54 protein-coding genes, 1 tRNA gene and 1 pseudogene (1 of these 56 running past the window's edge) are annotated in these 56492 nt (G+C 62.3%); 26 read left to right on the top strand and 30 right to left on the bottom strand.

Annotation, left to right across the window (positions count from 1 at the left end; genetic code table 11):
- The 14 genes from ccoP to yddG form a co-directional block, all read right to left on the bottom strand.
- On the bottom strand, positions 1-554 hold the 5' portion of the coding sequence (gene ccoP / locus HNO82_RS10065) for a cytochrome-c oxidase, cbb3-type subunit III (protein WP_175343615.1). Its footprint begins 379 nt before the window's first position; only the first 554 of its 933 coding nucleotides appear in the window; the start codon lies at positions 552-554; its stop codon lies off the left edge, out of view.
- Positions 547-741, bottom strand: a complete 195-nt coding sequence (locus tag HNO82_RS10060) for a cbb3-type cytochrome oxidase subunit 3 (protein WP_008330546.1) — start codon at positions 739-741, stop codon at positions 547-549. The genes ccoP and HNO82_RS10060 overlap by 8 nt, the downstream gene beginning before the upstream one ends.
- Positions 742-745: 4 nt before the next feature.
- Positions 746-1360 (bottom strand): cytochrome-c oxidase, cbb3-type subunit II, encoded by a 615-nt coding sequence (gene ccoO / locus HNO82_RS10055; protein ID WP_175343614.1) that lies wholly within the window; start codon positions 1358-1360, stop codon positions 746-748.
- A gap of 12 nt (positions 1361-1372) precedes the next feature.
- The gene (gene ccoN / locus HNO82_RS10050; protein ID WP_008330550.1) at positions 1373-2800 is read right to left on the bottom strand and encodes a cytochrome-c oxidase, cbb3-type subunit I; all 1428 of its coding nucleotides are present in this window, start codon (positions 2798-2800) and stop codon (positions 1373-1375) included.
- Between the two features lie 152 nt (positions 2801-2952).
- Positions 2953-3126, bottom strand: a complete 174-nt coding sequence (gene ccoS / locus HNO82_RS10045) for a cbb3-type cytochrome oxidase assembly protein CcoS (protein WP_008330551.1) — start codon at positions 3124-3126, stop codon at positions 2953-2955.
- On the bottom strand, positions 3126-5642 hold the full coding sequence (locus HNO82_RS10040; protein ID WP_175343613.1) for a heavy metal translocating P-type ATPase: 2517 nt from the start codon (positions 5640-5642) through the stop codon (positions 3126-3128). The genes ccoS and HNO82_RS10040 overlap by 1 nt, the downstream gene beginning before the upstream one ends.
- 2 nt (positions 5643-5644) lie before the next feature.
- Positions 5645-6499, bottom strand: coding sequence for a sulfite exporter TauE/SafE family protein (locus HNO82_RS10035; protein ID WP_175343612.1), 855 nt, complete (start codon positions 6497-6499; stop codon positions 5645-5647).
- Positions 6500-6510: 11 nt separating this feature from the next.
- Positions 6511-7962 (bottom strand): oxygen-independent coproporphyrinogen III oxidase, encoded by a 1452-nt coding sequence (gene hemN / locus HNO82_RS10030; protein ID WP_175343611.1) that lies wholly within the window; start codon positions 7960-7962, stop codon positions 6511-6513.
- Between the two features lie 243 nt (positions 7963-8205).
- Positions 8206-9741, bottom strand: a complete 1536-nt coding sequence (locus HNO82_RS10025; RefSeq protein ID WP_175343610.1) for a histidine-type phosphatase — start codon at positions 9739-9741, stop codon at positions 8206-8208.
- Between the two features lie 49 nt (positions 9742-9790).
- Entirely contained in the window at positions 9791-11905 is a 2115-nt protein-coding gene (locus HNO82_RS10020; RefSeq protein ID WP_249776977.1) for a TonB-dependent siderophore receptor, read from the bottom strand.
- A 137-nt stretch (positions 11906-12042) separates the two neighbouring features.
- Positions 12043-12456: an ExbD/TolR family protein gene (locus HNO82_RS10015; RefSeq protein ID WP_175343609.1), complete on the bottom strand. Its 414-nt coding sequence runs from the start codon at positions 12454-12456 to the stop codon at positions 12043-12045.
- Positions 12456-13190: a MotA/TolQ/ExbB proton channel family protein gene (locus HNO82_RS10010; RefSeq protein WP_008330565.1), complete on the bottom strand. Its 735-nt coding sequence runs from the start codon at positions 13188-13190 to the stop codon at positions 12456-12458. The genes HNO82_RS10015 and HNO82_RS10010 overlap by 1 nt, the downstream gene beginning before the upstream one ends.
- Positions 13191-13212: 22 nt before the next feature.
- Entirely contained in the window at positions 13213-13995 is a 783-nt protein-coding gene (locus tag HNO82_RS10005; protein WP_175343608.1) for an energy transducer TonB, read from the bottom strand.
- A 165-nt stretch (positions 13996-14160) separates the two neighbouring features.
- On the bottom strand, positions 14161-15054 hold the full coding sequence (yddG, locus tag HNO82_RS10000) for an aromatic amino acid DMT transporter YddG (RefSeq protein WP_175343607.1): 894 nt from the start codon (positions 15052-15054) through the stop codon (positions 14161-14163).
- A gap of 192 nt (positions 15055-15246) precedes the next feature.
- On the opposite strand from yddG, the gene HNO82_RS09995 reads away from it, so the two are divergent.
- Positions 15247-15903, top strand: a complete 657-nt coding sequence (locus HNO82_RS09995; RefSeq protein WP_175343606.1) for a 7-cyano-7-deazaguanine/7-aminomethyl-7-deazaguanine transporter — start codon at positions 15247-15249, stop codon at positions 15901-15903.
- A 96-nt stretch (positions 15904-15999) separates the two neighbouring features.
- Positions 16000-17157, top strand: coding sequence for an MFS transporter (locus HNO82_RS09990; protein WP_175343605.1), 1158 nt, complete (start codon positions 16000-16002; stop codon positions 17155-17157).
- 82 nt (positions 17158-17239) lie between these two features.
- Here HNO82_RS09990 and argE read toward each other — a convergent pair whose 3' ends face one another.
- Entirely contained in the window at positions 17240-18442 is a 1203-nt protein-coding gene (gene argE, locus HNO82_RS09985; protein ID WP_008330592.1) for an acetylornithine deacetylase, read from the bottom strand.
- Positions 18443-18963: 521 nt separating this feature from the next.
- On the opposite strand from argE, the gene HNO82_RS09980 reads away from it, so the two are divergent.
- Entirely contained in the window at positions 18964-19419 is a 456-nt protein-coding gene (locus HNO82_RS09980; RefSeq protein WP_175343604.1) for a response regulator, read from the top strand.
- Between the two features lie 82 nt (positions 19420-19501).
- On the opposite strand, the gene HNO82_RS09975 is transcribed toward HNO82_RS09980, so the two are convergent.
- The gene (locus HNO82_RS09975) at positions 19502-19744 is read right to left on the bottom strand and encodes a hypothetical protein (protein ID WP_008330598.1); all 243 of its coding nucleotides are present in this window, start codon (positions 19742-19744) and stop codon (positions 19502-19504) included.
- Between the two features lie 114 nt (positions 19745-19858).
- Between HNO82_RS09975 and HNO82_RS09970 the strand changes: the two genes are divergently transcribed.
- Positions 19859-20074, top strand: coding sequence for an integrase core domain-containing protein (locus tag HNO82_RS09970; protein WP_175343603.1), 216 nt, complete (start codon positions 19859-19861; stop codon positions 20072-20074).
- Positions 20075-20532: 458 nt separating this feature from the next.
- Here the strand turns inward: HNO82_RS09970 and HNO82_RS09965 are convergent, their stop codons facing one another.
- The gene (locus tag HNO82_RS09965; protein WP_175343602.1) at positions 20533-21534 is read right to left on the bottom strand and encodes an Abi family protein; all 1002 of its coding nucleotides are present in this window, start codon (positions 21532-21534) and stop codon (positions 20533-20535) included.
- Positions 21535-21719: 185 nt separating this feature from the next.
- Here HNO82_RS09965 and HNO82_RS09960 point away from each other — a divergent pair, with 185 nt between their 5' ends.
- A complete protein-coding gene (locus HNO82_RS09960) occupies positions 21720-22622 on the top strand; it encodes a hypothetical protein (RefSeq protein WP_175343601.1) in 903 nt (300 codons plus the stop codon).
- Positions 22623-22828: 206 nt separating this feature from the next.
- Here HNO82_RS09960 and HNO82_RS09955 read toward each other — a convergent pair whose 3' ends face one another.
- Complete coding sequence (locus HNO82_RS09955; protein ID WP_175343600.1) at positions 22829-24274, bottom strand: site-specific integrase; 1446 nt, start codon at positions 24272-24274, stop codon at positions 22829-22831.
- A gap of 79 nt (positions 24275-24353) precedes the next feature.
- A tRNA-Met gene (locus tag HNO82_RS09950) sits at positions 24354-24430 on the bottom strand.
- 200 nt (positions 24431-24630) lie between these two features.
- Here HNO82_RS09950 and HNO82_RS09945 point away from each other — a divergent pair.
- From HNO82_RS09945 to HNO82_RS09930, 4 genes are all read left to right on the top strand, one after another.
- Positions 24631-25197, top strand: a complete 567-nt coding sequence (locus HNO82_RS09945) for an NUDIX hydrolase (RefSeq protein WP_008330652.1) — start codon at positions 24631-24633, stop codon at positions 25195-25197.
- A 17-nt stretch (positions 25198-25214) separates the two neighbouring features.
- Entirely contained in the window at positions 25215-25958 is a 744-nt protein-coding gene (gene aat / locus HNO82_RS09940; RefSeq protein ID WP_175343599.1) for a leucyl/phenylalanyl-tRNA--protein transferase, read from the top strand.
- Between the two features lie 119 nt (positions 25959-26077).
- On the top strand, positions 26078-26806 hold the full coding sequence (locus tag HNO82_RS09935; protein WP_008330660.1) for an arginyltransferase: 729 nt from the start codon (positions 26078-26080) through the stop codon (positions 26804-26806).
- A 153-nt stretch (positions 26807-26959) separates the two neighbouring features.
- A complete protein-coding gene (locus tag HNO82_RS09930) occupies positions 26960-28027 on the top strand; it encodes a quinone-dependent dihydroorotate dehydrogenase (RefSeq protein WP_175343598.1) in 1068 nt (355 codons plus the stop codon).
- Positions 28028-28115: 88 nt separating this feature from the next.
- On the opposite strand, the gene HNO82_RS09925 is transcribed toward HNO82_RS09930, so the two are convergent.
- Complete coding sequence (locus HNO82_RS09925) at positions 28116-28259, bottom strand: hypothetical protein (protein WP_175343597.1); 144 nt, start codon at positions 28257-28259, stop codon at positions 28116-28118.
- A 240-nt stretch (positions 28260-28499) separates the two neighbouring features.
- Here HNO82_RS09925 and HNO82_RS09920 point away from each other — a divergent pair, with 240 nt between their 5' ends.
- The 3 genes from HNO82_RS09920 to HNO82_RS22370 all read left to right on the top strand — a co-directional run bounded on the left by HNO82_RS09920 (position 28500) and on the right by HNO82_RS22370 (position 30366).
- Positions 28500-29099: a gamma-glutamylcyclotransferase gene (locus tag HNO82_RS09920; protein WP_008330663.1), complete on the top strand. Its 600-nt coding sequence runs from the start codon at positions 28500-28502 to the stop codon at positions 29097-29099.
- Between the two features lie 35 nt (positions 29100-29134).
- A complete protein-coding gene (locus HNO82_RS09915; protein ID WP_175343596.1) occupies positions 29135-29554 on the top strand; it encodes an NAD-GH domain containing protein in 420 nt (139 codons plus the stop codon).
- A 680-nt stretch (positions 29555-30234) separates the two neighbouring features.
- The gene (locus HNO82_RS22370; RefSeq protein ID WP_008330666.1) at positions 30235-30366 is read left to right on the top strand and encodes a hypothetical protein; all 132 of its coding nucleotides are present in this window, start codon (positions 30235-30237) and stop codon (positions 30364-30366) included.
- 115 nt (positions 30367-30481) lie between these two features.
- On the opposite strand, the gene HNO82_RS09910 is transcribed toward HNO82_RS22370, so the two are convergent.
- Positions 30482-31363, bottom strand: a complete 882-nt coding sequence (locus HNO82_RS09910) for an alpha/beta hydrolase (RefSeq protein ID WP_008330667.1) — start codon at positions 31361-31363, stop codon at positions 30482-30484.
- Entirely contained in the window at positions 31360-32772 is a 1413-nt protein-coding gene (locus HNO82_RS09905) for an HdeD family acid-resistance protein (RefSeq protein WP_034351123.1), read from the bottom strand. The genes HNO82_RS09910 and HNO82_RS09905 overlap by 4 nt, the downstream gene beginning before the upstream one ends.
- A 149-nt stretch (positions 32773-32921) precedes the next feature.
- On the opposite strand from HNO82_RS09905, the gene HNO82_RS09900 reads away from it, so the two are divergent.
- Both HNO82_RS09900 and HNO82_RS09895 read left to right on the top strand, forming a co-directional pair.
- A complete protein-coding gene (locus HNO82_RS09900) occupies positions 32922-33689 on the top strand; it encodes a YdcF family protein (RefSeq protein WP_175343595.1) in 768 nt (255 codons plus the stop codon).
- A 254-nt stretch (positions 33690-33943) separates the two neighbouring features.
- Positions 33944-35773 carry a methyl-accepting chemotaxis protein gene (locus tag HNO82_RS09895; RefSeq protein ID WP_175343594.1) on the top strand — a complete coding sequence of 610 codons (1830 nt, stop codon included), beginning with the start codon at positions 33944-33946 and terminating at the stop codon, positions 35771-35773.
- A gap of 59 nt (positions 35774-35832) precedes the next feature.
- Here the strand turns inward: HNO82_RS09895 and HNO82_RS09890 are convergent, their stop codons facing one another.
- The 5 genes from HNO82_RS09890 to HNO82_RS09870 form a co-directional block, all read right to left on the bottom strand.
- A complete protein-coding gene (locus HNO82_RS09890; protein WP_175343593.1) occupies positions 35833-36720 on the bottom strand; it encodes an HD domain-containing phosphohydrolase in 888 nt (295 codons plus the stop codon).
- Positions 36721-36738: 18 nt separating this feature from the next.
- Positions 36739-37380, bottom strand: coding sequence for a DUF1109 domain-containing protein (locus HNO82_RS09885; protein ID WP_175343592.1), 642 nt, complete (start codon positions 37378-37380; stop codon positions 36739-36741).
- Positions 37377-38012, bottom strand: coding sequence for a sigma-70 family RNA polymerase sigma factor (locus HNO82_RS09880; protein ID WP_175343591.1), 636 nt, complete (start codon positions 38010-38012; stop codon positions 37377-37379). The genes HNO82_RS09885 and HNO82_RS09880 overlap by 4 nt, the downstream gene beginning before the upstream one ends.
- 15 nt (positions 38013-38027) lie before the next feature.
- Positions 38028-38693, bottom strand: coding sequence for a DUF1109 domain-containing protein (locus HNO82_RS09875; RefSeq protein WP_249776976.1), 666 nt, complete (start codon positions 38691-38693; stop codon positions 38028-38030).
- 80 nt (positions 38694-38773) lie between these two features.
- Positions 38774-38938, bottom strand: a complete 165-nt coding sequence (locus HNO82_RS09870) for a hypothetical protein (RefSeq protein WP_175343590.1) — start codon at positions 38936-38938, stop codon at positions 38774-38776.
- Between HNO82_RS09870 and HNO82_RS09865 the strand changes: the two genes are divergently transcribed.
- From HNO82_RS09865 to HNO82_RS09835, 7 genes are all read left to right on the top strand, one after another.
- The gene (locus HNO82_RS09865; protein ID WP_008330675.1) at positions 38937-39215 is read left to right on the top strand and encodes a BufA1 family periplasmic bufferin-type metallophore; all 279 of its coding nucleotides are present in this window, start codon (positions 38937-38939) and stop codon (positions 39213-39215) included. The genes HNO82_RS09870 and HNO82_RS09865 overlap by 2 nt on opposite strands.
- 20 nt (positions 39216-39235) lie before the next feature.
- Positions 39236-40087, top strand: a complete 852-nt coding sequence (gene bufB, locus HNO82_RS09860; RefSeq protein WP_034351126.1) for an MNIO family bufferin maturase — start codon at positions 39236-39238, stop codon at positions 40085-40087.
- Positions 40084-40839, top strand: a complete 756-nt coding sequence (locus tag HNO82_RS09855; RefSeq protein WP_175343589.1) for an HvfC/BufC N-terminal domain-containing protein — start codon at positions 40084-40086, stop codon at positions 40837-40839. The genes bufB and HNO82_RS09855 overlap by 4 nt, the downstream gene beginning before the upstream one ends.
- A 20-nt stretch (positions 40840-40859) precedes the next feature.
- Complete coding sequence (locus HNO82_RS09850) at positions 40860-41330, top strand: DoxX family protein (protein ID WP_175343588.1); 471 nt, start codon at positions 40860-40862, stop codon at positions 41328-41330.
- A gap of 15 nt (positions 41331-41345) precedes the next feature.
- Positions 41346-42974 (top strand): methyl-accepting chemotaxis protein, encoded by a 1629-nt coding sequence (locus HNO82_RS09845; RefSeq protein WP_008330695.1) that lies wholly within the window; start codon positions 41346-41348, stop codon positions 42972-42974.
- Positions 42975-43015: 41 nt separating this feature from the next.
- The gene (locus tag HNO82_RS09840; protein ID WP_175343587.1) at positions 43016-44329 is read left to right on the top strand and encodes a tetratricopeptide repeat protein; all 1314 of its coding nucleotides are present in this window, start codon (positions 43016-43018) and stop codon (positions 44327-44329) included.
- A gap of 301 nt (positions 44330-44630) precedes the next feature.
- Positions 44631-44819 carry a hypothetical protein gene (locus HNO82_RS09835; protein WP_008330704.1) on the top strand — a complete coding sequence of 63 codons (189 nt, stop codon included), beginning with the start codon at positions 44631-44633 and terminating at the stop codon, positions 44817-44819.
- A gap of 130 nt (positions 44820-44949) precedes the next feature.
- Here HNO82_RS09835 and HNO82_RS09830 read toward each other — a convergent pair whose 3' ends face one another.
- Complete coding sequence (locus HNO82_RS09830) at positions 44950-47283, bottom strand: TonB-dependent receptor (protein WP_249776975.1); 2334 nt, start codon at positions 47281-47283, stop codon at positions 44950-44952.
- Between the two features lie 640 nt (positions 47284-47923).
- On the opposite strand from HNO82_RS09830, the gene HNO82_RS09825 reads away from it, so the two are divergent.
- Entirely contained in the window at positions 47924-48484 is a 561-nt protein-coding gene (locus HNO82_RS09825) for a gamma carbonic anhydrase family protein (protein WP_008330708.1), read from the top strand.
- Between the two features lie 97 nt (positions 48485-48581).
- Here HNO82_RS09825 and uraH read toward each other — a convergent pair whose 3' ends face one another.
- The gene (uraH, locus tag HNO82_RS09820) at positions 48582-48935 is read right to left on the bottom strand and encodes a hydroxyisourate hydrolase (protein ID WP_008330710.1); all 354 of its coding nucleotides are present in this window, start codon (positions 48933-48935) and stop codon (positions 48582-48584) included.
- Between the two features lie 242 nt (positions 48936-49177).
- On the opposite strand from uraH, the gene HNO82_RS09815 reads away from it, so the two are divergent.
- The 4 genes from HNO82_RS09815 to HNO82_RS09800 all read left to right on the top strand — a co-directional run bounded on the left by HNO82_RS09815 (position 49178) and on the right by HNO82_RS09800 (position 56148).
- Positions 49178-49996: an outer envelope protein gene (locus tag HNO82_RS09815; RefSeq protein WP_175343586.1), complete on the top strand. Its 819-nt coding sequence runs from the start codon at positions 49178-49180 to the stop codon at positions 49994-49996.
- 344 nt (positions 49997-50340) lie between these two features.
- Complete coding sequence (locus HNO82_RS09810) at positions 50341-52629, top strand: catecholate siderophore receptor Fiu (RefSeq protein WP_175343585.1); 2289 nt, start codon at positions 50341-50343, stop codon at positions 52627-52629.
- Between the two features lie 444 nt (positions 52630-53073).
- Complete coding sequence (locus HNO82_RS09805; protein WP_175343584.1) at positions 53074-55311, top strand: catecholate siderophore receptor Fiu; 2238 nt, start codon at positions 53074-53076, stop codon at positions 55309-55311.
- A gap of 156 nt (positions 55312-55467) precedes the next feature.
- The gene (locus HNO82_RS09800; protein WP_175343583.1) at positions 55468-56148 is read left to right on the top strand and encodes a Fe2+-dependent dioxygenase; all 681 of its coding nucleotides are present in this window, start codon (positions 55468-55470) and stop codon (positions 56146-56148) included.
- A 121-nt stretch (positions 56149-56269) separates the two neighbouring features.
- Here HNO82_RS09800 and HNO82_RS09795 read toward each other — a convergent pair.
- Positions 56270-56492, bottom strand: a pseudogene (locus HNO82_RS09795) (aromatic amino acid lyase); the annotation flags it as partial.

The following is a 56492-nucleotide window of genomic DNA, read 5'->3' as shown; positions in this document are numbered from 1 at the left end:
CCCTTGAGGATGGTTTCCTTGATGATCTCGGGTGTTCCGCCATGCAGCCAGTCGTTGTCGGTCAGGTTGGGGAAGCCCTTGTTGCCGCGCGCATCCGAACCGTGGCACTGCGCGCAGTAGGTCAGGAACAGGCGCTCGCCGATGGCATGGGCCTGCGGATCAGCGGCCACTACCTTCAGGTCCTTCTTGAGGTAGCTGTCGAAGAGCGGTCCGTACTTGGCTTCGGCCTGCTTGACGTCGGCATCGTGCTCGCCGGTCGAACGCCAGCCCAGGGTGCCGGGCAGGTTGCCCAGGCCGGGATAGGCGATCAGGTAGCCCACCGAGAAGATGATGGTGATATAGAACAACCACATCCACCAGCGCGGCAGCGGGTTGTTCAGTTCGGTCAGGTCTTCGTCCCAGACATGACCGGTGGTCGACCCGGCGATGGGCTGGTCGCCCTTCTTGACCTTCCAGCTGGACTGCTGCCACAGCAGCAGCGCGCAACCGGCGATACCCAGCACGGTCAGGACGATGATCCAGATATTCCAGAAACCATTGGTGAAATCAGCCATGGCTTGTCTCCTTGTCGCTGCTGTCGGCCGCGGGCTGGCCGATGTCGCCATCGGCGAAGGGGATCATCTCGGCTTGCGTGAAGTCAGCGGGCTTGTGGCTGACATAGGTCCACCACAGGATGCCGGCAAAGGTGAGGAAGCTGATCAGCGTGATCAGGCTGCGTGGATCGGTCAACATTTCAATCATGGTCTTATCTCTCCGCCTTGATCAGGACACCCAGGCCTTGCAGGTAGGCGATCAGCGCATCCTGTTCGGTCTTGCCGACCAGCTCGGCCGGCGCATTCTTGATGTCTTCTTCGGTGTACGGGTCGCCGATGCGCTTCAAGGCCTTCATGCGCGAGACGATGTCGTAGTTGTCCAGCTTGGTCTGCTCCAGCCACGGATAGGCCGGCATGTTGGACTCCGGCACCACGTCACGCGGATTGTGCAGGTGGGCGCGATGCCATTCATCGCTGTAGCGGGTGCCGACCCGGGCCAGGTCCGGACCGGTACGCTTGGAGCCCCACTGGAAGGGGTGGTCATAGACCGATTCACCCGCCACCGAATAGTGGCCATAACGCTCGGTCTCGGCGCGCAAGGGGCGGATCATCTGCGAGTGGCAGTTGTAGCAACCCTCGCGGATGTAGATGTCGCGGCCGGCCAGGCGCAGGGCCGAGTAGGGCTTCAAGCCGGCGATCGGTTCTGTGGTCGATTTCTGGAAGAACAGCGGCACGATCTCGGCCAGGCCACCCACGCTGACCACCAGCAGCACCAGGCCGATGAGCAGCCAGGGGTTCTTCTCAATCCATTCATGCGAAAACTTCATACTTTCCCCCAATCAGTGCGCAGCGTTGGTCACGGCAGGAATCGGTGCGACAGCCAGTTCGGTGCCGCGCATGGTGCGCCAGGTGTTGTAGGCCATCACCAGCATGCCGGACAGATACATCAGGCCACCCATCAGACGAATGACGTAGTACGGGTAGGTCGCCTTGACGCCCTCGACGAAGGTATAGGTCAGGGTGCCGTCGGGATTGACCGCACGCCACATCAGGCCCTGCATCACCCCGGCGATCCACATGGCGGCGATGTAGAGCACGATGCCGATGGTGGCTACCCAGAAGTGGATCTCGATCAGATCCTTGCTCCACATCTGGGTCTTGCCCGACAGACGCGGGATCAGGTAATACATCGCTCCCATGGTGACGAAGCCAACCCAGCCCAAGGCACCGGAGTGCACGTGGCCGATGGTCCAGTCGGTGTAGTGGGACAAGGCGTTGACGGTCTTGATGGCCATCATCGGACCTTCAAAGGTGGACATGCCATAGAAGGACAGCGAGACCACCAGGAACTTCAGGATGGGATCGGTACGCAGCTGGTGCCAGGCGCCCGACATGGTCATCATGCCGTTGATCATGCCGCCCCAGGACGGTGCCAGCAGGATCAGCGAGAACACCATGCCCAGCGACTGGGTCCAGTCAGGCAGCGCGGTGTAGTGCAGATGGTGCGGACCGGCCCACATGTAGGTGAAGATCAGCGCCCAGAAGTGCACGATGGACAGGCGATAGGAGTACACCGGACGGTTGACCTGCTTGGGAATGAAGTAATACATCATCCCCAGGAAGCCGGCGGTCAGGAAGAAGCCCACCGCGTTGTGACCGTACCACCACTGGATCATGGCATCCTGCGCGCCGCTGTACATGGAGTAGGACTTGGTCAGCGTGGCCGGCATGGTCATGCCGTTGACGATGTGCAGGATGGCCACGGCGATGATGAAGGCACCGTAGAACCAGTTGGCCACGTAAATGTGCTTGACCTTGCGCTTGACGAGGGTGCCGAAGAACACCACGGCGTAAGCGACCCAGACGATGGCGATGAGAATGGTCAGGGGCCATTCCAGTTCGGCGTATTCCTTGCCGCGGGTCAGCCCCATGGGCAGCGTGATGGCCGCACCGACGATGACCAGCTGCCAGCCCCAGAAGGTGAAAGCGGCCAGGAAGTCTGAGAACAGCCGCACCTGGCAGGTCCGCTGGACGACGTAATACGAGGTAGCCATCAGCGCACAACCGCCGAAGGCAAAGATGACTGCGTTGGTATGCAGGGGACGCAGCCGGCCGAAGCTCAGCCAGGGAATCCCCATGTTCAATTCGGGCCATGCCAGCTGGGCGGCGATGATCACACCGACCAGCATACCGACTACGCCCCACAGGATGGTCGCCACGGTAAATTGGCGCACAACCGTGTAGTTGTAGCTATTTTCTTTGCTCACGAAACTCTCCCCACTTTGTTGAGTACTGTTCAATGCGAGCTTACGGGGCAAGCCTTCCAGGGGCATTGACGTGTATCAAGTAGAAAGACAGCGGCAGAGAAATGCCGCAGATCGTGAGCCACAGGCCGCAGCGCGCGGCACGCAAGAGCGGCTCAGGAAGGATCGTGCCGACCCTGCGGCGCAGGGGTGTCATCGTCGTGGAGAATGCGCATGGCCGGGCCTTCGAGGTCATCGAACTGGCCGCCGTCGGAGGCGCGGAAGAACACCCAGATCGCCACGAACACCAGCAGCGTACTGAGCGGAATGAGCAGGTAGAGCGCTTCCATCACGCCCCTCCTGCCAGTGCTGGCCGAGGTGCCGATGTCGGCACCGTGACCGGCAGCGATGGGCGCGTGGCCCGACTCAGGCGCAAGGCATTGCCGACCACCAGCAGCGAGCTGGCCGACATGCCCACCGCCGACATCCAGGGATCGAGCAGGCCGAAGGCTGCCGCCGGGATGGCGAGGAAATTGTAGAGGCTGGCCCACACCAGATTCTGGCGCACGATGCGCATGGTGCGCCGAGCCATCTGCGCGCACTGCGCCACGGCAGACAAGCGGTCGCTCATGATGACGGCATCGGCACTGACCTGGGCCAGCGCCGCACCCTTGCCCATGGCGAAGGACACATCCCCGGCGCGCAGCATGGCGGCATCGTTGATGCCATCGCCAACGATGGCCACCACCGCCCCGCCCTGCTGCAGTTCGCGCACCACCTCCAGCTTGCGTTGCGGGGTACAGCCGGCAATCACTTCATCGATGCCGACGGCGGCCGCCACCTCGGCGCAGACGTCAGGCTGGTCACCGCTGAGCAGGATCACGCGCATGCCCTGCGCACGGAAGGCGGCCACCGTCTCTTCGGCATCGGCACGCAATGCGTCGGCCAGGTCGAAGCGCGCCAGCCAGCCATCGCTGTTGCCCAGATAGACCGACCCGGCCGCCGCGGCAGCGGGATGACTCAGCTCGGAAGGCAGCCGTGCTCCGGCAAGCTCGGCCACGAAACGACGCGCTCCCAGACGATGCGGTACGCCATCGATGAGGCAGTGCATGCCAGCACCGGTCACCGAACCCAGTTGCATCACCTCGCACGCCGCAATACCCTGACGCCGCGCCTCGTCCACCAGTGCCCTGGCCAGTGGATGCAGGCTGCCGTGCTCCATGGCCGCTGCCAGCGACAAGGCCCGTGCTTGCGGAATGCGGCTCCACAAGGCCGTCAGTTGCGGCCGGCCCTGGGTGAGCGTACCGGTCTTGTCGAAGAGAATGGTATCGGCGCGTTGCAAGGTTTCCAGTACATTGCCACGCACCACCAGGGTACCTTCACGCAGCAGGCGATCCGTCGCGGCGGCCAGGGCCGAGGGCGTGGCCAGCGACAGCGCACACGGACAGGACACCACCAGAACGGCGATGGCCGTGGCCCAGGCGCGCGCAGGATCGATCAGGTGCCAGGTGAGAAACGTGATGGCCGCCAGCAGCAGCAAGGCCACCACGAAGCGCGAGGCCACGATGTCAGCCCACTGCGCCAGGGCCGGCTTGCCCTGCCCGGCTTGCTCGGCCAGGCGGGTAATGGCGGCCAGCGTACTCTCGCGCGTGGTGCGCAGTACACGCAGCAGCACCGGCTGGCTCAGGTTGACGGCACCGCCCGGCGCCTCCTGGCCGGGCTGGAAAGTCTGCGGACGACTTTCGCCGGACAGCAGAGCCAGATCCAGTTCGGCCAGACCTTCGAGCAGGCAGGCATCGGCGGCGATGGTATCGCCGGGACGGGCCAGAATGACGTCGCCGACCTGCAATTGCGCGGCTGCCACCAGCGTCGTCTCACGTTGCTGCGGATAATTGCGCAGCACCAGCGCCGCCGCAGGAAAAGCCTGCTGCATGCGTTCCAGCGCCGCCGCCGACTTGCGTCGTGCGGCGGTTTCCAGATAGCGGCTAGCCAGCAGCAGAAAAATGAACATGCTCACGCTGTCGAACCAGATCTCGCCCTCCCCGCGCCAGGTGGCGATGGCGCTGCCGGCGAAGGCGGCGGCGATGCCAATGGCCACCGGCAGGTCCATGCCCGGCGCACGGGCGCGCAGACCTGCCCAGGCGCCGGTGAAGAACGGCAAGGCCGAATAGAACACCGCCGGTATGGTGAGGAACAGGCTGGCCCAGCGCATCAGCGCCATCATGTCGGGATCGATGCCTTCACGCGTCATGTAGACCGGAACGGCATACATCATCACCTGCATCATCGACAGGCCCGCGATGAACAACTGGCGGAACAGGCGGCGACCGGCGCGGCGCGCCTGTTCGCCCTGGCGTAGCGGATCGAAGGGATAGGCGGTATAACCCAGGCCACGCAGGCCGCGCAGGATGGTGGAAGTGGAACAAAGGGCGGGATCACGGCGGATGTGCAGCCGTGCACTGGCCACGTTGAGTTCGGCCATGTGGATACCGGGCAGCCGCGCCAAGTATTTTTCGATCAGCCAGACGCAGGCTGCACAGCGCAAGCCATCGATGGACAACACCAGTTCCTGCGCTTGGTCGGTTGTGCCAGAAACTTCACCATCGCCCGTCTGCACGGGCAGGTCCACCAGCGCCAGCTCGGGCGGCAGCAATTGTTCCGGGTCGACACGGGCTGAGGGAACGGTACGACGCAGGTAGAAATCTTCACATCCACTCTCGACGATGAGCCGGGCCACGCTCTGGCAGCCCACGCAGCACAGGGCGCGCTGAACACCGCCGATCTCCAGCCGCCACGACTCCCCCGCCGGCACCGGCTGGCCGCAGTGGAAACACAGGTTCGCCGCGTCACTTTCCTGCTTGCGCATGGTCATCCTCCATGTACCGGACTGACGCAGAATACGTCGATCCAGCCACGTGCGATTCCCAGGCCGCCTATTTCGGCAACGCGCAGCAAACCCAGCAAGCCGAAGGCCAGCACGATCACACCGGCGCTGCGCCGCACCCAGGCCCGCGCGACCAGCTGACGCAGGCGCGCACCCGACATGCCTGCCACCAGCAGCACCGGCAAGGTGCCGGCACCGAAGCTCAGCATGGTCAATGCGCCCTGCCAGGCACTACCGGCCATGAGTGCGGTGAGCAAGGCGCTGTAGACCATCCCGCACGGTAGCCATCCCCACAGACTGCCCAGCAGCACGGCCTTGGCGGGCGTATCGACCGGTACCAGCCGTGCCGCGTGCGGACGCAGGCGCGCCCACAAGCCGCTGCCCAGTTGCTCCATGCGTGACATGCCGCTCCACCATTGGGTCAGGTAGAGCCCCAACAGGATCAGGATGAGATTGGTGATGACGTAGGCCACCGTCTGCGCCGGTGCCATCCAGCCCAGCACATCGGCGCCGCGCAGCAGACCGGCGGCGATGCCACCGGCCAGCGCACCCGCCAGCGTATAGCTGGACAGGCGTCCCAGGTTGTAACCCAGCACGCGTACCAGGTCTTGTCCGAAGGCCTGCAGCTGCGCCGGGCCAACGAAATGAAGAGGAATCACGCGAGGTGTGCCGCGCACCTGCTGAGCCGCCATGACGCAGACCTGAGCCGGTGCCGGTGCTGGCCTGCCCGATGCACGGGCAGGCGCGGCCGAACTGAGCGCACCGACGATGCCGCCACACATGCCGATGCAATGGACACTGCCCATCAGGCCTACCAGGAAGATCGGCAGCAGGTTCATCGTGGCTCCGCTCAGACGGTCTGCGAATAGCGCTGCGGTGCGTCCTTGTTTTGGCTCGCAGCCTTCTCGCGATCCTGGGTCAGGTAACGATCGAACACCATGCAGATGTTGCGGATCAGCAGGCGCCCCTTGGGCTCGACGGTGATCCATTCAGGTTCGATCTTGATGAGGCCGTCTTGCTCCAGCAGCTTGAGCTTTGCCATCTCGGGTGCGAAGTATTCGCGGAAGACGATGGGATAGGCGATCTCCAGCGAGTTGATCGACAGTTCGAAATTGCACATCAGTCGCTGGATGATGAGCCGGCGCAGCACGTCATCCATGCCCAGCTGGATCCCGCGTGCAATGGGCAAGGTGGAGTTTTCCAGACGGGCGTAATAGCCGTCCAGGGTCTTTTCGTTCTGGCTGTAGCTGCCGCCCACGGCGCTGATGGCCGAGACGCCGCAGGCCACCAGATCGGTCTCCGAATGGGTGGAATAGCCCTGGAAGTTGCGATGCAGGCGGCCCTGCTGCTGGGCGATGGCGAGGTCGTCGGTGGGTTTGGCGAAGTGATCCATGCCGATGTAGACGTAACCCGCACCGGTCAGCTGGCGGATGCACAGCGAGAGCATATCGAGCTTGCTGTCGGCGCTGGGCAGGTCTTCTTCCCTGATCTGGCGCTGGGTCTTGAACAGCGCCGGCATGTGCGCATAGTTGTAGACGGCGATGCGGTCGGGGCTGGCGGCGATGACCTTGGCCAGGGTGCGCGACATGGACATCACGTTCTGCTTGGGCAGTCCGTAGATCAGGTCGATGCTGACCGAGCGGAAGCCGGCATCACGCGCGGCGGCGATGATCTGCAGCGTCTGCTGCTCGGACTGCACGCGGTTGACGGCCAGTTGCACCTCCGGATCGAAGTCCTGGACGCCCAGGCTGATGCGGTTGAATCCCTGCTGGCGCAGCTTGTGGACACGCTCCACCGAGACCGTGCGCGGATCGATTTCGATCGAATATTCGCCGACGTGATCCGGTGCCAGCGTGAAACTGTGGCGGATGTGGTCCATCAGGTCAGACATCTGCTCGTCCGACAGATAGGTCGGCGTACCGCCACCGAAGTGTAGCTGCTCCACCTGGTTCATGCCGGAGAACAGCGAGCCCTGCATGCTGATCTCGCGCTTGAGATAGCTCAGATAGAGTGCAGCCTTGGCGCGGTTCTTGGTGACGATCTTGTTGCAGGCACAGTAGTAACAGATGGTGTCGCAGAACGGAATGTGCAGATACAGCGACAGCGCCCGCCAGGCGCTCATGTTGCGGCGGTCGGAGACCGCGTGCAGGTAGTCGGTGACGTCAAAGTCGCTGGAAAAGCGGTCTGCCGTCGGATAGGAGGTGTAACGCGGGCCACGCTGGTCCATTTTGCGCAGGACGGCCTTGTTCATGCCGGCGAGACTGGCGGAAGGATGCAGGGTGGACGGATGGGCGACTTGCATGCGATGCTCCTGGCCGGCTGCCGCGCCGGACTGACGCGGCGCGCACATGCGCTGGGCCGCGAGCCCACCGGGCGAGCTGGTAGTGACTGGAGCTTGCAGAATAGACAGATCCTTGCAGGATCGCATTGATGTGCATCAAAGGGGCGGGCCTGTTGACCGGTGGATATCAGTTACGTCATGGCTCAAGCAGTACAGCCGCATACCGGCGCCCGTTGGCTCAACCGTGCCACCAGCCTCAGCACCTCAGTGCTGAGCGCCTGCGCGGGCCTGTCCATAACAGGCCCGCAACGCGTGATAGTCGTAGTAGTGGCTGCGGGGCGCGATCCTGGCCTGATCACAGGACGACTTGAAATCCATCTCCCCCTCGTTGTACAGCAGTCGCACCAAGGTACGTCCGGCGGCATTGGCAAACATGTCCCATTGCAGGTTGGCAGCCATCGGCGCAATCTGCGCGCCGCGCCAGCCATTGCGAGCCGGCACATAGGGTTCACGCGCGTCAACCTGCTGCGCCGCACCGGGCAGGCCCAGCAACGTGGCCAGCGGTATGACGATCTCGGCATGGGCAAAGCGCAGCTTGGCCAGATGCTGGCGCTGACCACGGTCGATGGCGTCGGCCTCATCAAAGAAATCCTGCAGCAGGATGCGTCCCATACGCGAAGTCACATCGCCCTGCTCTACCATTGCCGGCCCTTTGCTGTAGAAATCTTCAGCATCTTCGATTTCCGCGAAGACCTGCGCCGCCATCGGAGGCATGATGTTGTCGAAAACCTTCACATTGCTGCCAGCCCGCTCCAGTTCAGTACGCATCCCGGCACTGATGGCATAGAGGTCATACAGCGCCCTGGCTGCCTGCACGCCGCTGGCGATGACGCTGCGGCCGTCGCCGGTCAGGGTATTGGTATGACGCCCATCCGCGCTGGTAAAGCTGAGCGTGCCGCTGTTGCTGAAACGATAGCTACCCCGCTCCAGGCGCGTCAGGAAGTCCGCACTGAACAGCCGCGACAGGACCGCATCGGCGGCGTCCTGCAAGCGCGGATCCTGGCCGATGCGCGCCAGTTGCGCCTGCAGCGCCGCCCCATGCAGATAGGCTTGGTAGGCGCGGCTATCCCTCCAGGTCTGCAGGCGCAGCGTGGTCGTCTGTGTCGGGGGATTCTTGGGCAAACGATGGAAATACAGCAGATAGGCATCCTTGGACGGCCCCTCCACATGACCACGCAAGCCCGGACGAGCGGCCAGCAACGACTGCGTGAAGGCCTCTGCACTATCCACCGCGCGATCCTTGCCCGAACTGACCACGACGACCTCGCGTGCACCTGAGCTGGCCTGGTCGAACAGGCCGGGCAGACGTTGCACCATCCGTCGTGCCAGCTCGATGTGCTCTTGCAGCCCGGCCAGGGTCTCGTTGCCATAGCCGGGCTCGCTGATTCCGGGCACACCCGCCCCCAGCAGAAAATTGGCCCGCAGCATGGCCTGCAAGGCCGGTCCCAGCGTCTGGCCCAGCGGGGTCAGTGCGTGCTCCTGCTCGGCCTGCTGCCACAGGCGATAGAGGGCCAGATCGGATTTCATCCCGGTCAGGCCACGAGAACCATGGCGCGCCAGCAACTGGGTGAACACCGGTGCATAGCCGGCAGGCACCGGTTCCAGGCTGGAGAGCGGCTGGCGCGGGGCATAAGGTGTCTTGGTCTGGCGATCGTCACGATCAGCGGCCTGCGCCAGGCTGGCGGCCAGCAACAGGCCGATCAGCCAGGCACAGGCCCTGGCAGTTTTATGGAAGTTCATGCCACCGATCATGCGATATCAGCCTTTCCGGGTCGGGAACCCCTCACGCTCAGAAGTCGGCGCGCACGTTCAGGTTCAGGGTACGCGGCGCCCCCACGTTCAGGTAGGTTTCCTGATAGTAGGTCCAGTACTTGCGATTGGCCAGATTGGTGATGTTGGCGCTCCAGGTGGTCATGTGGCCGCCGATACGGGTGCGATAGTTCAGACCTGCATCGAACAGGCTGTAGGGCGAGAGCATGTTGGTATTGGCCGAATCCAGCGCCATGGTACCCACATACTGCGCGCCGACATGCAGTGACAGGCCTGCCAGGGTCGGCACCCGGTAGCTTAGCTGCGCACCGGCCTGCACATCTGCCGCGCCGACGGCGCGCTTGCCATTGACCGCTGCTGCCGCATGGGTGACTTCGGAGCCCATCACCATCAAGCTGCCATCCAGGCTCAGGTCCCGGGTGAGCTGTAGCGACGCATTGACTTCCACCCCGCGATAGATGCTCTGACCATCGGCCACATAGACGTTGGCGCTGTTGATGTACTGCGAGCCACGCTCGATGCGGAACAGCGCCAGGCTGCCGTTCCAGGCGTCGTGCTCGGTCTTGACGCCCACTTCTGCCTGCTTGCTCTTGATGGGAGCGAAGGTCTGGTTGGCATTGACCGTCGTAGTGGGCGCCGAGGCGCTTTGCTCCAGGGCCTCGGCATAGCTGACGTAGACCGTCGTATCGGCACGCGGCTTGAACATCACGGCGGCCGTCGGGCTCAGCGGACTGGCAGTGAAGCGTGCACTGGTGGCGTTGGCGGTGGTGTAGGCGGTATCAATGTAATTGGTGTAACGCAGGCCGGCCAGCAACGACCAGCGCTCATCGAACTTCATCGTGTCGCTGGCGAAGAGCGCGGTCTGCGTGGTCCTTTCATCACGATAGGTACCGCCGCTGTAGTTGACGCTATCGGCCGAGTAGATCGTCGGCGCATACAGGTTGCCGGTGCCGATGTAGGGCTTGGGCGTGGTCACGGAAGAAGTGGAAAGCAGGTTCTGGGCCATCGCACCGAACACGACTTCATGCTGCAGGAAGCCGGTGCTCACCTTGCCCTGCACCATGGCCTGTGCTTCGTTGAATTCGTAGCCGTGGTATTCGGATGTGAGGCGGTCGCGATAGTTGCCGCTATTGCTGGTGATGTAGTACTGATCCTTCTTGTAGACTCGCACCGATTCGGAATGACGCACGGCGACGGTGGCCTTCCAGTCATCCGAGAGACGATAGTCGGCACTCAGCGTCACCAGGCGGTAATCCACATTGGTGTAGGAGCCATTGCTGTAGAGGCGCGTGCTGCCATCCAGCGCCGATGGGATCTTGAAGCCGCTGACGATGACATCGGTGCCACCGGCGGTGATGCGCCGCTGGTAGAGGGCATCGAGCCTGACGGTCAGGTCGCTGCTCAGCCTGGCATCGAAGGAGGCACCGATGGATTGGCGGTTGATGCTGCCGTGATCGGCCTCGGTATCGCCGCTCTCGTTGACCAGGTTGATGCGGTAGCCCAAGCGCTGGTCCTCGCCCAGGCGACCTCCGGCGTCGACGTGTTCCTTCCACGTCCCGCCACTGGCATAGCCGAGATCGGTAGCGAGAAAAGCGTCATCGGTCGGACGCTTGGTGACGTAGTTGACGATGCCCCCCGGCGAGCCAAACCCGTACATGAAACCGGACAAGCCCTTGAGCACCTCCACCTGCTCGAACATCTCCAGCGGCATCTCGGTGCCCCGATTGATGTTGGCCAGGCCATCGATCTTGTAGCCGTTCAGGTCGTCCAGGCGCAGCCCGCGTATCGCAATGGTGGCCGGGTGAGTGCCGTTGACCGGACTGCTGTTGCTGACGCTGGCGTCGTACTTCAGCACTTCGGCCAGCGAAGTGGCCTGGCGGTCTTCGATCTCGTCGCTCGTGACGGCGCGCGTGGAGAACGGCGTCTCCAGTTCGGAACGCTCGCCGAGGGCTCCTCCGCTGACCTGCTCGGCCAGCTTCTTCTTGTCGGCGCTGTCGGTCACGGTGATCTGGGGCAGCACGCTGTCATCGGCCTGTGCCAGCAGCGGGCCGCTACTGCCCAGCAGCAGACCAGCGCCCAACAAGGCGCGCCGCATGGTGGAAGGACGGGGGGTGGCAATACGTCTGGAAATCATCTTGAACTCGCAGTGGATGGAAGTGAGGAATTTGGCCTTGCTTTTTTATGGTCTGAATCCGGGCATGCCCGATCAGCCTTTGGTATCGGTTGAATCTGATCTGTCTGTCTGCCTGTCTGCCTGGCTGCCTGGCTGCCTTATGGCCGCGGATCGGTCACGAAGCCGATCTTGGCCAGCCCGCCAGCCTGTGCCATGGCCATCACCTGCGCCACCTTTTCATAAGGCGTGGTGCGGGCCGCGCGCAGATGCAGTTCCGGTAGCTGCGACCGGGCCGCCGCGGCGCCAATGCGGGCCTTCAGTTGCGCCATGTCGACCGGTTCGTCATTCCAGAAGGTCTTGCCCTGGGCATCGATGGCCAGGTTGATGCTGTCCGGCTTGAGCGTATCGGGCTGGGCTGTGGCACGCGGCAGGTCGATTTTTACCGCGTTGTTCATGACCGGCACGGTGATGATGAAGATGATCAGCAGCACCAGCATCACATCCACCAGCGGGGTGGTGTTGATCTCGGGGTTGAAGTCGTCGTCCGATTCGGACAGGGATCCCATGCCCATCACGCTGCTCCCTGGACGCGCAGGTGCATCGTATGGGACTGTTGCGGCCCGGCACCGGAGGCATCGGCGCGAGCGCCGGTGACGAACAGCGCATGCAGTTCGAATCCGAACTTGTTCAGGCGCGCGATGATGCTCTTGTTGCCACGCAGGAGCGCGTTGTAGCCGAAGGTGGCGGGAATGGCGACGGCCAGGCCCAACGCCGTCATGATCAGGGCCTCGCCCACCGGGCCGGCCACCTTGTCGATGCTGGCCTGGCCGCTGCTGCCGATGGAGACCAGGGCGTGATAAATGCCCCAGACCGTTCCGAACAAGCCCACGAAAGGGGCCGTCGAGCCGACCGAGGCCAGGACGGCCATGCCCGACTGCAAACTGGCCGAGGCCTCATCGATGGCCTGGCGCAACGACAGTGTGACCCATTCGCTGACCGGCAGACGATCCTGCAACTGGCCCTGATGGATCGTGTGATGATCCACCGCCCCTTGCCCGGCACTGGCGAGCGCGACGAAGGGATTGTCCCGCCCCAGGCAAGACACGCCGGCAGCGACGTTGTCAGCCTGCCAGAAGGCGTGACCGGCGGCCTGTGCCGGGGCGCGATAGCGCAACAACTGCAGGGCCTTGGTCAGAATGACGTACCACGAGGCCATCGACATCATCGTCAGCAGAATCGCCACCGCCTTGGTGACGACATCGCCTTGCGACCACAAGGCCGTGAGGCCGTAGGGACTTGCATCCATTGTTGATTCCTTTCTGGCTGGATTACTGCGTCAATTGAAATTTGATCGGCACGACGACATAGGCAGACTGTGCCCGGCCCTGCTCTACATAAGGCTGAAAGCGGGCCTGCGCGACCGCCACGCGTGCTGCCTGGTCGAGGCTGGCGATGCCCGAGGATTTTTCCAATGCAATCTGTTCCACGCTGCCCTGGGCATTGATCAACACGCGCAGCAGCACTTCACCTTCGTCGCCACGACGACGGGCAGCGGCGGGATAAACCGGTTGCGGGGCGGTGAGGTATTGCACGCCGCTGGTGATGACGGGCGGACTGGATGGGCGGGACACTGCCGCTACCGGTGCAGCGGCAGCGCTCGCGGCGGCAGGCGCAGACGAGGATGATGCAGAAGCGGCTGGCGCAGTCACGGCGGCCACGGGAGGCGCCAAGGTCGGCGCTGCGCTCACGGGAAGGGATACGGGCATGGCTGCCTGGTGGGCGCGCGGCGTTGGCGCGGGCCGCACGTGCACGGTGCGTACCGGCGGTGCGGGCGCCGGTAGCGCAGAAGGACGGACTGGCTGGGGTGCAGGCTCGAAGAGCGCCAGCATCACGGTGCTCGGTACCGGTGGTGTAATGGCGGGGGGTGACAGCGGACGCATCTGCAGCGCCAGCCACAGCACTCCAAGATGCGCTGCGATCACCAGCAGCGCCGGCCGGACCGTCCGCCACCGGTCCGCTGCTGGCCAGGCGCGCCCAGCCGGTGAAGCAGCCGCTGCCACGGCCATGCCGGCAGCGGTGCGCTGAGGAAAATGAGGGAGAGATGACAACATGACTCGCGCCGCAGGGTACGGCGTTGCTTTGAAAAAAGCAGGAGTCTAGGCAGTCATGATGACCTTGCCGTTACGCTTGTGTGACAACGGCGTCAGGAAGGGCGTCGCCGATGTAAAACTTTGTAAGCCCCCCCCTCCCCAACGGAGCTCCCCGCGCGACGAACGTCAAGGGTCCCGGCGTCCCGCCGTCGCCCGCCAGCACAGGATCGACCCGGCACACACCAGCGCGGCACCCACCCAGAACGAGAGCGGCAAGGGGGCTCGCAGCAGCAGCGCCGACAGCGCCGATGAAAACACCGGAATGAAATACGAGGCCCCCGCCAGCACCGTCACGTTGCCATGCAGGATGCCGATGTTCCAGGCTGCATAGCCCAGCCCCATGGCAGCCGAGGCCAGCACCAGATAGACCGCTGCGGGGATACTGAAGGATAGTTCATCGACATGCCCACCCAGCAAGACCTTCACCCACAAGGCCAGTGCCACCAGCATGAAGAAAGGAGTCACGCCGTTCTTGCCCCCGGCGATGCGCGTGGTGACGGTACAGTAGGCGGCCCAGATGAGGGCGCCGATGAAAGCCAGGCCATAGCTCAGCGGGTTGTCCTGGATGTTGATGAGAATGCCTGGCAGATCCAGCCCCTGGTCGCCGCCCAGCACCCAGCAGATCCCCAGCATGGACAGGATGAACCCGGGCACCAGCAGCAGCGTGGCGCGCTGCCCGCCGAACAGGATGGCCGCCACCAGCGTAAAGGTCGGCCACAGGTAGTTGACCATGCCGACCTCGATGGCCTGGCGGCCATCATGCGCATAACCGATGGAAAGCGACAGGCACAGCTCATAGGCCACGAACAGCACACTGCCCCACGCCAGATACCGGCGCGGAAAGCTCGACAGCCGCGGGAAACCCACCGACACCATCAGGATCAGCGACGCCACCGTATAGATCGCCGCCGCGCCGCCGGTGGCGCCGAGATGTTCGCTCACGCCCCGGATCAGGCCCACGATGGCGCTCCACAGGACCACGGCGCTCAGTCCGATCAGGGTTGCCTTCTTGCTGTTCATTGCACCTGCCCAAAAGCGCAAGAGTGTACCTCATGGGCCACGCTGCCTGTCCTGCAGCGGCGGGAGACCCAAGGCCAGCCCCCGCTGCCGTGATAGAATCCTGCCCCTTCTGTCCGCGCTTGAGTGGCCGTCACCCACCTGGCCGGACGTGTTCCATGGGTTCCCTCGCCCCCATTCATCAAAAAGGTTCATATGACGACTCTCGACCTGCGCCGCCACGCTGCGCTGCTGACCTGGCTATCTCTGTTCCACCTGGTGGTGATCACCTCCAGCAATTACCTGGTGCAACTGCCGGTTTCCATTTTCGGCCTGCATACCACCTGGGGCGCCTTCAGTTTTCCCTTCATATTCCTGGCGACCGATCTGACGGTGCGATTCTTCGGCGCCCCGCTGGCCCGCCGCATCATCTTTGCCGTGATGCTGCCGGCGCTGTTCATTTCCTACGGCATCTCGGCGCTGTTCTACATGGGGCAGTGGCAGGGCTTCGGCGCGCTGGCGCATTTCAACCTCTTCGTGGCGCGCATCGCGGCGGCCAGCTTCACGGCCTATGTACTGGGACAAGTGCTGGACGTACAGGTCTTCAACCGCCTGCGCGCCTCGCGCCACTGGTGGCTGGCGCCGTCGGTATCGATGATCTTCGGTAACGCCAGCGATACCATCGCCTTTTTCTCCATCGCCTTCTGGCGCAGCAGCGATCCCTTCATGGCCACGCACTGGGTGGAAATCGCGCTGGTCGACTACGGCTTCAAAATCGCCATCAGCCTGCTGTTCTTCCTGCCGGCCTATGGCGCCCTGATGTCGTTCCTGAAGAGCTGGTTCGCCCGCCCTCTGGCCGCCGATCCGGCCTAAGGCCTGCAGCGATTTCCATCCGGCGGTAAACTTGTGGCTTTTGCGCGCTCTGCCCGGGCGCGCCCTCCTCCTCTCCACTCTCCACCTGGACTGCGCATGAACTGGCCCCTGTTTGCCCTTGCCGTTGCCGCCTTTGGTATCGGTACCACTGAATTCGTCATCATGGGCTTGCTGCCCGACGTCGCACGCGATCTGGGGGTGAGCGCACCGGCCGCCGGCATGCTGGTCTCGGGCTATGCCCTGGGCGTGGCCGCTGGCGCCCCCATCCTCGCCATCCTCACCGCCAGATGGCCGCGCAAGCAGGCGCTGGTGGGGCTGATGTGCCTCTTCATCCTGGGCAACGTGCTGTGCGCGGTAGCGCCCAATTACGTCTTCCTGATGGTGGCGCGGGTGGTCACTGCCTTCTGCCATGCGGCCTTCTTCGGCATCGGCTCGGTGGTAGCCGCAGAACTGGTCGCGCCGCACAAGCGCGCCCAGGCGGTGGCACTGATGTTCACCGGCCTGACGGTGGCCAACATCCTTGGCGTACCGCTGGGTACGGCCTTCGGCCATGCGGCGGGCTGGCGCTCCACCTTCGGCGTGGTGACCGGGATCGGGGTGCTGGCCGCCATCATGCTGTGGACCATGCTGCCCAGGAAGATCCCCATGCAGGCCGGCAATATCTTCCAGGAGTTCCGCTCCATCATCGATACCCGCGTACAGCTCTCGCTGCTGACCTCCACGCTGGCCTCGATCAGCATGTTCAGCGTGATCACCTATATCGCCTACATCCTGCTGGATGTGACCGGTTTCACCACCCGGCAAGAGAGCTGGGTGCTGCTGCTTTTCGGTGCCGGCATCACCGTGGGCGGGCTGGTCGGTGGCAAGCTGGCGGACTGGAAACTCATGCCGGTGATGTGCGGCGTGTTCCTCTGCATCGCCGTGGTACTGGGACTGTTCTCCTTCACCAGCCACTACAAATGGCCGACGCTGGTCACCATGTTTGCCTGGGGCGCCTTCGCCTTCGCGGTGGTACCGGGCGCGCAGATCCGCGTACTCGATACCGCGCGTGGCGCGCCCAACCTGGCCTCCACCCTCAACCAGGGCGCCTTCAATCTGGGCAACGCCACCGGCGCCTGGGTCGGCGGCGTGGCGATCTCGGCGGGCCTCCCCCTGACCGATTTACCTTTGATCGGCTCGGTCTTCGCCCTGCTGGGACTGCTGACGGTGGCCTTCTCGGCCTCGCTGGACAAGCGCGTGCGCGCCCCGGCCTGATCAACCACGACGCCAGCAAGAAGGCGCTTGTCCCTCGCGGGAAAAGCGCCTTTTCTTCATTGCGGCAACGACAGCGGCGCCGTCAAGCCGCCGTCAGATGTGCCGAAGCGATGAAGTTGTCGAAGAAACCTTCACATCTGGCCAATTGCTCCAGCGTGACGAACTCATTAGGCTTGTGGGCATGGACGATGTCGCCCGGTCCGCAGATCACGGCCGGCATGCCGGCCTGGCCGAACAGCCCGCCTTCGGTACCGAACCCGACCTTGCGTGCACGTTCGCTGCCCAGGATGCGCAACGCCGAGCTCACCAGCGGATCATCGGGTGGCGTGCTCATGCCGGGATAGGCCGTGAGGGTCTCGAATTCGATGCGTCCTTGCGCGCCCTCGATCTGCATCTGCGGCAGCAGTTCCTGCTCGGCATAGCGCCTGACTTCCTCGAACACCTCCGCCGGATCGATACCAGGCAGGAAGCGATGCTCGAAGACGAACTCGGCCTTGTCCGGAATGATGTTGGGCGCATTGCCGCCGTTGGACAGCGTGGTGACGATGGAGGAGTACGGTACGTCGAAGTCGTAATCCTGCGCCTCCGAATTGCGCACGCGCAGGGCGATCTCGCGGATCTTCAGCTGCATCATGGCGGCATAGTCGATGCTGTTGATGCCCAGGTGCGGGCAGGAAGAATGGGCTGCATGACCATGCACCGAGCAGCGATAGGATCGCTTGCCCTTGTGCGCGATGACGGGCTGCATCATGGTGGGCTCACCGATGATGACGCCGGTGGGCCGGATGTCGTTCTGCTGCAGATCGGCCAGCAGCTCGCGTACCCCGAGGCAGCCGACCTCTTCATCGTAGGAGAAAGAGAAGTGCAGCGGCGTGTGCAGCCTGTCCTGGGCGATAGCGGGCAGGCGCGCCAGGCAGACCGCGATGAAACCCTTCATGTCGCAAGCACCGCGACCGAATAGTTTGCCATCGGCCACGCGCGCCACGAAGGGATCGGAATCCCAGTTCTGGCCGGTGACCGGCACCACATCGGTGTGGCCGGAGAAGACTGTTCCGTAGTGTCCGGGACCAGCGTCGCCCAGGGTGGCGAAGAGGTTGGCCTTGCGCCGTTGCGCATCGTAGGTCAGACGGGTGGTGGCGCCGTGGCGCTCCAGGGTGTCGCGCACCCATTCGATGAGGCCGAGGTTGGATTCGCGGCTGATGGTGTTGAAGCCGATGAGGGTCTTGAGGATATCCAGCGTCGCCTGGGTCGGGGCCGCAGCGGCTGATGTCAGTGGTGCATTCATGATGATGGTTTGCCTGTTCAAATCCGGAACGCCGGGCCATCGGACAGGAGGACAGATGGTGTGGGTGTTCCCTCAGAAGTGCAGCAAGCGGCGTGCCACGGCCTGCCCCTGCTGGCATGGCGGCCAGCCGAGGCAGACGGCGCGGCTGCAGATCCCTGCGCCTGGCTCCCTGCCGTCTCATCGGACGGGATCGGCATTGATCCGGGGGATCGCTACCCTGCACGTGAAGGACTTAGCTTACACCGCAATACATGGCGTGGTTGGAGAGATGAAGGATTTTCACGGCTGGGGGCGGGGATGCGCGCTGGCGAGCTTGCCCTGTCATGGCCCATCGAACAGGCCGGACGGCCTGATCGACCGCGAAGCCGGGCCGTATCAGGAAAATCCTGCTAGGCGCTTTTGCGCATTTTTGTCAGACTGCTGCTGAAGTTTTGTGCCGGGAGAGGCGCCCGCAGAGGCCAGCATGGATTCCCGCAGCACAGGAATGGTGATCAGGGTCACTACAAGAGAAGGACAAGACCATGAAGCCGCCGATCATATTGATGATTGAGTCGAACGGCGAAGCAGTGGAGCTGGCGCGTTTTGCGCTCTGGCGCCAGAATTTTCACTGTGTATTGCAGTGGTATGACGAAGCAGACGCTGCCATCGAGCGACTGTTGCCACGCCGCCAGGAAGGGCAGGTGCAGTTACCGGGCATGATTTTCCTCGATCCGGGTATGATGGAGAACAATGGCCTGGACTTCATCGAGGCCATGAGGGCGGGCCGCAACACGCGCGCGGTACCGATCGTGGTGTTTCCTGACAGTGATTACCCGCCGGAGATGCCGGCGCTGCTGGAAGCCGGTGCCGTAGAATATGTGCTCAAACCCGAGACGGCCCAGCAATACATGGATGTGGTAGTCGACCGTGCGCGGCGCTGGAGCAAGCGACGGCGCCGACGCGATTCGCCTGCGGTGAAGGCTGACGGGGATGGCTAGCGGCCCGACAAGAACGCCGCGATCCTCGCAGGTCGCGGCGTTTTTTCTTGTGCCCGCACGCATGCTGGGGGAAAGTTGACGCTTATTTCTTCACGCGCGTGCTGATGTGGCCATCGAACTCACGCTGCGCTGCTTCCAGCCTCTTGAGGGCTTCCTGCCAGGGGTGGTAGTCGGCTTCCGTGAGCCAGGAACCGTCAGGATTCTGTTTCCACTGTTCCAGCTTGGCGGTCATTTTTTCATATTCTTCCAACTGGGCGACCAGTAGCGATTCCATTTGCGTCTTCAACTCTTCAGCGCGGGTGATCCAGGGATCCTGTTCTGACATGGGCGACTCTCTTTCGTCATGAATGAAGGTGCGGGAATGTTAACACGACCGCCAGCGCAGCGATCACGCCTGAGAAGCTCTGCAGTGGGATGCAGCACTTGATGTGCTTCCTGCATGGAAGGCATTTTCAAAGAGGTCATTTGGGGCCCAAAAAGCTTCTTCGAAGAATTCCGTGACGAAGTGCTGTCCATGGAGTGGCCCAGAAACCGCCTGGAAGCCAAGGCGGTGATTGAGGACTGCACGCAGCACTACAATAAGGTTCGTCCTCATTCCAGTTTGAACTACCAGACGCCGGAAGCGTTCAGCAAGAAAGCAGGAAACCCTTTATGAATCGGACCTAATTCCGAATTAGCTTGGCTCGACAAAACCGGGCAGGTCACACGCAGAAGTCACGCAAAGCAAAAAGGCCCTGAGCGCGGTAACGCTTAGGGCCTTTGTCAGCAAGGCTTTCGCCTTACTTGCATTTGGTTGCGGGGGCAGGAGATTTTCCTGTTTTCCCCGACCATTCTCTTAAAACCCTTATCCAGACTGGCTTACCGCGTCTTCTCAGTACGGTTGCAAGGTCAAAAAAAGTGGTTCAGTAGGTGGAATACTACCTGGACTATTGGCGGAATGGACAAGAAGCCAATCTCTCCATTCAAAAATCAAGCTAACTCTGGGCTATCGCCATTCCGTCTCCGGAAATCCCGATTACTTCTCGGAACCATTAACTCTTCTATTTTTCGGTCCTGCTCAAAGACGGATGCATATTTAGAGGTAGATAACTAAGTGGAACGGTCGCTGTTTGACTATTTCCAAACTGCGTCATGCTCCCACCCCACAGGAAATCCCATTGCGACTCTATCTCGTTGAAAAATAGGTTGCGAAGTTATTAATGCAACAAAAAACTCCTTGATCCCATCTTCAATACCTTGCGATTTGCACATAATTCTTAACATGACAAGATGTTGATAAAGGCGATTTATCTTAGGAGCAAGAGTTGGAATTTTGATAGTTATTTTCTTCGAAATTCCTTGTGGAGCACGAAGATTGCGATTCCATATCCTTGAATGGTGAGCACAAATATTTCTCAACTCCAACATACACAAGATATTTGTCACTAAGGCACCATGAGAAGTAAGTCCAAATTCATTCGCACAATCGTCCAAAAAACTCCCGCCTTTTCGCCTAAATTTCTTTTCATCAATATGTTTGGCAAAAGTTGCTAGATGTTCCAGTGTCAAAATTTCACTCAGAATCCAGAATGGTGGAATCTGCTTGTAATCAAAAGATTGGCGATTGAAATAATGACTTACATAGTGCTTCGCGTATTCATGAGGACTGCTAGTAAAACGCGATCCTGCTTTTTTGAGGACTCTCTCCACATTGCCGAAATTAGAAAAATTTGTCGCGTCGAGATGCCAAAACGGATTTTTAGTTTGGCTCGTCACAACATTGTCTAAGACCCCTCTTACTCTTACTTCTAAAACTGAAATTAAAGGGAATAAGAAATCTCGTATTTTCTGATCAGCCAAATAGAGGCTATAAATCTGCGAAAAATATGTCCCAGCGGGAAATAAATTGCTTTTATCGTGAAAAGGAATGAAATATGCCTTAAATCGATAATAGTTATTACGAAATATTATCTTCGCAGACAAGTCAGATTGCGGGATGGTCAGCCCATCATTTTTCATCTTAGCAATCAGGTCCACAGGTGATAGGTAGGGTTTTACGTATTCTCTATACCCTGGATGTTCCTTAATGAAGCTACGCCATTTATAGTTTTTTATTAGTTGGATGATTTTTTTCATTTTCCACCGTATATTTTTCAGATTAAGGCAATTAAAATTCAACGCCTTTATAAAAAATCCACTTTAAAAATGAAAAGCCCGCGAAGCACCTTAAAACTTCTAAGGCACCGCGCGGGCGTTGGTGTGCTAATTATAGTCGTTTAAAAAAAGAAGTCAAATGCCTGATCTGCGTAAAAATAACGCCAATGGTAGACGCATTGGCGGGCCGCTCCACTCTGCTCGCCTCGGTCATTCGTCCATGGCAAGCCAGGTCTGATTTTCTGTGGATGCGGGAAGTCGTCGATCAACTGGCACAAGGCCATGCCGAAACGGCCTTAACGAAAATGGCCGTCAAAGGGCAACTCTATACGGAGCCTGATCGTGAAAGGACGATGCACGCCCTGATTGAAGAATGGAAGAAAGACGATCGTCCATTGAAAAATAAGGTCATCATTGCCGGACTGAGAAACGAAGTTGCGACCCTCAACCAGCAAGCACGAGAGCATCTTATTGCGGCTGGCCATCTGAATCGTGATCAGGCTCGAATCCTGCCGCTGCTCCAACGAGATGGCCTTCTAGATCATCGAGAGTTTATTCCTGGGGATCGCATAGTCATCACCAAGAACAATCCAGCGTTGGGCCTCGTAAACGGAGCGACCGGAACTCTCCTAGGATTTGATGGGCAGGATTTCCTCTCCATTCAACTGGACGAACCCAATGCCAAGGGTGCTAGCCGAATTTTGATTCCGATCACATTCCACCATCTTGATCACTCATACAGCCTGACCACGTTCAAAAGCCAAGGGCGAACTTTTGATTCTGCATACGTCTTCGTTAATCCCGTAATGGCCCACCGTGAATGGATTTACGTTGCCGCCAGCCGGACGCGTTATCGGACTTCTTTGTACGTGCCAGAGAACGAGATCGATCAAGGCCAGACAGAGGACTTACAGCATCAAGAAGAAAAACGAGGGGACGAGTTGACACCTATGCAGAAACTATCCCGATGTTTAGCCCGTTCTCACGATCAACTTTGCCCAACTCATCGAGGATTCTCTTCTGTCGTTGAGATAGTCGATAGGAGGACTCAAAAAGCCAAGCAAGAATGAAGACTGCAGCAATGAGCCCCCACCATACTGTTGGCAGGGATAGAGCAAAATTCAAAACCTTGAACCCAGCCTCATCTCCACGCAAAGCAATCTCATCTCTATAAAAGGCGGCAAATCCCCATAGAACCCACAAGGCACCAATGATTTTCAAGCCAATGTTTTCTTTGAACAGTCCGACGAAATAAATCCATCGCTGCCTTACCGTTTTAAGCATCCTCTGCCCACTTTTTCTTATTCGCCACGAAATTCTTAAACTGGCCGCAATAACGCAAAGCCTCGATATTCACCGGCCATGCGAGCGAATCAACGACTTTCTTCAAGTCAGGCAGGTCTCGCACATATCCCAAATGCACCTCCATGCCCTTCTCTGTGCCGTGACCTACGACACGTGAGGCCAACGTTGCCGAGATTCCATGGTTCGCCAGTTGCGTGATGACGTTGACTCGGAAGGAATGGAAAGATTTGTGGTCGTTCGACTTCTTGATCTTCCGAGCCTTAAGGTATTTGAGCAGTTCTTCACTCAGCCGCTTGGAGTAAGAGCCATTCACGAAGAAGCGATGTGGAAATATCCGCTCGGCCCCAGCCTGACGAACCTCTTCCACGTAATCCAAGAAGCCCAACTGAACCAGGGCATCACAGATCGGCACTTTCCGAATGCCATTACTGGTTTTACTCCGGTACACATAAATATAGTGAACGCCGTTCTCTGCCTCGATCACGTCTTGGCAACGAATTTGTGTCGCCTCGCTGATCCGCATGCCGGTGTAAATGCCCAGGAGAGGCCCCCAGTATAAGTCTGGAGCCTTCATCGCCGCTTTGTACGCCAAAGGCTCAAACAAAGCCGCCAATTCGTCTTTGGCAAACGGCTCATACGACTCGGTTTGCTTCACCCGTTCCTTTTTACTCAGCACGTAGAGGCCGGTGACTGGATTGGAATTGTGGCGAGTATAGGCCCCTTGACCGAGGGCATATTCAAAGAAGTCAGCGATGGAGAGCAATTTGTTATCGATGGTCTTAGCCGCCTGCCCTTCTTTGAGCAAGGCCGACTTGTAGGCCACGATATGGGCCTTGTCCAACTCATTCACTTCCGGGTCTTCATTCTTCAAGGCCCGCTCTGTGAAGTCCTTCAAATGGGATGCCTTGGCATCGACCGTGCGAGCCGAATTTTTCAAACGACGCTCAACAATCCACTCAGCAGCAATGCGGGAGAGTTTGGGCGATTGGCGTTTTTGGGCATCGGCCACCACCTGGGCCAGAATGGCTTGTTCATCCAGAGCCAATTGCGTCACGGCAGGCGAAGGCGGTTCGGGTTGAAGGGCCAAGAGTCCTTTGGCCGCCTCGACGGCCTCCATGGCCCGAGCATGGTCTTCAGGCCCCTCGGCTTTGATCTTGATGTTGCCCACTTCAATCTCGTACTGACGCAAATCGGCCCGATTGAAGTTGAAATCCGCAAGGCTGGGATTCCGGGTGTTCTTATTGTTCATTGCACGCCCCCGCTCAATGACTGCATTTAATTGCAAGGCAACAATATTAGCAGTGACGGGGCATTTCGTGCGAAGGCTGACCTTCCGGTCTTTGTCTTTGGTTTTGAGGCGGAAATAGAAGACGCCGCAACGATTCAGGTACAACCGAGGGGCTTTGATCTGGGGCATAGGTGGCTCACTGGGTGGCACACCGCCTGAAAAGCAAAAAACCGCTACCAGCCAAAGCTAGTAACGGTTTCTCGATATCTGGTTGCGGGGGCAGGATTTGAACCTACGACCTTCGGGTTATGAGCCCGACGAGCTGCCAGACTGCTCCACCCCGCGTCTGAAGAACACAATTATAGGACAGCCAAAATGGGAATGCAAACATTTTCTGCAATCTTTTTACAGTGATACACTCCTAACCGCATTGCAGCTTCCTGCAACCGTCCAGCCAGCCGGTCAAGCGGTCCGTGCCGCCACAGGAAAATGCACCCAAGGCCCCTTCCCTACTATATATAAAGACAGACACCTTCCGAGCCTCTATGAAATTCTGTTCCGAGTGCGGCCACACAGTATCCCAGCAGATTCCTCCCGATGACACGCGGCTGCGCCATGTCTGCACCAACTGCGGAGCGATCCACTATCAGAATCCCAAGATGGTGGTCGGCTCCATCCCCGTCTGGGAACAGGATGGCCAGGTCAAGGTCCTGCTGTGCAAGCGTGCCATCGAGCCGCGTCTGGGTTACTGGACCCTGCCGGCCGGTTTCATGGAAAACGCGGAAACCACCGAAGACGCCGCCCGCCGCGAAACCGAAGAGGAGGCCGGTGCCCGTATCCAGCTGCACGAACTGTTCTCCCTGGTCAACGTGCCCCACGTCCACCAGGTCCACCTCTTCTACCGCGCTACCCTGCTCGACCTCGATTACCAGGCCGGCATCGAAAGCCTGGAAGTGGCCCTCTATACAGAAGACCAGATCCCCTGGCAGGACATCGCCTTCCCCACGGTGGAATTCACCCTGCGCGCCTTCTTTGCCCAGATGAAGAAAGTGCGCAGCGGTGAAGGCGGCTTCACGCTGCACACCGAAGACATCCGCCGCCGCATGATCTGATCCGCAGGAGCACGCGGATGATCGCCTGGCTGGATCTCGATACGCCCTTCCCCGATGTCTCGCGCGCCCTGGCCGATCCGGCCGGGCTGCTGGCCGCCGGCGGCGACCTGTCGCCACAGCGCCTGCTCGAAGCCTATCGCCACGGCATCTTCCCCTGGTTCTCCGAAGGCCAACCCATCCTCTGGTGGAGCACCGATCCGCGCATGGTGCTGCGCACCGATCACTTCGTCGTCTCCGACAGCCTCAAGAAAACCCTGCGTCGCATCGAGCGCAGTCGCCACGGCGACGGACTCTGGCAAGTCACCTTCGATACCGTCTTCGAACAGGTCATGCAAGGCTGCGCCGGCCCGCGCCGACACGAACACGGCACCTGGATCTCGCCCGAGATCATGGCAGGCTATACCGGGCTGCATCGCGCCGGCTACGCCCACTCCTCCGAAGTCTGGCTCAACGGTGAACTGGTCGGCGGCGCCTATGGCGTCTCCATCGGTCGCATGTTCTACGGCGAATCGATGTTTGCCCGCGTCAGCGATGCCTCCAAGGTGGCCCTGGCACACCTGGTGTTCTTCCTGCGCAGCCATGGCGTGCAGATGATCGACTGCCAGCAGGAAACCGCCCACCTGGCCTCGCTGGGCGCACGCCCCATCCCCCGCAGCGACTTCCTGCACCATCTGCGCGCCGCCATCCAGTGGCCGCAGATCCATGGATGGGCACCCCTGAACCTGCTGGAAACCGGCATCCCGTCCGGCCCACGTGACTGAGCCTGGCTCCATCCTTCACTGCGACTATCAAAATGGTGTAAATTGGAACCTGACTCCAGGGACCCACGGTGCGCTCGACACCTCGCCGCCGGCCTCCCGCAAGACAGGACAGGACGCACATGACGCATCTCAAAGACTTGCCGTTCTCCACGTTGCAGTTCTATGCAACCGCGCCCTACCCATGCAGCTATCTCGATGACCAGCAGGCCCGCTCGCAAGTGGCCACACCCTCGCATCTCATCAACGCGGATGTGTACTCGGAACTGGTCAAGACGGGCTTCCGGCGCAGCGGCATCTTTACCTACCGCCCCTACTGCGATGGCTGCACTGCCTGCACTCCAGTACGCATCCGCGTAGCCGACTTCGAACGCAACCGCAGCCAGCGCCGCGCCTGGGAACGCAATCGCGGCCTGCAAACCCTGGTCACCAACCTGACCTACGCCCACGAGCACTACGAACTCTACCTGCGCTACCAGTGCGCCCGCCATGCCGGCGGCGGCATGGACCAGGACAGCCGCGACCAGTACGCGCAGTTCCTGCTGCAAAGCAAAGTCAACACCCGACTGGTGGAGTTCCGCGAGGCCGACGGCACGCTGCGCATGGTCAGCATCATCGACGTGCTCAATGACGGGCTGTCCTCGGTCTATACCTTCTTCGATCCCGACCTGCCGGCCGCCTCCTTCGGTACCTACAACATCCTCTGGCAGATCGAGCAAGCGCGCCAGCTGGAGATGCCCTACGTCTACCTGGGCTACTGGATCAAGGAAAGCCAGAAGATGGCCTACAAGACCAACTACCAGCCGCTGGAAGCCCTGCATGAGGGCCACTGGAGCCTGCTCGAAGGCTGAAGCGGGCTTCACGTCTGTGGCGCAACGTCTGCAAAAACAGCCGCAGAAACTGCAAATGATGGGCGACAACGGCCCGGATACGGAGAACGGAAGGCGGCACGCGTTAGAATAGCGGCAGTTTTTTGGCCCTCTTCCTTACCTGATCGCCCCATCGTGTCCGACAAATTTCTCTACGCGCTCGCGCGTCCGCTGCTGTTTTCCCTGGAACCCGAAACCGCACACCACCTGGTGCTGCCCGCGCTGCGCTGCGCCGCACGCTACAGCCTGACCGATTTCATCACCAGAAAACCGGCCTCCGATCCGCGCACGGTCATGGGTATCACCTTCCCCAACCCGGTGGGCATGGCCGCCGGGCTGGACAAGGATGGCGCCTACATCGACGGCCTGGCGGCGCTGGGTTTCGGTTTCATCGAAGTCGGCACGGTCACGCCGCGCGCCCAGCCGGGCAATCCGCTGCCGCGCATGTTCCGCCTGCCGGCCGCCAACGCGGTCATCAACCGCATGGGCTTCAACAATGGCGGCGTGGATGCCTTCGTGGCCAATGTGCAATCCTCGCGCTTCTATCAGGAGCGCCAGGGCGTGCTGGGCCTCAATATCGGCAAGAACGCCGATACCCCCATCGAGCGCGCCGCCGAAGATTACGTGCACTGCCTGGAAAAGGTCTATCCCTACGCCAGCTATGTGACGGTGAACATCTCTTCGCCCAACACCAAGAACCTGCGCCAGCTGCAAGGGGCCTCCGAACTGGATTCCCTGCTCTCGCAGCTGAAATCGGCCCAGCGCCGCCTGGCCGACCGTCATGGTCGCTACGTGCCGGTGGCGCTCAAGATCGCGCCGGACATGGACATGGAACAGGTCAAGAACGTCGCCGACGCCCTGCTGCGTCACCAGATCGATGGCGTCATCGCCACCAACACCACCATCACCCGCGATGCCGTGCAAGGCATGCCGCATGGGGAAGAAGCCGGCGGCCTGTCGGGCAAGCCGGTGCTGGAATTGTCCAACCAGGTGATCCGTGGCCTGAAGGCCGAAGTGGGCGAGGCGCTGCCCATCATCGGCGTGGGCGGTATCTTCAGCGGGGCCGATGCGCGCGCCAAGATCGAGGCCGGGGCCTCGCTGGTACAGCTCTACACCGGACTGATCTACCAGGGACCGGCGCTGGTGCACGAATGTGCCGACGCCCTGCGCGTGCCGCAGGCAGCACACGCGGCGCACCACTGAAGCGGCGCGCACCGCACAAACGAAAACAGCAGGCCAGGTGCCTGCTGTTTGTGTTTCCGGGAGCGCTGCGCTCGCCCGTGGGTGATGCTCAATCCTTGGAGGACTCCTTCTTGAGATTGAAGATCCGGCGTGCATTGGCGTCGGATTCGGACTTCTTTTCAAAATCGGTCTTCTCGCAACCGGCCAACACAACACCGACGACCAGCGTCAGCAGCATGACGACAAAACGCATGATATTCCCCTGAAGATTCGGATGAGGCCCCGGATGGCCGCACGCCCCTTCGAGGAGCAGGCGGATAGCGCCGCAGGACGGGCCTGTGCGACCGGTATAGGGGGCCGGCAGGCGCCATTTTATGCGCAAAAGATCACTTCGCAATGACTATCAGTGAAAGTTTTCGCTCAAAACCGGCTGCCCGTTCCCCTCTATAATGGCAGGCTTCCGGCGGCCAGGCCGTCGCCCTGCTTTGTGTCCATGTCCGTCAACACCATCGCCCTCAACCGCCAGATGCGTCGTTTCGATGACCACGCCAGCGTCTGGCTGTTCGGTTACGGCTCCATCATCTTCAAGGCCGATTTCCCCTACCTGGAACGCCGCCCGGCCCACATCACCGGCTGGGCGCGACGCTTCTGGCAAAGTTCCCACGATCATCGCGGCACAGCCCAAGCCCCGGGCCGGGTGGTAACCCTGGTACCGGAGCAGGATGCCGTCTGCGCCGGCATGGCCTACCTGATCACTCCGGAAGTCTTTGCCCATCTGGATCATCGCGAGAAAAACGGTTACCTGCGCCTGGTTACCGAGATGAGCTTCGAGGATGGCCAGGTCGCCGAAGGGCTGATCTACATCGCTGCCGACGACAACGAAGCCTTCGCCGGGCCCGCCAGCGAACTGGAGATCGCGCGCCAGATTGCTGGCGCCGTCGGTCCCAGCGGGCGCAACAGCGAATACCTGCTCAAGCTGGCCCAGGCTTTGCGCGAGCTGGGCGCCGAAGACCACCACGTCTTCGCCATCGAACGACATCTGCTGCAACTGATCGGGCAGCCGCCCGTGCTATCGTCTGCGGCACGCCCCTGAGTCCCGCATCGCCTACGACCACAAGGAAGAGCAACATGATCAAGACCCTCGCCACCAGCCTCACCCTCATCATGGCCCTGGCCGCCTGCACCACCCCGGTGGAACGCACCGCCAGCGGCGCCATCCCCGCCGCGCGCGTCTACATCAAGAGCATGACCGAGCAGGCCGCGGGCCTGTCGCCCGTCACCTTCACCCGTGCCGCCGGCCTGCTCAACAACGACATGCTGGAACTGGCCATCAACGATGTGGTGCTGGCCCAGATCGCCGGCGGTGAACATCTGTCGATCTGGCTCAAGCCCGGCAGCTATGATTTCAGCATCAAGCGCGTCAACAGCCTGGGCAGCAATGCCGGACCGACGACGGACAAGCTGACGCTGCCCGTGGCCCAAGGCGGCCGCTACGAGCTCCGGATCAATACCGAATTGCGCGGCCTGAACCTGCAACTGGTCAAGTAAGCCTGAGCATCCTGCACGACAAAACGTGCCGGAATTCGTGATGTTGCCCCATAGCCCCTGTCGTACGGATGACACACCGTGCCACGGGGGCTTGCTGCGTCAGCCCGAAGGGTTTTACGCAAGCCATTGATTAAAAACGGTTTTTCTCAAGAAAAAAGACATCGGAGATACCCGGACAGCCAATCATTCACAAAATAGATAACTGGTATTGGGATTCAAAAGTGGAAGCACGCCCGTGAAGCGAATATATTGCAATGCAACAGATCAATTTCTTCCTCACGGAGCTCACCATGAACATCATCGCCGACATCCTCCCGTACACCCTGCTCATCGGCGCCATGGTTGCGCGCTACCTGATTTCGGTCAAGTAAGCAGCCTCCTGGCCGGGTGATCGCCCGTCTCCGCACGGAGACACGATGCCACTTCGGAGCAGTCCTGAAAAGCGGTTATTGTCGCGTTGCAACGCTGACAAGCCGCTTTTTCTTTTGGCACCGGTCGCGGATCGATTCGCACTGATTTAGGGCAAATTCGCACCATTATCATCATCGTTGATATCTCAACGATGTACCATGGTGCAACTCTGGCTTGCCGGTGTGGTAAATGTCGTGTCGTCGTCTGACTTGCAAAGCTGCTGCAGCGCATTACACTCGCAAGCTTTGCCAACGCAACGAAAGTGACGCATGAAGCGACTTGCCTCCCTCCTCGCCGCCTCCGCCCTGCTGCTGGCCGTGCAAGGCTGCGCCTGCGCGCCTGGCTTCGTCGGCTTTGACAGCCGCTGCCAGTTCAGCAACGTTCCCAGCGGGCAACCCTGAGTGAACAAAAAAGCACCGGATTGGCCCCTTCAGAAGCCTGTCGCGGTGCTTTACATGCGTAATTCCAGGTTAATTCCTGAACCCTTCTTCACGCTAGCTTCAGCGTCTTCTGGTTTTACCCCATCGATACCGTCGGCATTGGACTGGCTTGCTCGGTCGGCGGCAACTGTCCCAGCCACTCCCGCAAGTCCTGCATGGCCTGCTCACGCAGTCGGGTTTCCTCATTGAAGATCTCGTGGTAAGCCTGGGCGTACCAGTGCAGCGTCTTGCTTTGGCCGGGCAGGGCCTCGTAGAAGGCCCGGCTGCCGCGCGGGGCGACGAAGGCGTCATCGCCGGCGACCTGCAGCAGCACTGGCCGCGTGAACTGGACGGCATCGCGCGCCGTCTGCTGCATGGCATCGAGCATGAAGTTGAGCATGCGCGGCGCGATCTTGCCGTGATTGAGCGGGTCCTGGCGGTACGCTCTTACCTGCTGCGGATCGTGCGAGATGCGCGCAGCCGGCAAGGCGGTCGGCAGGGCCAGGCCCGGGGCGATGGCCGAGGAGACCTTCAGCAGCAGCCGCTGCCAGCGCGACAGATCCAGCGCCAGCGCCGGTGAGGACAAGGCCAGTGCCCGCACCGGGCTGAAACCGCCGGTGGCAAAGCGCGCCGCCACCAGGCCGCCCATGCTGTGACCGAACAGCAGCGGCGTGCACTGCGTACGGCGGCTGAAGTCATCGAAGCTCTGCTTCAGGTCGCGCAGCAGATCATCCGGTCGGATCAGGCTGCCCTGGCGGCCACCCGAATTGCCATGGCCGCGATGGTCGCAGATGCGCACGGAAAAGCCGGCCTGATTGAACAGCTGTGCCAATGCCTCATAGCGCCCGCCATGTTCCCCCAGGCCATGCACCATCTGCACCGCCGAGGTGGCGCCGGGCAGCAGCCAGTCGCGGCAAAACAGGCGGGTGCCGTCGGCGGCGTCGATCCAGTGTTCCTGTACGGGGAGAGGATGGCTCATGGTTTCCTGAAGGAAGAGGACTGCGCATCCGCCTGGCGGCGCGTCATTCGCCAGGCCTTGCGCAGGCGCCGGCTCTGGCGCAGGGCGAGCTGCAGCGACGCAGCCCAGGACAAGGGACGCGGATGCACCACCGCGCGCAAGGCGCGGGCATAGTCCAGCACCATGCCCGGCGTCCAGGCCATGGTCACGGCGCGCTTGCGGATCTGGCTGGCGACCCAGATCTCGGGCGTCAACATCATGCGCACCGCATTGAACCAGTGCCGGTCCCGGGTGCCGATGACACCCTCAAGCGCGGCCTCCAGGGCATGAGCCACGGTGCTGGAGCAGTTGCGATAGGTGAGGTTGTAGATCTCGGTCTGGCGGTAATGCTGCCAGAAGCGCTCCAGCGAGGCGCGACGGTAGTCGCGGAAGACGATCTTCTCGGTCGATTCGCACCAGGCCGCGGCTTCGCTGCGGTAATCGGTGAGGTAGCGGCCCTTGACGTCGTTGTCGGCCGTGGCGCGCAGCAGCCGGGCGAACTGATCCGGCGAGCGGTCGATTTCTTCGGCCGGATAAAGGCTGATATACAGATCAGGCAGGATCTCCAGCGCGGCGTGGCCGGTCGAGATGACGCCCTGGGTGTCGACGGCGGCAATGTAGCGGTCGATCACCGGCTGCCGCCGGGCCTGTCCCTTGGCGCTGCCGGTGGGGGTCCATACGTGCAGGGTCATCGGTGACAGCGGCCCTGGTGTCGCAGCAGCCGTGGCCGGGGTGCACAGCTGTGCCTGCAGGTCGGGGGCAGCGTCGTGCAGCCCGGCATCGAAGGGCAAGTCATCGCCGCTGTTGCGCTCGGCCAGCACGTCAGCGGCGGCCTGCTGCGGCAGCATGCGGCTGCGCAGGGCCACCCAGATCATGTTCCAGCCACCGAAGACCAGGCCCAGCGCCAGGCAATACGGCACGGTCCCCTTGTAGTGGGTGGGATAGGGCTGGAAGAAGAAGATCGCCAGCCCGATCTGCACGACCCCGCCGAACATGGCCGTGCGCCAGCGCGGAAAGCGCACCACCAGGGCCGAGGTGATCTGCAGCGCACCGCCGATGGTGAAGGCCAGCCCAAACAGCATGGCCAGCGCCATGTTGCTGGCGTAGTGCTGGGTGATGACCAGGATAGCAATGAGCAGGAACAAGCCGCCCTTGGCGTAGCGCAGGGTCTTCTGCGCGCCCATGCCGCTGTTGGCCACCCACAGGGTGACCAGGCTCTCCAGCAGCAGCAGGTAGCCGAACAGGGTCAAGGGGAAATTGAGCACGCCATCGAGTGCATCGATCATCAGCGACACGCCGACGGCTCCCCAGGCCAGACCGGCCACGGCCAGAGCGTGCCAGTTGCGGCGGATGAAATCGGCACCCAGCAATAACAAGACAAGTCGTATCACGGCATTCCCGGGGCTGTGCCCTTCCTTTTGCGATCCCGCATTCTGGGGGATTCCCTGCGGCGAGGCAAATCGGCATGCGGCAAGGCTGGCCCGGAGCGGCACAATCACGCACAATGCCAGGCTGTCCACCATTGCTGCCGATCCTGTTCATGTCCTTGCCGGTCCTCCTCTCCGCCATGGCCAGCAGCCTCCTGCTGCCGCCCGTCTCGCCCCTCCTGCTGTACCTGGCCGGGCGATGGCTGCGCCGCCGCGCGCCGCGCAGCGGTCTGGCCCTGATGCTGCTGGGGATGATGATCCTGCTGGTCCTCAGTACCCGCGTCGGCGCCCTGTGGACGGTACGCCCCCTGGAAGACCAGTATCCGCCGCTGACCAGCCCCGGCGATGCCCAGGCCATCGTCATCCTGGGATCGGGTCGGGTCGACCGGGCGCCGGAATACGGTGGCAGCGACGACGCCACCGCCCTCGGCATGAAGCGGCTGCAATACGGTGCCTATCTGGCGCGCCAGACCGGCCTGCCCATCCTGGTGACCGGCGGCAGCCCCGACGGTTCGCCGGAAAGCGAAGCCGCCCTGATGACGCGCGACCTGCAGCGCGATTTCGGGGTAGCGGTGCGATGGCAGGAGCGGCAGGCCGACACCACGGCCCAGAACGCCAGCCATTCGGCCGCCATGCTCAAGGCCGATGGCGTCACGCGCATCCTGCTGGTCACCGACAGCATCCACATGCCGCGCGCCATGCGCGTATTCACGCAGACGGGCTTGCAGGTCCGGGCAGCGCCTACCCTGTTCCACGGTCGGTCACGCCCGCGACCCACCGACTACCTGCCGCGCGCCGGCAACCTTGAGCTGGCCAGTTATGCCCTGCGTGAACGGATCGGCCTGTGGTGGTATCGGTTCCGCTCGGCGCTGGAGCAGTGAAATTGTCCCGCACCGCACCATTCATTTCCGAAAATGAGCGCACTTGCGCCTCCTGTTCCGGCATTCAGCAAGGCAATACCGGGTTAGAGTGGCAAGGTCGCGCGCATTTCATCTGCGAAAGCCCGTGAACACCACCTTGACTTGGCAACAATGACGCTCACGCAAGACGATGCACCAGGCCCGCGGGGTCCGCTGCCATCGTCCAGGCACGACGATGCCGGCGAGCGTCCAGATAAAAATTGGGAGATTACATCATGGGCCAGTTATCCTTCAGCAAGAAGCTGTGGCTGCCACTCGTATTGAGCCTCGTCGCCCTTCTGGCGATTTCCGTCTTCAGCGCCTATATGGTGCGCGACGTGCGCCTGGAAGAGCGCAAGAACGATCTGACCAACATCGGCCAGACCGCGCTGTCGCTGGTCAAGGCCTATGGCAGTCTGGCCGACAGTGGTGCCCTCACCAAGGAAGAGGCACAAAAACGTGCCAAGGCCGCCATCAAGAGTCTGCGCTACGGGACCGATGGCTACTTCTCGATTTCCACCTCGGCCCAGATCATCGTCATGCACCCGATCAAGACCGAACTGGACGGCAAGGACCTGACCAACTTCAAGGATCCGGCCGGCAACAACCTGTTCGTCGAGATCACCAAGGCCGGCAGCAAGCCCGGCGGCGGCTTCGTGCACTACCTGTGGCCCAAGGTCGGCGCGGCCGAACCGGTGGCCAAGACTTCCTTCGTGATCGCCTACCAGCCCTGGGACTGGAACCTGACTACCGGCGCCTACATGGATGACATCAACGCTGCCTTCATGGGCACGCTGGCCCGCATGGCGATCCTGTTCGCCGTGGTCGCCGCCGCCCTGGTGGGGCTGGTGATCGTGATCAACCGCGGCATCCTGCGCACCATCGGCGGCGATCCGGCCAAGGCGGCCGAGGTCGCCAACCGCATCGCCCAGGGTGACCTCACCCCCAACATCCAGACTGCGCCGGGCGACCAGAGCAGCCTGCTGTACGCGGTGCGCAGCATGCGTGACTCCCTGCTGAGCACCATCGCCAATATCAAGACTTCGGCCGATACCATCGCCACGGCCAGCCACGAAATCGCCAGCGGCAACCTCGACCTGTCCAGTCGCACCGAGCAGCAGGCCGGTTCCATCGAGGAAACCGCCTCGGCCATGGAAGAACTGACCGCCACCGTCAGGCAGAACGCCGACAACGCGCGCCAGGCCAACCAACTGGCCGAATCGGCATCGGACGTGGCGATCCAGGGCGGTAGCGTGGTCGGCCAGGTGGTGCAGACCATGGAAGGCATCACCGACAGCTCGCGCAAGATTGCCGACATCATCGGCGTGATCGACGGCATCGCCTTCCAGACCAATATCCTGGCCTTGAATGCGGCCGTGGAAGCGGCCCGTGCCGGCGAACAGGGGCGCGGCTTTGCGGTGGTGGCCTCGGAGGTGCGTTCGCTGGCCCAGCGTTCGGCCTCGGCGGCCAAGGAAATCAAGACCCTCATCGATGACTCGGTGAGCAAGGTCGATACCGGCAGCAAGCTGGTGGAACAGGCCGGCGCCACCATGACCGAAGTGGTGGCCAGCGTACGTCGGGTCACCGACATCGTCGGCGAGATCAGCTCGGCCAGCCAGGAACAGAGTGCCGGCATCGCCGAAGTCGGCCGCGCCATCACGCAGATGGATGAAGGCACGCAGCAGAACGCCGCACTGGTGGAGCAAGCTGCTGCCGCCGCGCAATCGCTGCAGGACCAGGCCGCTACCCTGGCCGGACTGGTAGGACGTTTCCAGATCGATGGCAACCAGGCACGTACCGCCCAGGCCACGCCAGTGGCACCGGCCGCACCCGTGGCCGCCAGGGCGGCACCGCGCCCGGCGCCGACGGCTGCGGCGCCACGCAAGCCGGCGACGACGTCGGCTGCTCATGCGGCCATTGCCGCACCCAAGGCAGCCGCAGCCAAACCCGCTGCCGCACCAGCCGCCAAGACCGAGCCACAGGCCGAGAAGACAGCCGCCAAGCCGGCCGCCAAAGCCTCGCGCCTGCCTGCCGGAGAAGATGAAGGGGATTGGGAAACCTTCTGAGCCAATGAGCGCAGTACCGCCAGCCCGCTTCGTGCGGGCTTTTTCATGGGTGATGCAACTCAGGCCAGGGCGGCGCGGTTTTCCCCGACCAGACGACGGATCAGACCGGTATCAGGCGGCACCGCCAGGGCGCGCGCCGTATCCTGCTTGCCGCTGGCCAGAAGGCCCTGTGCACCGGCCGCAATGGTGTATTCGCTATGGCAGGCCGGACAGTACAGAGTATCGCCCACGGCCGCGTGGCGCGGCTGCACGATGATCGGACCGCAACTGAGGCAGCGTTGCAGGGGGATACCCTCGTCGCTGTGACCGACGATGTGGGCCAGTTCCGGATGGGACTGCAAGCCGATGAACAGCTGACCCAGCTCTGCATCGAACTGCTTGCCCAGCTCGCCCCCGATGATCTCCATGGCGCGGGCGATCGGCATGCCGCTGCGGTAGGGGCGCGTGCTGGTCATGGCATCGAAGGCATCGCAGATGCCGACGATGCGCGCAGCCAGCGGGATGTCCTCGCCGCGTCGTCCGTAGGGGTAGCCGCGGCCATCCGGCGTTTCGTGATGCAGCAGCACGGCCTCTTCGGCCAGCGCCGCCAGCGGGTGGCCGGCCAGCATGCGATGGCCGATCTCGGGATGGGTCCGGATGACCGCATATTCCGCGTCATCCAGTCGCGATTTCTTGCCCAGCACGGCATCGGGAATGCCGATCTTGCCCAGGTCATGCAGGAACGCGCCGATCGTGATGCGCGCCACCTGCTGCGCAGGCAATCCGGCCGACTCGGCCAGCAAACGCGAGAGCCGCGCCACCCGCCACAGATGCCCGCCCGTGTAGGGATCGCGCGCCTCGACCGCCCAGGCCAGCAGAAACAGACTCATCAGCAACTGCTCGTCACGTGCAGCCTGGCCTGCAGCGGTCCTTTGCGTGGCCCGCTGCCACAGGGAAAGCAAACTCATTGGAAAACTCCCGGGAACTTACCAGCGCAACAGGCGCGGACCCAGCAGCAAGCCGACCGCTGCCGGGATGAGAATGCCCAGCAAGTACCAGACGCCCCAGAAGGGAACGCCCATTTCCGGGCAATGCAGGCAATACACCATGGTCGCACTGGCGCCGGCCAGCAGCCCGGCCACGGCGCCGGTCAGGCGCAGCCGCGTCGGCGCCATGCCGCGTACGGCCCAGAAGATGCCGATGAACAGCGGCACCGACAACAGCGCGATATTGAAGGGGCAACTGCGCCAGCTGATCCCCATCAACAGCGGCAGACGCTGCGCCACCGGCGCACTGAGCAGCACCGTGACGCCACCCAGCCAGAGCGCCAGGCCGGGCAAGGCAATGCCGGCCCAGCGCGCACCCACGCGCAGCCCCGGACGCACCAGACGCCGCAGCACCAGCAGGGTACCCACGGTCAGCGTGGTGGGAAAAGCCAGCTTGATCCAGAACAGCGGCACCCCCAGCATCACGGTCAGATCGGGGCGCAGTCCATAGATCGGCAGCATCAGCAGCAACGAACCCAGGCCGCCCAGCAGCAATGCCAGGGCCATCTGCCTGGCCGGCAGGCGACGGTCCACCGGCGCTACGTCACCGGCCATCATCGAAATAAGGTCATCAGTCTTCATGCTTGCAGTTTCTCCCGGATCTTCAGGGCCAGGGCCTTGAGGCCGCGATGGATCCCCACCTTGACGGCCGATTCCGACATCCCCGTCAGTTGCGCCGTCTCGGCTACCGACAGGCCCTCCAGCTTGACGTGCACGATCGGCAGGCGCTGCTTGTCGGGCAGCTCCTCCAGCAGGGCGCCGACATCGCGCCGGGCCTGGGCCGGTTCGTCGTCACAGACGGCCAGCAGGTCATGCTCTTCCTCCAGCGGATCATTGAAGGCTTCGCGGCGCGAGCGCGCGCGCAGGAAGTCCATCAGCTTGTAGCGCGCGATGGCATGCACCCAGGCCGTCAACGGCTGGTCGGGACGATAGGTGTGACGGGCGTTGTGGATGGCCAGCAGGGTTTCCTGCACGACGTCCTCGACGTCATCCTGCAGATGCAGATGGACCAGCCGCTTGCGCAGGAAAGCGCGCAGGCGTCCGCTGAGTTCGGCCAGGAATTGGCGATAGGCCACGGCGTCACCGTCGAGACCGGCCAGCAGCAGCGTACGCAGGCGTTCCTCGGCCGGGTGCGAAGGCTTGCCGGGAAGACCGGCCAGGTCACCCGACAAGGCCGGGCCGCCAGTGGCCAACAGGAAAGGACTCTCAGTCATGAGCACGCCGACAGATTACCAACGAAGCAGCCATGGGCCACACAAGGCGCCGACCCCCGTCGGCAGCGCCACCCCCAGTACATACCAGACGCCCCAGAACGGCGGCGCCATCTCCACGCAATAAAGTGAATAGACTAGCACGCCCTGGGCACCGGCCACCAAACCGGCCACGGCACCGGCTGCGCGCAGTTGCGTAGGTGCCAGTCCGCGCAGGAACCACAGCATCGTTGCCAGCGTGGGCAGCGACAGCAAGGCCACATTGGCCGAACAGACCTCCCAGCTGCTCCCCAGCAGCAGCTCCAGACGCTGCGAGGGTGGTGCCAGCGCCAGCCAGCTGCCGCCAGCCAGCCACAACAGGGCCGGCGGCAGCAGCAATCCCGCTGCCGGTGCCAGGCCGATGCGCATGCCCGGCAGCGCCAGCCGGGATGCGGCCAGTTGTCCGGCCAGCAGCGCAGCCAGCGGAAACGAGACCTTCATCCAGAACAAAGGCTGCAGCAGCAGGGTGCGCAGGTCGCTGCGGACCCCATACAGAATGGCCAGCAGCAGCGCCGCTCCCATCAGGCCCAAGGCCAGCGCCACGGCCATGCGCGCGGCCACGTTGCGCACCAGGGTGCGCTGGCCGGGGCCGGCGGAACCTCCGGTGCCGGTGGCCAGCATGTTGACCAGTTCCATCGTTTTCATTCACATCCCCTGTTTCGCCCCTGCGGGCAGACTGCGCAACGGCGCGCTCTCCTGTGTATTCGTTCACAAAACCGTTTGGGTTACAGCAAGCGCGAAAAATATTTCTTCAAAAAATTTTCGATGCGCTGTAACCGGCCAGCCTCCGCCTGCGAATTAACCATCAGACCGGCAGCCTGGCTGCAGCAAATCAGCCTGCGCCGGTCAGTGTCATCTTCCACTTCATTCCATTTCAAGGAGTACACCATGAACCACCGCCTCGTCGCCACCGCCGCCCTGACCCTCGCCACCCTCGCCTCCGGCGCAGCCATGGCGCAAGACAAGCAACCGATGAACAAGACTGCCGTCGAGAAGTGCTATGGCGTTTCCATGGCCGGCCAGAACGACTGCAAGGCTGGTGAAGGCACCACCTGCGCCGGCACGGCCAAGATGGATTACCAGGGCAATGCCTGGAAGAACGTTCCGGCCGGCACCTGCACTTCCATCAAGACCCCGCGCGGCATGGGCTCGCTCAAGCCGATCTGATCCATCCGGAGCCAATGGTCATGACAGCGCACCTCCTCACTGCCGGCCTGGGCCTCAAGCCGCAGCACTTCGATGCGGCCCTGGCCTGCACCACGCCCGGGCTGTGGTTCGAAGTCCATCCGGAGAACTACCTGATGGAAGGCGGCCCCCGACTGGCCTGGCTGCAGGCCATCCGGGAAAGGCATCCGGTGGCCCTGCACGGGGTGTCGCTGTCATTGGCCGGGCCGCAAGCGCCCGATCCCGCTCATCTGCGCCAGCTGGCACAACTGGCCCGACGTATCGAACCGGTACTGGTCTCCGAACACCTGGCCTGGTCACGTGCCGGCGCACACTACCTGCCCGACCTGTTACCCGTGCCGCGCACGACCGAGATGCTGGCGCGCGTGGCCGCCAACATCAGCCGTACCCAGGATGTCCTGCAGCGTCGCATCGCGCTGGAGAATCCTTCTCACTATCTGCGCATGGAAAGGCACAGCTGGAGCGAGCCGGAATTCCTGCAAGAGCTGGTACGCCGCACCGGTTGCGGCTTGCTGGTCGATGTCAACAATGTCCACGTCAGCGCCTGCAACCTGGGTATCGATGCCACCGATTACCTCGACCAGTTGCCGGCGGAGGCCATCCTCGAAATCCACCTGGCCGGCCACAGTGCCGACGCCCATCTTCCCGGCCTGCTGGTCGATTCGCATGATGCACCGATCGCGGCCCCGGTCTGGGCCTTGTACCAGCATCTGCTGGCCCGTACCGGCCCCCGCCCCACGCTGATCGAACGCGACGGCAACGTGCCGGCCTTCGATGTGCTGCTGGCCGAGCGCGACATGGCCGCTGCATTGCTTCATCCGCAGGTACCGGCACCAGAGGAGCAGCCCGCATGAATGCCCCCGAGAGCCGCTATCACGACGCGTTCCTGCAGGCCCTCCTGAGCGGTCATAGCGACGATCCCGAGATCGGCGCGCTGCTCGCCCAGCCGGCTTTCGCGATCTATCGCAATACCGTCTTCAAGGGCTGCGTCGATGCGCTGCTGGCCAACTATCCCGCAGTGCACCGGCTGGTGGGTCGCGCATGGATGGAATCAGCCGCACTGGAGTTCGCGCGTCACCACTTGCCGCGCCAGGCCAGCCTGATCGCCTATGGCGAAGGCTTTGCCGAATTTCTCGGTACGCTGGAGGCCGCACGCGCCCTGCCCTATCTGCCCGGCATCGCCCTGCTGGATCGCTGCTGGACCGAATCCCACCTGGCCGCCGACCAGCCCGTCCTGGCAGGCGCGGCCCTGCACACCGCACTGGCCGAGGGCCGGGATGTGACCCTGGTCCCGCATGCCGCCTGCCGCTGGCATCACGATGGGCAACATCCGGTCTACACCATCTGGAACGCCAACCGCAACGAAGAAGACGCCACGGAACTGGCCCCGCAATGGTGCGGCGAGGGCGCCCTGCTCACCCGCCCCCACGGCCAGGTGCAATGGCAGGCACTGGGCCCGGGCGGCTGCCGTTTCCTCGATGCCTGTCGCGATGGCTGCGCCATCGCCAGTGCAGCCGACCAGGCGCTGACACACGAGCCCGGGCTGGACCTTGCCCTGCTGCTGGGCCAGCTGGTTCTGGCCGGCGCCTTTACTTCCTTCTATTGAACACCCCCACGGAGACCCTCATGGAACCGCCTCTCACCCTGGAAGCCACGGCCCGCCCGCGTCCCCCCCTCTACACCCGCGCCGCCGACCTGGCCAGCCGCCTCATCAGCGATTCACTGCTGGCCCTGGTGGCACGGCTGTCGATTGCCGCCATCTTCTTCCTCTCCGGCCGGACCAAGGTCAGCGGATGGCTGCACATCAAGGACAGCACCTATGTCCTGTTCCAGGAGGAATATCGCCTGCCGTTGGTACCGCCCGACCTGGCTGCACACCTGGCCACCTATGCCGAACACTTCTTCCCGCTGCTGCTGGTGCTGGGCCTGTTCACGCGCGGCGCGGCGCTGGCGTTGCTGGGCATGACGGCGGTCATCGAGATCTTCGTCTACCCGGATGCCTGGCCAACCCACCTGTCGTGGGCCGGTCTGTTGCTGCTGCTGGTGGCACGCGGTGGTGGTGCCTGGTCACTGGACCGGCGCCTGGGCCTGCACTGATCGAGGGAGACCATCATGTTGACCAGAATGAAGCTGCGCACTGCCCTGCTGCTGGTACTGGGGCTGTTGACCCTGGCGCTGTGGCTGGCGGTGGCCATGGCCTGGCAGGGCGCGCGCTCGGCAAGCCGTGCCACTGCTGCGCTGATCGAACTGTCGGATCGTCACATCCAGCCCCTGCATGACACCGAGCGCCTGTTTCTGACCACCCTGATCAACATGGACAACGCCTACATCAATCTGGTCAAGGGCGATGAAATCAAGTCCAATGACTACAGCCGACGGGCCTCGGCCGCCCTGCAGGAAGCCCGCAAGGCTTTCGACGGCTACCGCCAGGGCCTCACTCCGCAAGCCCTGGCCGAGCCCGAGGCACTGCGTGTCTCGGCGGCCTATGACAGTTACATCAAGGTGTTGAACCAGCGCGAGGTGGCGCTGTATGACGTGTCGCTGGACGACTACGCCGCCGCCACCGTCAGCGCAGAAGCAGCCGATCGCGAATTTGCCGCCACCCTGCGCGCCGTGATCCAGCGTGCGGAACAGGTCAAGGACGGTCTGCGCCAGGCCTCCGAACGCCGCTCGGCCCAGGCCTCGCTACTGGCCGTATCCATGCTGGCGGCGTCCATCCTGCTCATCGGCGTCTGCTGGCTGCTGTTCGACCGCCTGCTGCTGCGACCGCTCAAGCGCGCCGCCGAACATTTCGACCGCATCGCCGACGGTGATCTGAGTCGCCCGGTACAAGGCATCTCCGGCAATGAAATCGGTGTACTCCTGGCCGCATTGCAGCGCATGCAGCGCGGCGTGGCCCGCACCGTCGACGACATCCGCGAGGCCACCCGCGACCTGCATCACGGCGTCGCCGATATCGCCCAGGGCAACGGCGAACTGGCGCAGCGTACGCAGTCCCAGGCCAGTACGCTGGAGTCGACTGCGGCCACCCTGGAACGGCTCTCCGGTGCCGTGCGCAACAATGCCCAGAACGCCGGCCGCACCAATGCAATGGCGGCTGCCGCCGCCCGCGATGCCGAGCGCGGTGGCCAGGTCATGGGCGGCATCGCCGGTGCAATGGCCGAGGTCACGGCAGGGGCAGCACGGATCTCCGACATCGTCAGCGTGATCGACGGCATCGCCTTCCAGACCAACATCCTGGCCCTGAATGCCTCGGTGGAAGCCGCCCGCGCCGGCAGCCAGGGCCGCGGCTTCGCCGTCGTGGCCTCGGAGGTGCGCTCGCTGGCGCTGCGCAGTGCGCAGGCCGCGCGCGAGGTCAAGGACCTGATCGCCACCTCGATCGGCTCGGTCGACCACGCCGCAGAACAGGTCAAGGAAGCCGACCAGGCCATCGTCCAGATCGTGCAGTCGTTCGGCCATGTCATGACCACCGTCAACGAGATCGCCACGGCGACACAGGAACAGGCCGAAGGCATTTCCCAGGTCAGTCTCAGCCTGGCGGACATGGACCGTGCGACCCGGCAGAACGCGACCCTGGTCGAACAGACTGCGGCAGCCGCCGACGCCCTGACCGAACAGGCGGCTACGCTCACGGCGTCGGTGGCCGTCTTCACCCTGGCCGTCCCTGCCGCCATGAGCAGCACAGACACGACCGATGCGCAGACCCTGTCGCTGCCCCGGCTGGCGGTTTCGAGTCAATAAATTCACATCGCCCCGACGATGACACCAAGAGGAGACCCCCCATGACGTCCAGCGGCGCCCTGGAAGAACTGATCGAAGAAAGCTTCACTTCGGCCTTCAACCACCATGCAGCGGGCCGCCTCGATGCGGCCGAAGAAGACTATCGCCTCATCCTCGCCATGGAAGAGCAGCACGCCCCGGCCCAGCATTACCTGGGCGTGCTGCTGCATCAGTGCGGTCGCCACGAGGAAGGATTGGCGCTGATGCACGAGGCCGCGCGCAACGCCCCGCCTGATGCCGACTGGTGCAACGATCTGGGCAATGTTCTGTTCGCCTGCGGACGTTTCGAGGAAGCGGCACCGGCCTATGAACAGGCCCTGGACTTGCGGGCGGCAGATGCGCAACTGTGGACCAACCTGGCCGCAGCGCGGCGCGCCCTGGGCCAGACCGACGCCGCCATCGCCGCCGGCGAAGAGGCCTTGCAGTACGACCCACACTGCCTGGCCGCCCTGCATCAGCTGGCAGAGCTTTACGCCCAGCTGGGCGATCGCATGCAGAGTTCGCGCTACCAGTGCATGGCCTTCGTGCTACCGCCGCACGTGGGCAAGTCGCGCGAGCTGCTGGCGATCTCCTTCTATTTCCTGGGGCGGATGGAGCAAGCCGCAGAAGTATGCCGGCAATGGTTGCTGGAGGAGCCCGGCCACCCTATCGCCAGCCACATGTTTGCCGCCTATGCCGGACTGCCCAGCGACACGGTCCCGCGTGACTACATCGTGCAGCGCTTCGATGACTACGCCGATCACTTCGACAGCAACCTCGTTACGCACCTGGACTACCGTGGGCCGCAAGTGCTGGACGCGATGCTGCAGGCGGGCCTGGCCGACGCAGCACCGGTCAATGTCCTGGACGCCGGTTGCGGCACCGGCCTGTGCGCGCCGGTACTGGCGCCCTATGCGCAGGCGCTGGAAGGCATCGACCTGTCCCCCAACATGCTGCGCCACGCTGCACGGCATGCACAATACACCGCGCTGGCCGAAGCCGACGCGGTGGAGTGGATGAGGGCTCATCCGGCACGTTATGGCCTGGTCGCGGCCTGCGACGTGCTGATCTACTGTGGCCAGCTGGCCTCGTTCTTCGGGGCAGCCGTACAAGCCTTGCAGGAAGGCGGCCACCTGATCTTCACCGTCGAACTGGCGGACGAAGAACGTGCCACTGGCTACTATCTTCACGCCAGCGGTCGCTTCCGCCACCAGCGCAGCTATGTGCAACAGTGCCTGCAGGAGGCCGGGCTGGCGATGGTGCTGGTGCGCGAGGAAAGCCTGCGCGTGGAAATGCAGCAACCCGTGCCGGGACTGGTCGTCCTGGCACGGCGCTGAGCGAGCAATGCTGACGCGCGTCGGCGGATAGTCGGCGGCATGTCGGCAGGTTCAGAAATAAGCATGCCGCCACGGCAACTCATCCACAAAAGCATGTCCACCATGCAACATCCCCGCAGAAAGCTTCATTTTTTGTTGCACTTTTCGACCAAGGTACAGTCGTAGCTCCATTCGGCATGGCTTAGAATAGTCCCAGCTCACGACGTAATCGATTGGACCGTACCGGCCTGCAGCGCGATGAATCCCCGCTCTTCATTGCCCGCCAGATATCCCCGGTACGACATCTGAAAAGGAAAACGGAATGACGCAGTCTCCCAAAAATATCTCGGCCCTGATGTGTGAGCTCAGCGTGGCGCTGGCGGAACTGTCGGAGAAGATGAGCAATCTCTCGGTCACGCTGGAAAACACCTATCTGCAATCCGACGCCCCGGAACCGGCTGCCCTGATGGAAGCCGCCCGGGAAACCATCGACAAGGCGCGCAACGGCTGAGCGGGCGCTTCGACCTCACCGGGTCTCAAGCTCCTCTCAACTCCCTTCCACCTCACCGGCAGCCGGATCCCCTCCGGTCTGCCCGGCCAGCCGCAAGACACGCCAGGGCATCAACTCCCCCACGCTCCGCTCAGAAATCGTATTTCAGCTCGGCAAAGACCGTGCGCTGCGGGAAGGGATGGAACAGGAAATAATCCCGGTTGGTCAGGTTGTCCACGCCCAGCGCTGCGCTCCAGTGACGGTCGATGCGATAGCGCACACGGGCGTCGAAGACGGTATAGCCATCAAAGCCCTGATAGGTGTGGGTGTTGATGTCGGTATTGTCGACGGTGGCATAGACCCGTCCGCTGTATCGCCCCGCCAGCGTATAGGTCCAGCGGTCATCGGGCTTGTAGCTGGCCACCAGGGTGGCGCGCCATTCGGGTACATAGGGCGTGCGCTTGCCGACCGAGGTGGCACCGGCCGTGGTGGCCACATAGCTGCTGTTGTCCAGGATGCGGGCATCCACCCATGTCACGCTGCCATTGAGGGAGAAGCCGCGCATGAACAGATCGTTGCGCTCGAAGGCGGCCTCGATGCCGCGCTGGCGCGTGCGATCCACGTTCTGCGTGAAGGAGGCCACGCCGCTGCCGATGGTCGAGGTCTGCGAGATCAGCGCATCGGATACCCGCTCTTCAAACAGCGACACGCGCCATTTTCCCCGCCCTTGCGGCAACTGCTTCTCGATGGCCAGTTCGGTGGACCAGACTTTCTCCGGTTTGAGATTGGGATTGGCCTGCAGATAGACGCCATTGAGCAGCACGTTCTGGTACAGCTCGCCCACGGTCGGGAAGCGCAATGCGCGGCCACTCGAGAGTGTCGCCATCCAGTCGTCGGCAAAGGCCCAGGCCAGCGAAGCCTTGGGCGAGAGCCCGTTGTGACTGACCTGCGGCTGGTTCACCGCAAAGACGGTATTGCCCGAGGTCGACACATTGCGTCCATCGAAAGCGCGCCACCATTCGTAACGCGCCCCCAGCGTGGCCTTGAGTGCTGGGGCAAGATGCCACACATCCTGTGCCCACAGCGCCGAGGTCTCGGTCTTGCCGCGCGAGTCCGAGGCCAGCGTGCCATTGCCGCCGCTGATCCAGTTGCTGGTATTCCAGGTGGGCGTGGCCAGGGTATAACGATCCACATGCGCACCGAAACTGACGACCTGGGCACTCCCCGCAGGGCGCCAGATGCCCTTGGCGTCGACCGTGCTCCAGCCGGTGCCGCTGGCATCGGCAATGGTACCGGCGCCGCCGCTCTGGCCGGCCGGGAAGGCGGTGGTAGAGGTGCGGGTCAGGTCGCGCGACGCCGACAAGGTCGAGGCGGCCACTTGCCAGTCCCACTGACCACCGGTCTTGCTGCGCAGCTCCAGCGACTGCATCCATTGCTGCTGGTCTACGTCATTGCTGGCGAAGCTGCTGGTATAGACCGTGGCGCCACTGGCATTGTTCAGGAAACTCTGCGGATTGGCATGGGCCTGGTTCTGCCAGAAGCCCAGCGTATAGGTCGCCGTGAGCGCCGGCGTGAAGTCATAGGAAACCTTCAGCCGTGCCGTATCCTGCACGGTGTGGGTGAGATTGCCGGCCCCCAGCACGTAGAGATTCTTGCCCGTGCGATCCTGCGTCGGCACCGCTCCGGTGGTGCCGGCCGGTGCGCTGGCGGCGGTGATGTAGGTCACCGGCTGCGAATAGCTGTCCAGGTGATTGACCGAGAAGCGCCAGGCCAGGGGCCCGCTGCGATTACCCAGACCGACGTTGTATTCCTGTGCGCGATAGGTGCCGGAAGCGCCGTAATGGCTGAAATCCTGCTGCGCGTATTGCGCCTTGATGCTGGCCTCGAACTGCTGTGGCATGCGCGTGGTGATCTCGGTCACGGCACCGTAGGAGTTGCCCGGATACTCGGCCGCGAAGGGGCCATACATCACGTCGATGCGCTCGATCTCTTCCGGTGCCACCATGAACCAGCGTGGCGAACCATTGCCGTTGTTGTTGTTCACCAGTGCCGAGAGCAGGATGCCATCGGCATAGATCAGGCTGCGCGCGCTGGCGTTTACACCCGTGGTGCGGGTGGCCAGCGGCGACTGGGTATCGCCGATATAGCGCTTGCGCACCGACAGGCTGGGCAGATACTTGAGCGCATCCGAACTGTCGGTGACGTTGATGCTGTCGGCGGCCGTGTCGGCAGTGACGCTGGCCGTGGTCTGCGGCAACTGCTTGCGCTCGGCGACCGATCCGCTGCCGTGCACCTCGACGGTCGGCAAGGCCGTTGGCTCGTTGCTGGCAGTCTCGCTCCCGGTTTGCTGTGCCAGTGCACTGCCGCTCCAGGCGCACAGCACGGCCAGGAGCAAGGGCGAGGGACGCAGATCAATGAACCGGGAAGATGACTGCGACGGCGAGCGAGATGACGAGGATGGGGAAGAAACAAGCAGCGTGTTCATGGCGAGGATGTCCGGACTTTTCTTGGTATCGTGAGGGAAGCGCGCGCAGCCGCACCCGCGACCGCCGTGACGTTCGCACTCCCTGTTTTTTTCATCGGCGCAATCTATCACGCAGCTTGTACGCCGCGCTCCGGCCAGTCTGCTGCCGGCCGGCAAGAGCGCGTCGCATGCCCGGAAAAAATCCTTTGCACACAAGCAGTTAGCCACGCCGACCGACAAAAAAATGGGCTGCGACATATTGCCGCAGCCCGCAAATACAACAGAGAGGAGGTGAGATTGGACCCGATTTCCGGGCCCCTTCCCTTAATCCAAATCAAATGCGCTGCGCGCATGCGAGCGCTTCTACCGTCGCGCAAAACATCCGGAGCAGCCATCACAATCACGACAAGACCAAGCCCGCGCGCCCGCTGTAGCGGAGCAGCTCGCCGCCACCACGCACGATCTTTGCAAGGCGCTGCCCCATGGCCAGCTGTCCGTCCACCACCCAAACAGGGTATGATCGCTACCCGCCTGAGCACGGCCGGGTCAATGCGAGTCAATGCTTCGCAGGCGGCCCGTCCGTGCCACGCCAGCGACGCCGTGCTCACCGGCCGCGTCAGCACGATCCGCTTCACCCGCATCACCAGGAGAACCCCCATCCATGCTTCGCCGCAACCCTTCCGGCCATCGGCCCCAAGTCCACGAATCTGCCTATGTCGACCACACCGCCATCCTGTGCGGCAAGGTGATCGTGCATGAGAATGTCTTCATCGGCCCCTATGCCGTGATCCGCGCCGACGAAGTCGATGACCAGGGCGAGATGGAGCCCATCGTCATCGGTGCCCATTCCAACATCCAGGATGGCGTGGTGATCCACTCCAAGTCGGGCGCTGCGGTCACCATCGGCGAGCGCACCTCGATTGCCCATCGCGCCATCGTGCATGGTCCCTGCTCGGTGGGCGATGGTGCCTTCATCGGCTTCAACAGCGTGCTCTTCAATTGCAGCATCGGCGCCGGTTGCGTGGTGCGCCACAATGCCGTGGTCGACGGTTGCGACCTGCCGCCGGGATTCTACGTGCCGTCCACCGAACGGATCGGACCCAAGACCGACCTGGCCACCATCCCGCGCGTAACGGTGGCCGCCTCGGAATTCTCCGAAGATGTGGCCCGCACCAACAATGAGCTGGTGCGCGGCTACAAGCAGTTGCAGAACGAGTTCTGAACCCTGCCTCCTGCCGATGACATAAAAAAATCCGGCTTCTGGCGTGAAGACCGGATTTTTCATTTATCGCTTCAGTCGATGATTCAGGCCCCTCCCATCAACTGCCGCGATAAGTGGAATAGGCCCAGGGCGAGACCACCAGCGGCACATGATAGTTCTGGCTGGCATCGGCCACGCCGAAGGCGATCACCACCTCATCGACGAAACGCGGTTCCGGCAGGCTCACGCCCTGCCCCACAAAATATTCGCCGGCGGCAAATACCAGCTCGTACTTGCCGGGCAGCAGGGCCTCACCTTCCAGCAGCGGCGCATCGCAACGGCCATCGCTGTTGGTGACGGCATGCTTGAGCAGCGTCTTGCCCTCGGCAGTGACCGCGTAAAGCGCCAGCTTCACGCCCGCGCCCGGCTTGCCCTTGGTGATATCCAGCACGTGCGTGCTCAGTTTGCCCATGTTGCTATCCTTTCCCTTTGTGATAGATGAGTCGTCCTGGGGGCCGATGATATACCGCCGCCCGCCGATGCCTATACGAGTGCGCTTATACCGGCCATCCTCGCAGCGGACATAATGCCTTACCGCGTCACCCCCTGCCAAACCGGAGTCCACATCCGGTGCGCGGATCACGGCTGCGGCATCAAGGCCAGAAAATCCTAAATCATTTATATCAATAAACATCCATCACTGGAGGAGACACCATGCCCATTTCATCCCTGCGCCGACACGGCCTGCTTGCCGGCGTTCTGCTCGTGACCGCCGGCAGCACGCTGGCGGCCGACTGGTCCGACAATTCGATCGGCTATCGTTACGGCACCCGCTTTGCCGAACCCTACAATTCGCAGGACATCAGCAAGAACATCCTCAACTTCCAGCATGCCAGCGGCTACAAGTACGGCACCAATTTCCTCAACGTCGACCTGCTGATGTCGGACCGCAAGGATGACAACGCCCAGGAAGCCTATCTCACCTATCGCCATACGCTGGACCTGGGCAAGATCAGCGGCCGCGATCTGTCCTTCGGACCGGCGCGCGGCGTGGGCCTGACGCTGGGCCTGGACTGGAACACCAAGAATGACAACAGCTACGCCTCCAAGAAGCGCATGTGGGTCATCGGCCCGACCCTGATGATGGATGTGCCGGGCTTCCTGAACGTGAGCGTGCTGGCACTGTTCGAGAGCAACCAACCCAAGGGCGTCAGCAGCCGCTACCGCTATGACACCCACCCGATGCTGAACCTGGCCTGGGGCATTCCCCTGGGTACATCCGGTTGGGCCTTCGAAGGCTACATGAACTACATCGCCGCCAAGGGCAAGAACGAGTTCGGCGGTGCCACCGCCCCCGAACTGAACTTCGACGGGCAGCTCATGTACGACGTCGGCACCGCCATGGGCCTGGGCAAGAACACCTTCCGTCTGGGGCTGGAATACCAGTACTGGCGCAACAAGTTCGGCAACCCCGGCAACGTCCCCGGCTCGCTGGCGAAGACGCCGATGGTACGTGCCGAATATCACTTCTGATCCACGCCTGATCCACGCCTGATCCGCCCAGGGGGGCTCATTCTTTTCTTCCAGGATTCAGACTATTCTGATTGAAAAAAATCGAGTTCCCCGATTCAAATAGCGCGCTTTAAAACTCCTGCAAAAAATCGAAATTTTCAGGAGTTCTTTTTTTCGCCCCGCTTCCTATACTCGTCAGGATCCGTTCCCGGCATGTCTGTCCGTCCGGCCGGATATTCCTGACCTCTCCCCGCCAGCCCTTGCCCGACCGCGCTTCCCGCTTTTCTGCATAAAGCTTCATATCGCGCCGGATACCGCTCTTTGCCAGCCCAGAGTTTTCGCAACCCTTACTCTCGGAACCTGACATGAGCTTCATCAAGAGCCGCAAGCACCCTATCTCCACTCCTTCCACCCCTTCCGCTGCCTCCACGCCTTCCTGTCTCACGGCTGCCATCGCCGGCGCCCTGCTGCTGCCGGTGGTCGCTGCGCAGGCCCAGTCACCCCGTGCGCAACTGCCTGCCGTGCAGGTCGATGCCGTCAAGGACTCACCCTACAAGGCCGAGCAATCGGCCTCACCCAAGTACAGCCAGCCGCTGGTGGATACCCCGCAGACCCTGCAGATCCTCAAACGTCCGCTGATGGAACAGCAAGGTGCCACGACCCTGACCGAGGTCCTGCGCAATACCCCCGGCGTGGGCACCTTCTTCCTCGGCGAGAACGGCAGCACCAGCACCGGTGATACGGTCTACATGCGCGGCTTCGACGCCTCCAGCAATATCTTCGTGGACAACGTGCGCGACCTGGGCGCCATCTCGCGTGACGTCTTCAACCTGCAGCAGGTGGAAGTTCTCAAGGGCGCCGCCGGTACCGACAACGGACGCGGCTCGCCGACCGGGGCCATCAACCTGGTCAGCAAGCAACCCGAACTGACCGACGCGGTGACGGCCAGCGGCACCTATGGCAGCTGGAACCAGAAACGCCTCACCGTCGACTGGAACCAGGTGCTGGTCCCCGAGCAGGGCCTGGCGCTGCGCCTGAACCTGATGAAGCAGAACAGCGGTGTACCTGGCCGTCACGAAGTCCACAGCCGCCGCGACGGCTTCGCCCCCTCGCTGGCCTGGGGCCTGAACACGCCGACCCGCATCTATTTCAATTACCTGCACATGGAGCAGCACAACCGGCCCGATGGCGGCGTGATCACCCTCGGCCTGCCCGGCTACAGTTCGCCTGATCTTGCTCGACCTTTCATCTCCCGTGCACCCAAAGTGAATCCGAGCAATTACTACGGCCATCGCGATGATTACGACCGGGTCAATGCCGACATGTACACGCTGCGGGTGGAGCACGATATCGCCCCCGAACTCAAGCTGCACAACACCACCCGCTACGCCCGTACCGACCAGGATTACCGTCTGGCCTCCTTCATCGCCACCGGATCCGACCGCGGCCGCTTCAAGACCGGCATCATCACGCCTTCGGCCACTGATCGCAGCAGTTGGCTGCTGGCTCGCAACATCGTTACCCGGCGCGATCAGGCCAACGAAATCATGAGCAACCAGACCCATGTCACGACGCAATGGCAGACCGGGCGGATCCGTCATACGCTGGTCGGCGGGCTGGAATTGACGCGTGAACGCCAGCGCTCGCTGTCCTTCGGTACGGACGGCTTCCGCCCCTATGCCAACCTGTACCAGCCGAATCCGCACTTTGACGAATCAGCGGTGCGCATCAGTACCACCGGCAGCAACGAAGGGCAGACCGATACCGTCTCGCTGTACGTGCTGGACACCCTCAAGTTCAACGAGCGCTGGTCGCTCAACCTGGGGCTGCGCGAGGACCATTACCGCACCTCCTTCACCGGCATCGCCTCGGGCAGCCTCACGCAACTCTCGAGCTCGGGCAATCTGCTGAGCTGGAAGCTGGCGGCTGTCTTCAAGCCCACCAGCTACAGCAGCGTCTATGCCCTGCTGGCAACATCGCAGCAACCGCCGGGCGGCAACAATATCACCCTCAGCGCCAGCCGCCGGAACCCGTCGCACCCCGACTACGCGCCGCAAAAGACCCGCACCGCCGAGCTCGGCACCAAGTGGGATCTGCTCAATCGTCGCCTGGCCGTGACCGGGGCGCTGTACCGTACCGACGTGAGCAATGAAATCGAGGCAGGAACGCTGGCCGATACCTACTTCCAGATCGGAGAGAAACGTACCGACGGCGTGGAGCTGGGCGTCACCGGCGAGATCACCCCTGACATTTCGCTCACCGCCGGCTATAGCCGCATGAACAGCCGGGTCAATCAGGGACGTGTGGCCACCGCCAGCGGCGAAAACTATCTGGCCTACGCACCGCGTCAGTCCTTCACCTCATGGGCGACCTGGCGCGCGGCACCGGGCCTGGCGCTGGGTGGAGGTCTGCGCTACACCGACGGCCTGCTGCGCGGCACGGACACCAATGCCGTGGGCACGCCCACTCGCACCGATGCCTACTGGCTGGTCGATGCCATGGCCAGCTACGCGATCAACAAGACGGTGGAGCTGCAGTTCAATGTCACCAACCTGTTCAACAAGCAATACGCCGCCGCCATCAACAAGAGCGGCTACCGCTATACCCCAGGCGGTGCGCGTGCCGTCTCGCTGACGGGCAACTTCCGCTTCTGATGACTTCCTCCGGTGGCGGCGTTCTGCCGCCACTGCCCCCCCGTCTCCCCTTCCTGCAACGCCTTCCTGCAAATCATTTATCACGTTGACCAAAACGGCAGAAGCACGGTGTATTTTCCTCACCACATGCCGAGCCATCCTGCCGATGCCCGCCATGCCCGAGCCCGCGCGGACCATCGGACTGCTGACCGCATCCGACCGGCTGTGACAATGGACTACATGCCAACTTTTTCAGGAATAAGAATCACTTTTATTTTCAATATGTATATAATTGTAAGCATCCTGATTCAATTCGTTACAAAAAAGACCGATACGGGATACACAAAAAGACAACCTCGCCAGCCATTGCGGCGGAGCCTGCCAGGTCATTTCTGACCACGCGATTGCCCGTTCGACTCGTAGCCAGCCAAGAGAACCCTCAACAATTTCTCTCGGAACCAAGCCATGAGTTACATCAAGAGCCGCAAGCACGCACAACCCGCGTTTGCCTCGACCCGCCTGTCTGCTGCCGTTGCCGGCGCCCTGCTGCTGCCCGCCGTGGGCGTGCATGCCCAGACCAGCAGCGCTCTGCCCAAGGTCGAAGTGACCGCCACCCAGGAATCGGACTACAAGGCTGACAAGGCTTCCTCGGCCAAGTACAGCCAGCCGCTGGTCGATACCCCGCAGACCCTGACCGTGATCAAGAAGCAGCTGATCGACCAGCAAGGCGCCACCACCCTGACCGAAGCCCTGCGCAACAGTCCTGGCGTGGGCACCTTCTATCTCGGCGAGAACGGCTCGACCAATACCGGCGACGCCATCTACATGCGTGGCTTCGACAGTTCCAGCGCCATCTTCGTGGACAACGTACGCGACCTGGGTTCGATCTCGCGCGACATGTTCAACATCCAGCAGGTGGAAGTCCTGAAGGGACCCGCGGGGACCGACAATGGCCGTGGCTCGCCGACCGGCTCGATCAACCTGGTCACCAAGCAGGCCGAGATGAGCAACTTCTTCAATGCCTCGGCCACCTACGGCAGCTGGAACCAGAAGCGCGCCACCGCCGACTGGAACAAGGTGGTCGATGAAGAACGCGGCATCGCCCTGCGCCTGAACCTGATGAAGCAGGACAGCGGCGTACCCGGCCGTCACGAAGTCAAGAACGACCGCTGGGGCGTGGCGCCCTCGCTGGCCTTCGGCCTGAACAGCCCGACCCGCGTATTCCTGAACTACCTGCATATCGACCAGGACAACGTTCCCGATGGCGGCGTACCGACCATCGGCCTGCCCGGCTACACCTCGCCGGACAGCTCACGTTCCTTCCTGAGCGGTGCGGCGCGTGTGGATTCGTCCAACTTCTACGGCCTCTCGGGCGACTACGACAAGGTCACCTCCGACATGTTCACGGCGCGTGTGGAACATGACTTTTCCTCCGACGTCAAACTGCAGAACACCACCCGCTATGCCAAGACCAGCCAGGATTACCTGCTGACCTCCTTCATGGGAACCTCGGCCAACCTGGTTACCCCGTCGGCCAGCAATCCATCGGCGTGGACCATTTCGCGTTCCAATCCGACGCGCAAGGACCAGAGCAACGAGATCATCACCAACCAGACCAACATCACCGCCGACCTGCAGGCAGGAGGACTCAAGCACACCCTGGTGGGCGGAGTGGAATTCACCGAAGAAAAGCAGCATGCCCTGTCCTTCACCCGTAGCGGCACGCTCTCGGTGGCCAACCTGTACAACCCGAATCCGAACGATCCCAAGACCTACACGATGACGGCCACCGGCTACAACGACGGCAAGACCGACACCGTCTCGGCCTACCTGTTCGACACCATCAAGTTCAATGAGCACTGGGCGATCAATGCCGGCATCCGCGAAGACCACTACCGCACCACGTACTACGCCAACGCCGCCGGCACCATCACCAACCTGTCGACCTCGGGCAACCTGTTCAACTGGAAGCTGGCCGCCATCTACAAGCCCACCGACTACAGCAGCATCTACGCGCTGTATGCCACGTCGCAGCAGCCCCCGGGCGGCAGCAACTTCGCCCTGTCGGCCTCGGCCAACAGCGCTGCCAACAGCAACTACGCACCGCAAAAGACCAAGACTTCCGAGCTGGGCACCAAGTGGGATCTGCTGAACAAGAAGCTGGCCGTCACCGCCGCCCTGTTCCATACCGAAGTGACCAATGAAGTCGAGCGCGATCCGACCTCGCTGCAATACTTCCAGACCGGCAAGAAGACCGTGCAGGGCATCGAACTGGGCGTGACCGGTGACGTGACCAGCAATCTGTCGCTGGCGGCCGGCTATACCTGGATGGACACCAAGGTCGACAACGGCGCCATCGTCACCGCCTCCGGTGACAACAACCTGGCATACACCCCCAAGCAGGCCTTCACCTCGTGGGCGTCCTATCGCCTGCCGCATGGCTTCACCGTGGGGGGTGGTGCGCGCTACGTCAGCTCGCTGCTGCGCGGCACCGATGGTGCCGTCGGCACCCCCAAGTACGCCAACAGCTACTGGGTCTTCGACGGCATGATGGGTTACGTGGTGAACAAGAACGTCGATCTTCAGTTGAACATCTACAATATTTTCGACAAGGACTACGTAGCGGCCATCAACAAGAGCGGCTATCGTTATACCCCGGGCACGCCGCGTTCGGTGGCACTGACGGCCAACTTCAAGTTCTGAGACAGCGCCTCGCGATGACTTGATCTGCCTCAGTTGCGTCACTGCCGGTCTTGCTTAAAGTGAGGCTGCCCACTGAGTCCAGTCATGGATCAGCCAGACTTGACGGCCCCTCCTTCACGGGAGGGGCCTTTTCATTAGCGACAGGAGAAATTCATCATGATGCTGCACATCCCCGCCGTTCTCAGCGCCGACCAGGTGCGCCACATCCGCAGCGAGCTCGACCGTGCCGGCTGGGTCGATGGCCGCGAGACGGTGGGCGACCAGGGCGCGCGCGTCAAGCGCAACCGGCAGTTGCCGGAGCACTCGCCACTGGGTTTCCAGCTGGGCGAGATCATCCTCGACGCATTGCGCCGCAACCCGCTGTTCTTTGCCGCCGCCCTGCCCAAGAAGACCATGCCGCCGCTGTTCAACTGCTACGAGGGCGGCGAACACTATGGTCTGCATGTCGACGGTTCGGTGCGCAACCTGCCCAACGCAGCGGGCAGCCTGCGTACCGATGTCTCCTCCACGCTCTTTCTCTGCGACCCTGAGGAATACGACGGCGGCGAACTGGTCGTGGTCGATACCTATGGTACGCACGAAGTGAAGTTGCCGGCGGGTGACCTGATCGTCTATCCCTCCACCAGCCTGCACCGGGTGGAACCAGTCACGCGCGGGGCGCGCGTGTGCTCCTTCTTCTGGACCCAGAGCATGATCCGCGACGACTGGCGGCGCAGCATGCTCTTCGAACTGGACCGCAATATCTACAGCCTGCGCCAGAAGCTGGGCGATAGTGAGGAAGTGGTCGGGCTGACCGGGCACTATCACAATCTGTTGCGACAGTGGGCCGATGTCTGATTTCCAACAATTTTTTATTTGATTTATATCGTTGATGCAAATTTGACGTTCCCGTCATGCCAGCAACCAAGGGCCGTCCGGTGTTACCCGGACGGCCCTTGTGCTTTCCGTCAGCATCGCATCAGACGAAGCGCCCGATCGCTGCCATCACCGCCTGCCGCACCGATCCGCTGACCACGAAGTCATGCGCTGCCTGCACATCATCATGGAACCAGCGATCGCCCTCCAGGCAGGCCGGAATCTGTCGACGGATCTCCTCATACGCCGCCTGCGTGCCCTGTCCCAGCGTGAAGTCCTTGAGCAGTTCTTCGGTCATGGTCAGCGCCTGCGCGGCCAACAGCATT

This window comes from Herbaspirillum sp. C9C3, from assembly GCF_013359625.1.
GTDB lineage: Bacteria > Pseudomonadota > Gammaproteobacteria > Burkholderiales > Burkholderiaceae_D > Herbaspirillum.
Note: the sequence above shows the minus strand (reverse complement) of the source record. Positions and strands in the feature narration are given on the sequence as shown.

Coding starts and splice junctions, on each gene's coding strand:
- HNO82_RS10060 (WP_008330546.1), bottom strand. CDS start 741: ATGATTGAAATGTTGACCGATCCACGCAGCCTGATCACGCTGATCAGC.
- ccoO (WP_175343614.1), bottom strand. CDS start 1,360: ATGAAGTTTTCGCATGAATGGATTGAGAAGAACCCCTGGCTGCTCATC.
- ccoS (WP_008330551.1), bottom strand. CDS start 3,126: ATGGAAGCGCTCTACCTGCTCATTCCGCTCAGTACGCTGCTGGTGTTC.
- HNO82_RS10040 (WP_175343613.1), bottom strand. CDS start 5,642: ATGCGCAAGCAGGAAAGTGACGCGGCGAACCTGTGTTTCCACTGCGGC.
- HNO82_RS10035 (WP_175343612.1), bottom strand. CDS start 6,499: ATGAACCTGCTGCCGATCTTCCTGGTAGGCCTGATGGGCAGTGTCCAT.
- hemN (WP_175343611.1), bottom strand. CDS start 7,962: ATGCAAGTCGCCCATCCGTCCACCCTGCATCCTTCCGCCAGTCTCGCC.
- HNO82_RS10025 (WP_175343610.1), bottom strand. CDS start 9,741: ATGAACTTCCATAAAACTGCCAGGGCCTGTGCCTGGCTGATCGGCCTG.
- HNO82_RS10020 (WP_249776977.1), bottom strand. CDS start 11,905: ATGATTTCCAGACGTATTGCCACCCCCCGTCCTTCCACCATGCGGCGC.
- HNO82_RS10015 (WP_175343609.1), bottom strand. CDS start 12,456: ATGGGCATGGGATCCCTGTCCGAATCGGACGACGACTTCAACCCCGAG.
- HNO82_RS10010 (WP_008330565.1), bottom strand. CDS start 13,190: ATGGATGCAAGTCCCTACGGCCTCACGGCCTTGTGGTCGCAAGGCGAT.
- HNO82_RS10005 (WP_175343608.1), bottom strand. CDS start 13,995: ATGTTGTCATCTCTCCCTCATTTTCCTCAGCGCACCGCTGCCGGCATG.
- yddG (WP_175343607.1), bottom strand. CDS start 15,054: ATGAACAGCAAGAAGGCAACCCTGATCGGACTGAGCGCCGTGGTCCTG.
- HNO82_RS09995 (WP_175343606.1), top strand. CDS start 15,247: ATGACGACTCTCGACCTGCGCCGCCACGCTGCGCTGCTGACCTGGCTA.
- HNO82_RS09990 (WP_175343605.1), top strand. CDS start 16,000: ATGAACTGGCCCCTGTTTGCCCTTGCCGTTGCCGCCTTTGGTATCGGT.
- argE (WP_008330592.1), bottom strand. CDS start 18,442: ATGAATGCACCACTGACATCAGCCGCTGCGGCCCCGACCCAGGCGACG.
- HNO82_RS09980 (WP_175343604.1), top strand. CDS start 18,964: ATGAAGCCGCCGATCATATTGATGATTGAGTCGAACGGCGAAGCAGTG.
- HNO82_RS09975 (WP_008330598.1), bottom strand. CDS start 19,744: ATGTCAGAACAGGATCCCTGGATCACCCGCGCTGAAGAGTTGAAGACG.
- HNO82_RS09970 (WP_175343603.1), top strand. CDS start 19,859: ATGGAAGGCATTTTCAAAGAGGTCATTTGGGGCCCAAAAAGCTTCTTC.
- HNO82_RS09965 (WP_175343602.1), bottom strand. CDS start 21,534: ATGAAAAAAATCATCCAACTAATAAAAAACTATAAATGGCGTAGCTTC.
- HNO82_RS09960 (WP_175343601.1), top strand. CDS start 21,720: ATGGTAGACGCATTGGCGGGCCGCTCCACTCTGCTCGCCTCGGTCATT.
- HNO82_RS09955 (WP_175343600.1), bottom strand. CDS start 24,274: ATGCCCCAGATCAAAGCCCCTCGGTTGTACCTGAATCGTTGCGGCGTC.
- HNO82_RS09945 (WP_008330652.1), top strand. CDS start 24,631: ATGAAATTCTGTTCCGAGTGCGGCCACACAGTATCCCAGCAGATTCCT.
- aat (WP_175343599.1), top strand. CDS start 25,215: ATGATCGCCTGGCTGGATCTCGATACGCCCTTCCCCGATGTCTCGCGC.
- HNO82_RS09935 (WP_008330660.1), top strand. CDS start 26,078: ATGACGCATCTCAAAGACTTGCCGTTCTCCACGTTGCAGTTCTATGCA.
- HNO82_RS09925 (WP_175343597.1), bottom strand. CDS start 28,259: ATGCGTTTTGTCGTCATGCTGCTGACGCTGGTCGTCGGTGTTGTGTTG.
- HNO82_RS09920 (WP_008330663.1), top strand. CDS start 28,500: ATGTCCGTCAACACCATCGCCCTCAACCGCCAGATGCGTCGTTTCGAT.
- HNO82_RS09915 (WP_175343596.1), top strand. CDS start 29,135: ATGATCAAGACCCTCGCCACCAGCCTCACCCTCATCATGGCCCTGGCC.
- HNO82_RS22370 (WP_008330666.1), top strand. CDS start 30,235: ATGAAGCGACTTGCCTCCCTCCTCGCCGCCTCCGCCCTGCTGCTGGCC.
- HNO82_RS09910 (WP_008330667.1), bottom strand. CDS start 31,363: ATGAGCCATCCTCTCCCCGTACAGGAACACTGGATCGACGCCGCCGAC.
- HNO82_RS09900 (WP_175343595.1), top strand. CDS start 32,922: ATGTCCTTGCCGGTCCTCCTCTCCGCCATGGCCAGCAGCCTCCTGCTG.
- HNO82_RS09895 (WP_175343594.1), top strand. CDS start 33,944: ATGGGCCAGTTATCCTTCAGCAAGAAGCTGTGGCTGCCACTCGTATTG.
- HNO82_RS09890 (WP_175343593.1), bottom strand. CDS start 36,720: ATGAGTTTGCTTTCCCTGTGGCAGCGGGCCACGCAAAGGACCGCTGCA.
- HNO82_RS09885 (WP_175343592.1), bottom strand. CDS start 37,380: ATGAAGACTGATGACCTTATTTCGATGATGGCCGGTGACGTAGCGCCG.
- HNO82_RS09880 (WP_175343591.1), bottom strand. CDS start 38,012: ATGACTGAGAGTCCTTTCCTGTTGGCCACTGGCGGCCCGGCCTTGTCG.
- HNO82_RS09875 (WP_249776976.1), bottom strand. CDS start 38,693: ATGAAAACGATGGAACTGGTCAACATGCTGGCCACCGGCACCGGAGGT.
- HNO82_RS09865 (WP_008330675.1), top strand. CDS start 38,937: ATGAACCACCGCCTCGTCGCCACCGCCGCCCTGACCCTCGCCACCCTC.
- HNO82_RS09870 (WP_175343590.1), bottom strand. CDS start 38,938: ATGGTGTACTCCTTGAAATGGAATGAAGTGGAAGATGACACTGACCGG.
- bufB (WP_034351126.1), top strand. CDS start 39,236: ATGACAGCGCACCTCCTCACTGCCGGCCTGGGCCTCAAGCCGCAGCAC.
- HNO82_RS09855 (WP_175343589.1), top strand. CDS start 40,084: ATGAATGCCCCCGAGAGCCGCTATCACGACGCGTTCCTGCAGGCCCTC.
- HNO82_RS09850 (WP_175343588.1), top strand. CDS start 40,860: ATGGAACCGCCTCTCACCCTGGAAGCCACGGCCCGCCCGCGTCCCCCC.
- HNO82_RS09845 (WP_008330695.1), top strand. CDS start 41,346: ATGTTGACCAGAATGAAGCTGCGCACTGCCCTGCTGCTGGTACTGGGG.
- HNO82_RS09840 (WP_175343587.1), top strand. CDS start 43,016: ATGACGTCCAGCGGCGCCCTGGAAGAACTGATCGAAGAAAGCTTCACT.
- HNO82_RS09835 (WP_008330704.1), top strand. CDS start 44,631: ATGACGCAGTCTCCCAAAAATATCTCGGCCCTGATGTGTGAGCTCAGC.
- HNO82_RS09830 (WP_249776975.1), bottom strand. CDS start 47,283: ATGAACACGCTGCTTGTTTCTTCCCCATCCTCGTCATCTCGCTCGCCG.
- HNO82_RS09825 (WP_008330708.1), top strand. CDS start 47,924: ATGCTTCGCCGCAACCCTTCCGGCCATCGGCCCCAAGTCCACGAATCT.
- uraH (WP_008330710.1), bottom strand. CDS start 48,935: ATGGGCAAACTGAGCACGCACGTGCTGGATATCACCAAGGGCAAGCCG.
- HNO82_RS09815 (WP_175343586.1), top strand. CDS start 49,178: ATGCCCATTTCATCCCTGCGCCGACACGGCCTGCTTGCCGGCGTTCTG.
- HNO82_RS09810 (WP_175343585.1), top strand. CDS start 50,341: ATGAGCTTCATCAAGAGCCGCAAGCACCCTATCTCCACTCCTTCCACC.
- HNO82_RS09805 (WP_175343584.1), top strand. CDS start 53,074: ATGAGTTACATCAAGAGCCGCAAGCACGCACAACCCGCGTTTGCCTCG.
- HNO82_RS09800 (WP_175343583.1), top strand. CDS start 55,468: ATGATGCTGCACATCCCCGCCGTTCTCAGCGCCGACCAGGTGCGCCAC.